This is a genomic window from Mycobacterium gastri (genome assembly GCF_002102175.1).
GTDB classification, from domain to species: domain Bacteria; phylum Actinomycetota; class Actinomycetes; order Mycobacteriales; family Mycobacteriaceae; genus Mycobacterium; species Mycobacterium gastri.
In genome coordinates this window covers 1-56,808 of record NZ_LQOX01000106.1, presented here as the reverse complement: position 1 = coordinate 56,808, position 56,808 = coordinate 1, and the positions used below count along the sequence as shown (strand labels likewise).

Genomic DNA, 56,808 nt, shown 5'->3' with positions numbered 1-56,808 from the left:
TCTGCGGGTACCCGCCGGCGCCGGACGGCACCTTCCCTCCGATTCCGGGACGTCAGGCCTCCAGGTAGGCGTCGGCCTCAATCTCCACCAACAGGCCGGGCGCGATCAGCGCCGAAACCCCGACCATGGTGGCAACCGGGCGAATGTCGCCGAAAATCTCAGCGTGTAGCTCGCCGATCTCGCGCCAGCGTGAAATATCGGTCACGTATATGCGGGTACGGACCACGTCGGCGAGCCTCGCGCCAGCCTGTCCGAGTGCGGCCTCGATGCGGCGCAGGGCGTCTCTGGTCTGCGCGGCGACATCGTTGCCGCTGCCGTGGTTCCGGCCACTGCCACGGGCCGACCAACGCGCACCGCGCGCGAATAGCCGACGGCCGATTCGAAGTCGGATCCGGAGGAGATACACCTGCGGCTTGCTGACATGCCGTGACAGTATGACGGCGGCTGCCGACGCGCAGCCGTTAGGTGCGGGCACGTGGCGTCCCGGCCGTTGGGCATGCCGTGTTGAGGGATGTGTCTGGAAGGCGGCCCGGTTCCGTCGGATGGAATGTGGGAGATCCCTCGATCGACGGCTCTAGACGCCGGAGGATTTCTCATGGATCAGCACATGAACCCGCCGCCCAACCCCCACGACGCCGGGAAGGCGACCGACAAGCAACGTGACCTGCAGGAAAAGCTGCAGCACCAAGGCGATGACCCGGCCGCGCCCGTCTGCACCAGACTCGGGATCAACGTGCCGACGACACATAAGCGAAAACCGAAGTGTCCCGCTGCGCCGGCGGGCTCGCTCAATCCAGGTAGTCGCGCAGGACTTGCGAGCGGCTGGGGTGGCGCAATTTCGACATGGTCTTGGACTCGATCTGCCGGATGCGCTCCCGGGTCACGCCGTATACCTGGCCGATCTCGTCGAGGGTGCGTGGCTGGCCGTCGGTGAGGCCGAAGCGCAGCCGTACCACGCCGGCCTCGCGCTCGGACAGCGTGTCCAGGACCGACTGCAGCTGGTCTTGCAGCAGCGTGAACGACACCGCGTCCACGGCCACCACCGCTTCGCTGTCTTCGATAAAGTCGCCCAGCTGGCTGTCGCCCTCATCGCCGATGGTCTGGTCCAGCGAGATCGGCTCCCGGGCGTATTGCTGGATCTCGAGCACCTTCTCCGGGGTGATGTCCATCTCTTTGGCAAGCTCCTCGGGAGTGGGCTCGCGGCCCAGATCCTGGAGGAGCTCACGCTGGATTCGGCCGAGCTTGTTGATCACCTCGACCATGTGCACCGGAATCCGGATGGTGCGGGCCTGGTCGGCCATGGCGCGGGTGATGGCTTGGCGGATCCACCAGGTCGCGTAGGTGGAGAACTTGTAACCCTTGGTGTAGTCGAATTTCTCGACCGCCCGGATCAGCCCCAGGTTGCCCTCCTGGATCAAGTCCAGGAACGCCATCCCGCGCCCGGTGTAGCGCTTGGCCAGTGAAACCACCAGCCGCAGGTTGGCCTCCAGCAGATGGTTCTTCGCGCGATCACCGTCGCGGCAAATCCACATCATGTCGCGACGTTGGGCAGCGGGCAGCTTCTCGCCGCGTTCTGCCATCTCCGCCATCAACTGCGTGGCGTAGAGGCCGGCCTCGATCCGCTTGGCCAGCTCGACTTCTTCCTCGGCGTTGAGCAGCGCCACCTTGCCGATTTGCTTGAGGTAGGCGCGAACCGAGTCAGCGGACGCGGTGAGTTCGGCGTCCTTGCGCGCCTGGCGCAACGCTTCCGACTCGTCCTCGTCCCATACGAAATCGCCTGAGGCCTTGTCCTTCTCAGTGGGTTCGGCGATCTCCTCTTCATCATCGATGGCGTTCCCGGGCGCTGCAACAGCCGGAGATTCACCCTCGTCAGTGTCCTCGACGTCGGTTGGATCGTGGTCGCCGCCGTCGTCGACGACGGCCGCGACCACGTCGTCTTCTACGTCGTCTTCGAGGTCCTCTAGGCCGAGACCGGCCTCGAGGTCGAGGTCCTCAACGGGTTCGACGTCAAGGTCTGGTTCATCGTCGAGGTCTTCGGTGGCATCGAGCGCAATCGCCGGGTCCGTAGCCGCGCCTTCGAGTGCCTCGCCGAACGTGTCGGCGTCACGGGCTGGCGCCTTTGCGGCTTTTGCCGCGGTACGGCTTTTCTTCGAAGCGGTGGTCTCGGCGTCGTTGGTGGCATCGGCGGCCTTTGTGGACCGGCCCGCCGCCTTGGTGGCCCGCTTCGCGGGGGTAGCGCCATTGGCTGTCTTTGCCGCCGGTCGCTTGGCGCCGGCTTTGGCCGGGGACTTGGTGGCGGTGCGCTTCACCGGCTCACCGGTCGCCTGGCTGGCCTTGGTCGCTGCCACATACACCCCTTCGGTGGTACTCGCTTCCGGTATGAGTCTGGGCGTGCTGAACCGAAAGTGTCTGCTATGTCGAATGTCGGCGTTGATATCGGCGTGAAAACTCGCGCTCTATCGGTCAGGCGGTCGCCGACGACCATTGTAACTTCACTACGCGCCTGTACTGCCGGAGCGGGAAAATTCAGTGGGTCACGTCCGTGGTGGACGCCATTGCTGCGCCGACTATCCCGGCGGCGTTCTGCAGGGTTGCCGGCACAACAGGGGTGCGATTTTCCAGCAGGTGCATCCACTTGTCGGATTTGCGGCTGATGCCGCCCCCGGCGATGAACAGGTCGGGCCACATCGCGTTTTCAATAGCGACCAGAACCCGCGTCACCTGCTTGGTCCACTTTGCGTAGCTCCAGCCTTTCCGTTCCTTGACGGACGACGCGGCCCGCTGCTCGGCCTCCTTACCCCCGACCTCGAGGTGCCCGAACTCGGTGTTGGGTATCAGCTTGCCGTTGTGGATGACCGCAGACCCGATGCCGGTTCCGAAGGTGAGCAGGATGACCAGCCCGGAGTTGTCCTGGCCGGCTCCGTAGCGTTCTTCGGCAAGTCCGGCCGCATCGGCGTCGTTGAGAACTGTCACCTCTTGACCGCCCAGCTCGGCGCCGATGATTTCGCTGGCGTTGGTCCCGATCCATGACTTGTCCACATTGGCCGCCGTCTGGGCGATGCCGTGCGTGACCACGCCGGGGTAGGTCACACCGAGTGGGCCGGTCCAGCCGAAGCCGTGGACCACCTCGGCGATGGTCTTGGCGACCGCTGACGGCGTGGCCGGTTGGGGAGTCAGCAGCTTGATCCGGTCTCCGATCAGCTGGCCGGTATCCAGGTCGACGATTCCGCCCTTGATGCCGCTGCCACCGACATCGATGCCGAACCCGCGACGTTGTTGTGTGGCAGCGGCGGTGTGGGACAGGGGGTCGGCGCTGGTCATCGGTTCTCCTCGGCGAGACATGGGTGTCCGAATACCTTAGCCCGGGTGCTTGTCAAGACCGGGCGTTCTGGCTCTCGTCCGGTCTCGATGCGCTGGTCCGGGCGATTGTGATGCGATAGAGCGGTGACACGATCCGACAACGAGCCCGCGCGGCTGCGTTCGGTGGCCGAGACTCTCGCCGCGGAGGCGGCCGAGTTCGTGCGTGGTCGGCGCGCCGAGATATTTGGTCTGCGTCCGGCCACTGACAGCGGCGCCGCGGTGCGGACCAAGACCACCCCGACCGACCCGGTGACCGTCGTCGACACCGATACCGAGCGGCTGCTGCGCGAACGGTTGGCTCAGCTTCGGCCCGGTGACCCGATTTTGGGGGAGGAGGGCGGGGGCCCAGCAGACTCGACGGCCGCGCCGGCCGACACCGTGACTTGGGTGCTTGACCCCATCGACGGCACCGTGAACTTCGTCTACAGCATTCCGGCCTACGCGGTGTCGGTCGGAGCCCAAGTCGGCGGCGTGTCGGTCGCCGGCGCGGTCGCTGATGTCGTCGGCGGCAGGGTGTATTCGGCTGCGGCCGGGCTAGGCGCGCATGTCGCCGATGAGCACGGGACTCGCCGATTGCGCTGCACCGATGTCGACAATTTGTCGATGGCCCTGTTGGGCACCGGCTTCGCGTACTCGACGCGGCGCCGCGCTACCCAGGCAGCGCTGCTGGCCCGGATGCTGCCGCTGGTCCGAGACGTGCGCCGGATCGGTTCTGCTGCATTGGATTTGTGCATGGTCGCCGCCGGCCAGCTGGATGCTTACTACGAGCACGGGCTGCAGGTGTGGGACCGCGCGGCGGGTGCCGTGATAGCAGCCGAGGCGGGGGCCCGGGTGCTATCACCCGCCGCGGATGCCCCGGAAGGGGGCTTGGTGCTGGCCGCCGCGCCCGGCATTGCCGACGAGCTATTGGCGGTACTGATGCGATTCGATGCTCTTGAGCCGATCCCGGACTGAGCTGCTCAGCAACTGCTCGCGTGGATCTTGGCCACGAGCGTGGGATCGGTCGGCTCGGTGGCACCGGGCCGCAGGCTCGCGAGTACGGCGTCGATGTCGTCGTTGTGGGCCAGCGTGGTGAAGTCTGTGCCGAGGACGAGGTCGACCGAGTCGTCGGCACGGCTGTCGTGGAACAGCTCGGTACACGGCGCCACCAGCCATACCGCGGCGGCCGCGGCTTGACCCGCGGTGCCGAACCGGATCTGGCCCTGGCAGATGAGCCGGGCGCCCGCATAGACCGGGTCGTTGGCGGCCGTCGGCTGGGTGAAACCGAGATCGTGCATGGCCCCCGCGATGTCGCCGGCTTGACCGCCCCGTCCGCTGGCGTTGAGCACGCGCACTTTGGTCTCGCTGAGTTTGGCCGGGGCGACGTCGGTCATTTCGGTTCGCGACACTGGCTCGCCGAGCCTGGGCGGCGCCGTCGACCCGGCCGGCTGTGGCGGGGGGTTGCACGTCGCGGCCTCGCGGACATCCGTCGGGCGGGTCAGGGCCACCGTCCAGGCCACTGCCGTCGCGATCGCCAACAGGATCACGACGACGATTGCGGGGCGGGGATTGCGCCGCCGGAATGGCCGACCATGCTTGTCAAAGGCGGTGCCCTCGGTGATTTGTGCGACCACACGTGCACTGTAGTCCGCGCCTGGATTGCCGCGTTGAGGGCCGATCACGAGGCCGCCGAGAGTGGTGTGACGTAAATCACAGTTGATTGGGCCGGGTTCTGGGCACGAATCGTTTGGTGGATGCGTTCGACGCTGGTACAAAGCGATGCTTGAACTTATGAGAGGGCATGCGAGGGGACGGAATAATGCCTACCGACTATGACGCTCCACGGCGCACCGAGGCCGACGATGTGTCGGAGGATTCGCTGGAAGAGCTGAAAGCTCGACGGAACGAGGCGGCGTCGGCCGTGGTCGACGTGGATGAGTCCGAGTCCGCCGAGTCATTCGAGCTGCCTGGCGCCGACTTGTCCGGTGAAGAGCTGTCGGTGCGTGTCATCCCGAAGCAGGCGGACGAGTTCACCTGCTCGAGCTGCTTCCTGGTGCAACACCGCAGTCGACTGGCCAGCGAGAAGAACGGCGTGATGATCTGTACCGACTGCGCGGCGTGATCGGTCAGCTGCGTAATGCCGACAGCACCCGCTCGGGGTGACGGCAGCTCACCAGCCAGTACGGGGTGGGGTCCTCGGGGTCGTCGAGTACCAGCAGAACCATCGGGCCGACCCAGGCGCGATGCAGGACAAATGCTGCCGGGTCGAGTTGTCGGCCCAGTGCCGCTGACTTGGCGGTGCGCGCCACTTCGGCCGATCGGGAGACCACGGTGACCGGCAGATGCGCTGCACCGGCCCACAGCTCGACGCCGGTCTGGTCGGCTGTGACTCGGATCTCCACCCGGCCCAGCCATAGCAGCGTGCCGGCCGCGACGGCGAACAACGTCGCGAACGGCAGCCAGTGGGGCAGGGCGGCGATACCCATGTTGACTTCGAAAGCGATGAGCGCCGCCGCCGCAAACCCCAGCGGCCACCACCACCACGGCACCCATAGTCGTTCGCGGTATCGCACACTGTGCGGCGCGACGCGCGTACCCGACATTCGGTCAAGAGTAGTCTGTGGCCCCGTGTCGACCAGTCTGGCCGTTGTCCGCCTCGACCTCGGGCTGCCGCTGCCCAGCCGCGCTCATCACGGCGACGCTGGGGTCGATCTCTACAGTGCGCAAGACGTGGAGCTGGCCCCCGGGCAGCGTGCCCTGGTGCCGACGGGCGTTGCGGTCGCCATCCCGTTTGGGATGGTGGGTCTCGTCCATCCGCGCTCGGGCTTGGCCTCCCGGGTGGGGCTTTCGATCGTCAACAGTCCCGGCACCATCGATGCGGGCTACCGTGGCGAGATCAAGGTCGCGCTGATCAACCTCGACCCCGCCACGCCGATCGTGGTGCATCGAGGTGACCGTATTGCCCAGCTGCTGGTGCAGCGGGTCGAGTTGGTCGAGCTGGTTGAGGTCGCGTCATTCGACGAGGCCGGGCTGGCCGAGACATCCCGTGGCGATGGTGGCCACGGCTCCTCCGGCGGACATGCGAGTTTGTGATGGCATTCGGTAGACGCACACGCAACAGGGACAGCGGATCGACTTCGGCCGAGCCGGAAGCACCGGTCGCCGCTGCGCCGAAGGCATCAGAACTGGCCGACGAAGACGGCGACGAGTTGGTGGGCCCCTTCGACATCGAAGACTTCGACGACCCATCGGTCGCGGAGTTGGCCAGGCTCGACCTCGGTTCGGTGTTGATCCCCATGCCGACGGCAGGCCAGGTGCAGGTCGAACTGACCGAGAACGGCGTCCCCAGCGCGGTGTGGATCGTCACGCCCAACGGCCGCTTCACCATCGCGGCCTACGCGGCGCCGAAGTCCGCCGGCCTGTGGCGTGAGGTGGCCGCCGAGCTCGCCGACTCGCTGCGCAAGGACTCTGCTCAGGTTTCCATCAAAGACGGCCCGTGGGGTCGGGAAGTGATCGGTACGGCATCCGGCGTGGTGCGTTTCATCGGTGTCGACGGCTACCGCTGGATGATCCGGTGTGTTGTCAACGGCCCCCACGAGACGATCGATGCGTTGACCGATGAGGCTCGCGAGGCGTTGGCGGACACCGTTGTGCGCCGCGGAGACACCCCCCTGCCGGTGCGTACCCCGTTGCCGGTGCAGTTGCCCGAGCCGATGGTCGAGCAGCTACGCGAGGCCGCAGCCGCACAGGCACAGGCGCAGGAGCAGGAGCAGCAGTCTAATCCGGCGGCGCGACGCGGTGCCGGCGGGTCGGCGATGCAGCAGTTGCGCACCAGCACCAGCGGCTAGGGCTGGGCGAGCGTTCTAGGAGGCGTCTCGGACCTCGGCCAGAGCTGCCAGGCAGGCGGCTCCCAGTGCGGCGGGATCCGCGCCGATCTCATCCAGCGTCACCGTCCGTAGTGCTGCATGCGGCGCCGCGGTCACCCAGTCAACACCCACCTGCAGCGGGTGAATCGGATCATCGACGGCGGCAGCGACCCCCAACGGCGCAGCCAGCCGCTCCAGGTCGCTGCGGCCAGGCGCGATATAGGCTGCGGCTTCCTCCATGGCGTCAGGCAGTTGCGGCCATTGAACCCGCCAGGACCGGGCCAGCTCGTCGGCCAACCAGGCGGGGCTGGATGCCCGCATCTGCGTCGTCGTCGTCGCCAGACCGTCACGGCGCAGCTGTGAGGCCGTGTATCGCGCCGCGTGGGCGGCCGGGGCTGATCCGGGTGGGCCCGTCCACGCAGGTAACGCGGCCAGGACGGCCACGGTCCGGTCGGGATGGGCCAGCGCCCACGCGACGGCAACGGCGGCTCCGATCGAGATGCCGCCGACCACGACCGGACCTGTCCGCGCGGCCTCGTCCAGTGCCGCCAGGTACCCGGCGATCAAGTGCTCTGGTTGTGGCGCAATTCTTAGCAGCGCCGCGCCGACCCCGTGCAGGGGACCGGAAAACGCCCGGTGGACGTAGTCGTCGTCGGAACCGGTTCCGGGCAACACCACGGCCGTGACTCCGCGAAAAGCGACTGGCATTCCTTGATAGTGCCTTGATAGTGCTCCGCCATTGCGGGTACTCCGACCCCGGTGCATCGATACGTGTGGCGGACGGGAACCAACAGGTCTACGGTGACCGTTGGCATAGATGGAATGCTGATCGCAAGAAGAGCTTCCGTTACGACGTTGGAGTGTCAGGAGAGGCCATGGGCGCCCAAGGTTATCTGCGCCGGCTGACCCGTCGGTTGACGGAAGATCCGGAGCAGCGCGACGTCGAAGAATTGTCGGACGAAGTCCTCACTACCGGCGCGCAGCGCGTCATTGACTGCCAGCGTGGTCAGGAGGTCACGATGGTGGGCACGCTGCGCAGTGTGGAAACCAACGGCAAGGGTTGCGCCGGTGGTGTTCGCGCCGAGTTGTTCGACGGTAGCGACACTGTGACGTTGGTGTGGTTGGGCCAGCGCCGGATCCCCGGCATCGACTCCGGCCGCACGCTGCGGGTACGCGGCCGGCTGGGCAAGCTCGAAAACGGGAGCAAGGCCATCTACAACCCGCACTACGAAATTCAGCGGTGACCATTTCCGTTATCCGGGTTTGTCTGGGGTACACAGTCTCGAGCCGTCTAGCGGCAGCGCCCCCGGCATGAGTACTCGCCGCATCAGCGCAGAACGCCTGCTGGCACAGGCCGGTGGCGTCAGTGGTCTGGTCTATTCGTCGCTGCCGGTGGTCGTCTTTGTCGCGGCGTCCAGTGTGGCCGGGCTGTTGCCCGCAATCGGGTCTGCGGTGGGCGTGGCCGCACTGGTGTTGCTATTGCGGCTGATTCGCCGGGAATCCGCCCAGCCCGCCGTTTCCGGGTTCTTCGGGGTCGCCGTGTGCGCACTGATCGCCTACCTGGTGGGTCAGTCCAAGGGCTATTTCTTGCTGGGTATTTGGATGTCGTTGCTGTGGGCGGTGATTTTCGCCCTGTCGGTGGTGATTCGCCGGCCCGTCGTCGGTGTCCTGTGGAGCTGGGCCGCCGGGCGGGACCGCGGCTGGCGCGACGTACCCCGCGCCCGCTACGCGTTTGACATCGCCACGCTGGGTTGGACGCTGGTGTTCGGCGCCCGGTTCATCGTCCAGCGGCTTCTCTACGATGCCGACAAGACCGGCTGGCTGGGCGTCGCGCGCATTGGGATGGGCTGGCCGCTCACCGCCATGGCGGCGCTGGCGACGTACGCCGCGATAAAGGCCGCTCAGCGGGCTATGCCGGTCCTCGAAGGCCCTGCGATAGCCGGGGTGCCAGAAGTCGATACCGACGCTGGTCGCGAGCTCTAGCTCTCGCGACTTGCGGGTGTACGTCCGGGGGCGTTGACCGTATGGTGACGGCTCTGGGCGGGCGGGATCGCTACCGACTGGGCCGGCCACGCTCGCATCGGGAAAGCGGTCGGCTCATGCTCAAGGACCGGGCTCGCCCGCCGGTGAGGTTGGCGGCAGCAGCAGCCGGCTCAGCTCCTCCTCTGCCTCGGTGACCGCGACGAACAGCAATTCGTCGCCCCCTTCCAGCGGCTCATCGGCTTGCGGCACGATGACTCGCGGTCCGCGCAGGATCGTGACCAGCACCGCATCCCGTGGCAATTGCAGCTTGCGCACCGGCTTACCGCCCCAGGGGGTGTCGTCGGGCAGCGTGATCTCCACCAGGTTCGCCTGGCCCTTGCGGAATTCCATCAGCCGTACCAGGTCGCCGACGGCGACGGCCTCCTCGATCAGCGAGGCCAGCATTCGCGGGGTGGACACCGCCACGTCAACGCCCCAGGCGTCGGTGAACAGCCACTCGTTGCGGGGATCGTTGACTCGGGCCACCACCCGCGGCACCGCGAATTCGGTCTTGGCCAGCAGGCTGAGTACCACGTTGACCTTGTCGTCGCCGGTCGCGGCGACCACGACATCGAAATCCTCGAGGTGCACCGACTCCAGCAGGCTCAGCTCGCAGGCATCGCCCAATTGCCAATGCGCGGTCGGGATGGCGTCGGGGTCGAGGTGGTCGCGGTTGCGCTCGATCAGGGTCACGTCGTGCCCATTGCCGATGAGCTCACGGGTGACTGAGCGGCCGACGGCGCCGGCCCCGGCGACGACTACCTTCATTTGCGCCACTCTCCCCCGCAAGCGGGTGGTACCCCCATAACCCCGGCTCGAAGCCCGGCCGAGCCGGCGTCTTCGTCGTCGGCGCGCTTCATTTGCGCGGCCCTGACTCGAAGTCCTCACTGGGCGGTAGGGCCGCAATGGCCACCGCCTCGGCCGCCCGGCCGGAGATGGCGGCGACGTAGACCTGGTCGCCGGCCTGCAGGATCGTCTTCGGCTCGGGCAGCACCCCGGTTCCGAATCGGATCAGGAACGCCGCCCGGGCGCCGGTGGCCTGCTCCAGGTCGGTGACCCGGTGCCCGATCCAGTCCTCGTGCAAGATGACTTCTGCGACCGCGACGGTACCGGTGGGATCGCGCCACTTGGCGGTCTCAGTTTCGCGCAGCAGCGCGTTGAGCAGCCGGTCGGTGGTCCAGGGCACCGTGGCGATCGTGGGGATACCCAGGCGTTCGTAGACCTCGGCGCGCTTGGCGTCATAGATGCGGGCGACCACTCGCGGCACACCGAAAGTTTCCCGGGCCAACCGTGCCGAGATGATGTTGGAGTTGTCTCCGGAGGACACCGCAGCGAATGCGTCGGCACCTTCGATGCCGGCCCGCAGCAGCACATCTCGGTCGAATCCCTGGCCGAGCACCCGCTCGCCGGCAAACTCGGGGCTGAGCCGGTTGAAAGCGGTGCTGTCGCGGTCGATGACCGCGACGTCGTGGCCTATGCGGGACAGCGCGTCAGCCACCGACGAGCCGACCCGGCCGCACCCCATCACTACCACTCGCACGTGACGTCCTCTCGGCTGTAGCTGATTCCGGTGCGCAAAATTCTCGCCCAGGGAACGCTACCGTCAAAGCCGTCGGGGCTTACCCTTGGCTCTCGTGTCCAAACTTTCCACCGCCGCGCGCCGGCTGCTGATCGGCAGGCCGTTTCGCAGCGACCGGCTGAGCCACACGCTACTGCCGAAGCGGATCGCGTTGCCGGTATTCGCCTCGGATGCCATGTCGTCGGTCGCCTACGCCCCCGAAGAGATCTTCCTGATGCTGTCGGTGGCCGGTCTGGCCGCCTACTCCATGGCGCCGTGGATCGCACTGGCGGTGGCTGCGGTGTTACTCGTGGTGGTATCGAGCTACCGGCAGAACGTGCACGCCTACCCGTCCGGGGGCGGCGACTACGAAGTCGTCAGCACCAACCTGGGCCCCACCGCGGGTCTCGTGGTCGCTAGCGCCCTGATGGTCGATTATGTTCTCACGGTTGCGGTTTCGATCGCGTCGGCGATGTCGAACATCGGTTCGGCGATCCCCTTCGTGTATGAGCACAAGGTGTTCTTCGCGGTGAGCGCCATCGTGCTGGTGACGGCGATGAACCTGCGGGGGGTCCGCGAATCAGGGCTGGCATTCGCCTTTCCGACCTATGCGTTCATCATCGGAGTCGGCGCGATGCTGGGTTGGGGGCTATTCCGGATCTACGTGCTGGGCAACCCGCTGCGCGCCGAGTCCGCCGGATTCGTGATGCACGCCGAACACGGCAAGGTCGTCGGTGCCGCACTGGCATTCCTGGTGGCCCGCTCGTTCTCCTCGGGCTGCGCGGCGCTGACGGGTGTGGAGGCGATCAGCAACGGGGTGCCGGCCTTTCAGAAGCCCAAGTCCCGCAACGCCGCCACGACCCTGCTCATGCTGGGCGCCATCGCGGTGACCTTGCTGATGGCCATGGTCCTGCTCGCCGTCGAAACCAGGGTCCAGGTCGTCGACGATCCGGAGACGCAGCTGACCGGGGCCCCGCCGGGCTATCAACAAAAAACGTTGGTCGCTCAATTGGCGCAGACCGTGTTCGGCGGCTTCCACGTCGGGTTCTTGTTGATCGCCGCGGTCACCGCGCTGATCTTGGTGCTGGCGGCCAACACCGCGTTCAACGGCTTCCCGGTCCTCGGCTCGGTGCTGGCGCAGCACAGCTACCTGCCACGCCAGCTGCACACCCGCGGTGACCGGCTGGCGTTCTCCAACGGGATCTTGTTCCTGGCGGCGGCTGCCATCGCGGCGGTGATGGCCTTCCGCGCCGAACTCACCGCGCTGATCCAGCTCTACATCGTCGGTGTGTTCATTTCGTTCACACTGAGCCAGATCGGGATGGTGCGGCATTGGACTCGGTTACTTCGCACCGAGACCGATCTCGCGGGCCGGCGCAAGATGATCCGCTCGCGGGTGGTCAACTCGGTCGGATTGGTGTCTACCGGCACCGTCCTGCTGATCGTCCTGGTCACGAAATTCCTTGTGGGCGCCTGGATTGCGATTGTCGCCATGGGCGCCCTGTTCATGCTCATGAAGCTGATCCGCCGCCACTATGACGCGGTCAACCGGGAACTGGCGGAACAGGCCGCAGCGCAGGACAACGAAATCGTCTTGCCCAGCCGCAATCACGCCGTGGTATTGGTGTCGAAGTTGCATCTGCCGACACTGCGTGCGCTGGCCTACGCGCGGGCGACCCGTCCCGACGTGCTCGAGGCCATCACGGTCAGCGTCGACGATGCCGAGACCCGTGACCTGGTGCACAAGTGGGAGGAAAGCGATATCAGCGTGCCGCTGAAGGTCATCGCTTCGCCCTACCGTGAGGTGACCCGTCCGGTTCTGGATTACGTCAAACGGGTCAGCAAGGAATCCCAGCGGACCGTGGTGACGGTGTTCATCCCGGAGTACGTGGTGGGCCGGTGGTGGGAGCAGCTGTTGCACAACCAGAGCGCGCTGCGGCTCAAGGGCAGGTTGCTGTTCATGCCGGGGGTGATGGTGACATCGGTTCCCTGGCAACTGACTTCGTCGGAGCGGGTGAAGACGCTACAGCCTCATGTGGCTCCCGGCGATGCGCGGCGAGGCATCTTCGATTGACCCTGGCACCCGAACTGACGTTGGTCACCGGTGCGCCCGCAAACGGCGGTAGCTGTGTGGCGCGCCACGAAGGCCGGGTGGTCTTCGTCCGCTATGCCTTACCCGGGGAGCGGGTGCGGGTGCGGGTCACCTCCGAGCGTCAATCCTATTGGCACGCAGAGGTTATCGAGGTGCTCGATCCGTCTCCGGACCGGATCGAGTCGTTGTGCCCGATTGCCGGGGTGAATGGCGCCGGTTGTTGCGATCTGGCTTTTGCCGCCCCGGAAGCGGCGCGGGCGCTCAAGGCGCACGTGGTGGCCGATCAACTGAAACGGCTCGGCGGATACAACTGGTTCGGCGCGGTCGAACCGCTTTCGGATGCCGGTCCCACCGGATGGCGCACCCGGGTGCGACTCGAGGTGGGACCCTACTGTCGGGTCGGCTTTCACCGCTACCACAGCAGCGCGTTGGTGACCGATCTGCATTGCGGGCAGGTGCCCGCCGGGATGCTGGACGGCCTGAATTCCGGTCGCGCCTGGCCGCCGGGCGGGCAGGTAAACGTTGTCCTCGACGACGACGGCCAGCGTCACGTGATGCTCACCGTACGCCACGGCCGGCGAATCGCCACCAAGGCGGTCGAGGGTGACTACCACGCGGTGCAGCGGGTCGGCGGGCGTATCTGGCGGGTGCCGGTGACGGCCTTTTGGCAGGCGCATCGCGATGCGGCGGCGATGTACAGCAGCCTGGTCGCGGACTGGGCGCAGGCCGCTCCCGGCATGACGGCGTGGGATCTCTACGGCGGTGCCGGTGTTTTCGCCGCGGTGCTGGGTGAAGCGGTGGGAGAGTCGGGGCGGGTATGGACGGTCGACAGCGCGCGTGCGGCGTCGAGGACCGCCCATGCCGCGCTGGCCGATCTGCCGCAGGTAGCCGTCGTCAACGATTCCGTGCGGCGGGCGCTGGAGGGGCAACCGGCCGGTGCTGACGTCGCGGTGCTGGATCCGCCGCGTACCGGGGCCGGCCGCGAGGTGATCAACCTACTGGCCGCCGCGCGGGTGCCGCGTGTGGTGCATATCGGTTGCGAGGCAGCATCTTTCGCACGCGACATCGGCCTTTACCGCAGTCATGACTACGTGGTCGAGAAGATCAAGGTGTTCGACGCGTTCCCGCTGACCCATCACGTGGAATGCGTTGCGCTGTTGACCTGCTAGGCCGCGGCTGCCACGTCGAGACTGCGGTGAGCGCGCGTGCCGGGCTCTCGGCACGCTGTGGGCGCAGTCTCGACGCCACCAGTACAGTCTCAGCTGGCGCTCACTGGCCCGCGGCTATCCCAGCAGGAAATAGCGCAGCCACAAGTAGATCGCCGATAACGCGATCGAAACCGCAGTGACCACAATGCCTTTGCGGGTGAACTCCCAGAACGAGATGGGAGTGCCTGCGCGCCGGGCGATTCCGAGCATGACGACGTTGGCGCTGGCTCCGACCGCGGTCAGGTTGCCGCCGAGGTCGGCGCCCAGAGCCAGCGCCCACCACAGCGTGTTGGGGTGGACGTGACCCGGCATGGCTGCGACCAACTCGGTGACGATCGGTGTCATCGTGGCCACATACGGAATGTTGTCGATGATGCCCGACACCGGCGCCGAGGCGCCCAGGATCAAAAACACCGTGAGTGTTTCGTTGCCGCTGGTCAATTCGGTCGCGGCCCGCGCCATTTTATCGACGACGCCCGTCTTCACCAGAGCCCCGACCATGACGAACAACCCCGCGAAGAACAGCAGGGTGTCCCACTCGACGCTGGACAGGTAATCCGAGCGTCCCAGTCCCGAAATCACCACCAGGACGCCGGCCCCCAGCAACGCCACCACCGACGGCTGGATGTGCAGCACCGGATGGGCGACGAACGCCGCGAACACCAGCAGCAGCACCGCGCCGCACTTGACCAGCAGCCTGGTATCGCGGATGGCTTCCCGTTCGTCCAGCGACATGACGTCGGCGACGCGGTCGGCCTCGACCGCGATGGAGCCGAACAGCACCGGCAGCAGGGCGACGAACACGACGAGCACGATCAGCACGATCGGCGCCATGTGGATCAGGAAGTCGTTGAACGTCAATCCCGCTCGGCTGGCGATGATGATGTTGGGCGGATCGCCGACCAATGTCGCCGCGCCGCCGATGTTGGCCGCGAAGACCTCGGCCATCAGAAACGGCGACGCGTTGATCGCCAGCCGGTCACACACCAGCAGCGTGACCGGCGCGATCAACAACACCGTGGTGACGTTGTCCAACATGGCCGACCCGAACGCCATGACCAGCACCAGCAGGATCATGATCCGGCGCGGGGAACCCTTCGCGCGTTTGACCGCCCAGATAGCCACGTATTCGAAGACACCGGTCTGGCGCAGCACGCCGACGATGATCATCATTCCCAGCAGCAGAAAGATGACGTCCCAATCGATCCCGGTCTCGGACGAATAGAACGCGTCGTGGGAGCCGACGACCCGAACCGCGAGCATGACCCCCGCTCCCGCCAGCGCCACCAGGGTCTTGCTGACGCGGTCGCTGGCGATCAGCGCGTAGGCGACCACGAATACCGTGATGGCGATGACGCTCATCGGCTGTCCTCCATCGTTCCCGCTACGATTCGGTCATCCCAACACGAAGTAGCGCACCCAGAGGTATAGCGCTGCCAGCGCCAGCGACATGGTCGTCACCACAATGCCTTTGCGGGTGAACTCCCAAAACGAGATGGAATTGTCGGCCCTGTTGGCGATGCCCAGGATGACGACGTTGGCGCTGGCGCCGATGGCGGTGAGGTTGCCGCCGAAGTCGGTGCCGAGGGCCAGGGCCCACCACAGCACGTCCGGGTTTCCCCGGTCGACGAGCGCCGGTGTCAGCTCGGCGACGATCGGTGTCATGGTCGCGGCATAGGGAACGTTGTTGACGACCCCGCTGATCACCAACGATGCGGCCAGGATCACCATCGTGGCCGACAAGGTGCTGCCGCCGGTCGCGGTGACCGCCAACTCCGCCAGCTGCTTGACGACACCCGTCTTCACCAGGGCGCCGACCATGATGAACAGGCCGGCGAAGAACAACAGCGTGTCCCATTCGACGCTGGACAGATAATCGGACTGCTGCAACCGGGAGACGACGACCAGGATCCCGGCGCCGACCAGCGCCACCATGGACGGCCTCATATGCAGTGGCTCGTTGGCGATGAACGCCGCGAACACCGCGGCCAGGACCACACCACACTTGATCAGTAGCCCGTGATCGCGGATGGCCTCCTTTTCCTCCAGCGACATGACATCGGCAACCCGGTCCGGGTCGGCGGCGAAGGCACCGGGAAACAGCCGCGGCAGCATCAGGGTGAAGACCGCGACCACGATCACGACGATCGGGGCCAAATGGATCAGAAAGTCGTTGAAGCTCAGGCCTCCCCGGCTGGCGATCACGATGTTGGGTGGATCGCCGACCAAGGTCGCCGTGCCGCCGAGGTTGGACGCGAGCGCTTCGGCGATCAGATACGGGGCGGCGTTGATCGCCAGCCGGTCGCACACCAGCAGCGTCACGGGGGCGATCAGCAACACCGTGGTGACGTTGTCCAGCAAGGCCGAAGCGATCGCGGTGACCAATACCAGCAGGATCATGATCCGCAGTGGCGACCCGCGGGCCCGCTTGGCCGCCCAGATCGACACGTACTCGAACACCCCGGTCTGGCGCAGCACCCCGACGATGATCATCATGCCCAACAGCAAAAAGATGACGTCCCAATCGATTCCGGTCTCGTGGGAATAGAAGACGTCCTGGGAGTTGATTATCGGCAGCGCGACCACGAGTGCTGCGCCCGTCAGCGCCACCAGCGTCTTGTTGACGCGTTCGCTGGCGATCAGTGCGTAGGCAACCACAAAGACCGCGAGCGCGAACACGCTCATCGGATAGATGCCTGTGCCGTCGCCGAATCGGGTGCGATCAACGCTGCAGCGCCGCTGCTAGGAGGCGCGATGCGGTGATCACCCCGTGCAACTTGCCGTCTTTGACCACCGCGAGCAACGGGCTGCGTAGCCGGGCCATGATCGCGGCCACCTCGATGATGGTGTCGTCGGCATTGACCGGCGGAACTTCGGCCAGGTGGTCGGGCAACACATCGCGAACGGTCTTGCCGCTCAACTTTTCGGCGCAGCGGTCGGCCGTTGATTCGTTGAGCACGCCGGCCAGCGAAGGATCGTCTTGGACATAGCGGGGTACCAGGAATCGCACCACTTGGGAGGCCGGCAAGACCGCGTAGGGCGTGCCCGACGGCTTGGTGACCAGCAGCCCGGGCAGGCCGTGCTCGGCCAGCAGGCGAGCCGCGTCTAGCGCGTTGGAATTGATGTCGATAACCGGAAAATCTTCGGCGATGTCCTCGGCCCGCATAGGGCGACGATACGTCGCTTTCGTGGTCGCGGTCAGCTCTGCTGTGGCCATGGTGTTCTTTCGCGTCGTCGGACATTGCTGGTACCACTCGACACCGACCAGGCTTCCCGGCTCACCGGTCACTGACGTTATCAAGGGCGCTCACGAGGGCTAAATGGGCCCTTGCTGCGTACACTGGCGAGATGCTGCAACAGATCCGTGGGCCCGCCGATCTGCAGCACCTTTCCCAGGCCCAGCTACGGGAGCTGGCCCAGGAAATCCGCGAGTTTCTGATCCACAAGGTTGCCGCGACCGGGGGACACCTCGGGCCGAACCTGGGGGTCGTGGAACTGACGCTGGCGCTGCATCGGGTGTTCGATTCGCCACACGACCCGATCATTTTCGACACGGGTCACCAGGCCTACGTCCACAAGATGCTGACCGGACGCGCCCAGGATTTCGAAAGCCTGCGCAAGAAGGGCGGGCTGTCGGGGTATCCGTGCCGCGCCGAAAGCGAACACGACTGGGTGGAGTCCAGCCATGCCAGCGCGGCGTTGTCGTATGCCGACGGCCTGGCCAAGGCGTTCGAGTTGACCGGGCACCGCAATCGGCACGTGGTCGCCGTGGTGGGCGACGGCGCGCTTACGGGCGGTATGTGCTGGGAGGCGCTGAACAATATCGCCGGGTCGCACCGGCCGGTGATCATCGTGGTCAACGACAACGGCCGCAGCTACGCCCCGACCATCGGCGGCGTCGCCGATCATCTCGCCACGCTGCGCCTACAGCCGGCCTATGAGCAGATGCTGGAGAAGGGCCGCGACGTGGTGCGGGCGGTGCCGCTGGTCGGTGAGGTCTGCTACCACTTCCTGCACAGCGTCAAAGCCGGCATCAAAGACTCCCTGTCACCGCAGCTGATGTTCACCGACCTCGGGCTGAAGTACGTGGGCCCGGTCGACGGGCACGACGAACGGGCGGTGGAGGTCGCGTTGCGCAAGGCCCGCGGATTCGGCCGCCCGGTGATCGTGCATGTCGTCACCCGCAAGGGCATGGGCTATGCCCCCGCCGAAGCCGACGAGGCCGAGCAGATGCACTCCACGGTCCCGATCAACCCGGTCACCGGACAGGCCACCAAGACGGCCGGCCCGGGCTGGACGGCGACCTTTTCCGACGCGCTGATCAGCTACGGCCGGCAACGCCGCGACATCGTTGCCATTACCGCGGCAATGCCCGGTCCGACCGGGCTGACGGCATTCGGGCAACGCTTTCCGGACCGGTTGTTCGACGTCGGCATCGCCGAGCAGCACGCGATCACGTCGGCCGCCGGGCTGGCGATGGGCGGGATGCACCCCGTGGTCGCGATCTATTCGACGTTCCTGAACCGCGCTTTCGACCAGATCATGATGGACGTGGCGCTGCACAAGCTGCCGGTCACCATGGTGCTGGACCGTGCCGGCGTCACCGGTTCGGACGGCCCCAGCCACAACGGGATGTGGGACTTGTCGATGCTGAACATCGTGCCCGGCATCCGGGTGGCCGCACCCCGCGACGCCACCCGGCTGCGCGAGGAACTCGGTGAGGCGCTCGACATCAGTGATGGGCCGACGGCCTTGCGGTTCCCGAAAGGCGATGTGGGCGAAGACATTCCGACTCTCGAGCGGCGGGCGGGTGTCGACGTGCTCGCGGTACCGGCCGACGGCCTGAACCACGATGTGCTGCTGGTGGCGGTAGGCCCGCTGGCCTCGATGGCATTGGCGGTGGCCAAGCGGCTACATACTCAGGGCATCGGGGTGACGGTGATCGACCCGCGTTGGGTGCTGCCGGTATCCGACGGTGTTCGCGAGCTGGCCGGGCAGCACAAGCTGCTGGTCACGCTGGAGGACAACGGGGTCAACGGCGGCATCGGCTCGGCGGTGTCGGCCGCGTTGCGGCGCACGGAGGTCGACGTGCCGTGCCGTGACGTCGGGCTGCCGCAGGAGTTCTTCGATCACGCCTCACGGGGTGAGGTGCTGTCCGCTCTGGGGCTGACCGACCAGGACGTGGCCCGCCGCATCACCGGTTGGGTCGCCGCGCTGGGTACATCCGACGCGGGCGACGAATCGGGCCGGTTTGGCCCGACCGGTTCCGGGACCCTCGGGCCGGCGTCCGAGATCAGCGAGCATCTCGACTAGCTGCCGTTGCTCGAGGGTTCGGCATTGGCTCGGGCCACCGCCGCGGCCAGCACCGGCACCACCAGCCGGCGCTGCCACGCCCGCGCGTGGCCGGCCCGGAGGAACTCGTCGATCGTGTCCGCGGCGCCCTCCCGGGGACCGGCCCATTCCCAGCACAGCCGTCGCACCAACTCGGGTGAGACCAGGTTTTCCGTCGGTACCCGCACCCGCTGCGACAGTTCTGCCAGCGCCGCCCGCACCGCCTCCAACCGGGCGGCCGCATCGGGTTTCCGCCTGCTCCACCGCGCCGGCAGTGGCGGCCCATTGGACGACTCGGTCACCTCCGGCGGATGCTGGTTTTCCCGTGCCTCGTGCAGCGCCGCCAGCCACATCGCGGCATTGCGACGCTGGTTGCGGCCGCCGAACACCGGCAAAGCAACCAGGTCCTCGACCGATCTCGGGTCGGCGAGGGCCGCGTCGATGATGGCCGAGTCCGGCAGGATCCGGCGCGGCGCGATGTCACGCAGCTGGGCAATCCGGTCGCGGGCCAGCCACAGCTCGCGAACCGCGGCCAACTCCCGACGGTCGCGCACCTTGTGGATGCCGGAGGTGCGGCGCCAGCGGTCTGGCCGCGCCGACGTCGGGGCCGACCGCGACTCGTATGTCCGCAGATGCTCGAATTCCTCAGCGGCCCAACCGGTTTTGCCTTGTTCGGTCAGCACCTGCGCGATCGCCGCGCGCAGTTCGATGAGCAGCTCGACGTCCAGGGCGGCGTAGTTCAGCCAGGCCGGCGGCAGCGGACGCTTGGACCAGTCGGCCGCACCGTGGCCCTTGGCCAGCCCCATCCCCAGCAGCCGCTCGACCATGGTCGCCAGGTTCACCCGATCGAACCCGGCCAGGCGTCCGGCCAGTTCGGTGTCATAGAGCGCCACGGGCCGCATGCCGACCTCGGCCAGACACGGCAGGTCCTGATCGGCGGAGTGCAGAATCCACTCGTCTTCCCTGAGCACCTCGGCGACCGGCGCCAGCACGGTCGGCGGGTCGCCGCCGTGGCTGACCGGGTCGATCAGCACGGTGCCGGCGCCGGCCCGCCGGATCTGGATCAGATAGGCCCGGTTGGAGTAGCGAAAGCCCGACGCCCGCTCGGCGTCCACCGCAAAGGGCCCGTGGCCGCGGTCCAAGACTTCCGCCGCCGCCTCGATCTGGCCGACGGTCACGGACAGATCCGGTACACCGTGCGCCGGGCGCAGTAGCGGTGTCGGGCGGGGTGCCGTGCTGCCCGACGGTTCGGTCTCCGCGGGAGACGGGTCGGGGCACATGTCAGGCGCGTGACCGGGAGCTCAGGTCGATGACCCCGGTTGGGGGTAGGCCCGCGGCATGCTCGAGAACATCGCAGAACGCCTCGACGTGGCTGCCCACCTCGGGCGTGGTCGCCGTCCAGGATGCCCGCAGCTCGAGCTGATGGGCGCGCGGCGGTCCGGAGATATCGCCGTATCGCACCGATGTGGTGGCGGTGACGGTGCCGCCGAGGGCGGTCATGTGCTCGGTGCGCGACTCCAGCGCCTCCACCAGCCAACTCCACGCCACCTCGGGTAGCAACGGATCGATGGCTTCCTGTGAGTCCAGGTCGGCCTGGATGTAGGCGACCAGGCGAATGGTGCCGTCCCAGGCGTCGGAGCCCTCCGGGTCGTAGAGCAGGATGAGCCGGCCGAACGCGTCACCTTCGGACCGCTCGGGGACGATGTCGAGCTCTGGGTGTTTGACCTCGGCGCCCAGCGCGTAGCTGTAGGGCGCCAGCCGCTGCGGCGGACGGATGGGACCGAGCTCGATCTCCGGGCGCACGGTGACAGCATTCATGGCCGCCACCGCCTCGCGGAAGGGGGCCGGTTCGGCTGCGGTCACGAGCGTCGCTCCTGCTCGTCGCGTCGCTGCGCTTCGCATCGTCGTCGGCGCGGGGTCACAAAATCCGACGGTAGACCTAACGTCCGACACGCGCAGACAGGCGCGCCGAATCACGCTCAGCCGCCGGATCCGGCGCCAAATCGGGCCGGGCGTTTCTCGCGATGCGCGGCCAATCCTTCGCCCACGTCGGGGCCGCTGAACCCGAGGAATTCCAGGCCGAGCGACGTTTCGAAGGTTGGCCCGAACATGCGGTACCAGTGATTGAGGCTGTGTTTGGTCCAGCGGATCGCGTGTTGAGCGCCCTGCGCCAGATTCCCGGCAAGGCGTGTCGCGGTGGCAAGCACGTCGTCGTCGTCGACGCACGTCGAGACCAGCCCGATGCGCTCGGCTTCCTCGCCGGACAGCGGCTCACAGGTGAGCAGGTAGTACTTGGCCTTGGCCATGCCGACCAGTAGTGGCCAGCAGATCGCGGCGTGGTCGCCGGCGGCCACGCCGAGCTTGGTGTGGCCGTCGATGATCTTGGCGGTCCGGCCCGCGACCGAGATGTCGGCCAGCAGGGCCACCACCAGACCCGCGCCGACGGCCGGGCCGCGGATCGCCGAAACCACCGGCTTATCGAGGTTGACCAGGTTGAACACCAGGTCGCGGGCCTCGCGCATGATGCGGACCCGGTCTTCGAAGTCGCCCATGGTCTGGTCGATCAGGTCGAAACTGCCGCCGGAGGAAAACGCTCTGCCTTCACCGCGCACCAGCACCACCCGCACGGCCGGATCGCGGTCGATCACCGGCCAGATGTCGGCCAGGTCGCGGTGCATTTGCGGCCCAACCGAATTCAGGCCGGGGGAGTCCAGAACCAGGTTCAGCACGCCGTTATCGGTGTGTTCTATTCGCAGACTTGGGAACTCGTCGTAGTCGACTGGCGGGTGGCGCACTGGCATACCAGGATGTTACGCACGGGCTGATCGGCTGCCGACCAGGGCGTCTGCCCGCACGTCACCGCGCACGATCCGCTCGGCCAGCCGCGATGCGAGCGCCATGATGGTCAGCGCCGGGTTGGCGCTGCCCTGCGTCGGGCACACCGAGCCGTCGGCGATGAACAGGTTGGGCACCGCCCAGGTTCGCTGGTCGGAGTTGACGACGCTGGTCTGCGGGTCGCTGCCCATCCGGGCACCGCCGATGAGGTGGGCGAAGCGCTGGATGGTCAGCACGTCCTGCGCACCGGCGGCGTGCCGGATGTTGGTGATCACCTGGGTGGAGTACTTCAGTGGAACCCCGGTGACCACCACCGGCGGGGTGACGACGATCGGGCTCCACATCCATTTGTTGCCGAAGCTCGCGCGATAGTGCTCGAAGTAGACCTCCGCGGTGGTCACCAGCGCCGCAAACGCCGTCAAATCCGATAGGGACCGCTCGAACCGGCCGTGGGCGACGTTGCGCAACACCCGATCGACGAAATACTCCGCCTCCTCGACCAAATGCCCGCCACGTGCCGAACCGCGAGTCAGCAACATGAACCCGTATTGGGCAGTACCCGCCCAACCCTGAGGGCACACCTGCCATACGGGCCCGTCATGGCAGCATTGAGCCCAGTGAATACTCCTGTGCGTACCCGCCGCGAGCTCCCGCACTCGCCCTATTTGGCCGCGGTGGCCGGTCGCAAACCCAGCCGAGTGCCGGTGTGGTTCATGCGCCAGGCCGGCCGTTCGCTGCCCGAGTACCGGGCCCTGCGCGAACGGCACAGCATGCTGGACGCCTGCCTGGAGCCGGAAGTGGCCTGCGAGATCACCCTGCAGCCGGTACGGCGCTACGGTGTGGACGCGGCGATCCTGTTCTCCGACATTGTGGTGCCGCTGCGGGCGGCCGGCGTGGAACTGGATATCGTCGCCGACGTCGGACCGGTGATCACTCACCCGGTGCGCACCGCCGCCGATATCGACCGCATCAAACCCCTTGACCCACAAGCGATTCAGCCGGTGCTCCAGACGGTTAAGCTGTTGGTCGCGGCGCTGGGCGACGTCGCGCTGATCGGTTTCGCCGGTGCGCCGTTCACGCTGGCTTCCTACCTGATCGAGGGCGGACCCAGCCGCCATTACGTCCGCACCAAGGCGATGATGCTGGCCGAGCCGGCGAGCTGGCATGCGCTGATGAGCAAGCTGACCGACCTCACCATCGCGTTCCTGCGCGGACAGATCGACTCCGGCGTGGACGCCATTCAGGTGTTCGACTCCTGGGCGGGAATGCTGTCGCTGGCCGACTACCGCCAATACGTGCTGCCACACAGCGCGCGGGTGTTCGGCACGCTGGCCGAATACGGTGTGCCGATGACGCATTTCGGGGTCGGCACCGCCGAGCTGCTGGGTGCCATGTCGGAGGCCCTCAAACCGGGATCGGCGAGCGTCGTCGGCGTCGACTGGCGGACCGCGCTGGCCGATGCGGCCGCCAGGGTGCAGCCGGGCACGGCGCTGCAGGGCAATCTCGATCCGGTGGTGCTGCTGGCGGGCTGGCCGGTGGTGGAACGCGCCGCCCGCGCCGTCGTCGACGACGGACGCCGGGCCGTCGACGCGGGAGCGGCCGGACATGTCTTCAACCTCGGCCACGGCGTCCTGCCGCAGACCGATCCGGGGGTACTGACCGAACTGGTCTCGCTGGTCCATTCGCTATGAGTCAGCGCTCGTATTGTGTTGTGGGCGGTGGTATTTCAGGTTTGACAGCGGCCTATCGGTTGCGGGTTGCCGGCGGTGACGACGCGACTATCACGCTGTTCGATCCCGGTGACCGGCTGGGCGGGATATTGCGCACCGAGCGAGTCGGCGGACAACCCATGGATGTGGGTGCCGAGGCGTTCGTGCTGCGCCGGCCCGAGATGCCGGCGCTGCTGGCCGAGCTCGGCCTGGCCGGCCGGCAACGGGCCACCACCGGTGCCCGGCCGCTGATCTACAGCCAACAGGAGTTGCACGCCCTGCCGTCGGCCACGGTGGCGGGAATCCCGTCGTCGGCGTCGTCGCTGGCCGGCCTCGTCGACGACGCCACGATGGCGCGCATCGAGGATGAGCCCGGTCGACGGTTCAGCTGGCGTCCGGGTCGCGATCCCGCGGTGGCCGAGTTGGTGGCCGACCGGTTCGGCGAGCAGACGGTGGCCCGGTCGGTGGACCCATTGCTGTGCGGGGTGTATGCGGGCTCGGCGGCGACGATCGGGTTGCGCGCCGCGGTCCCCGGCGTGGCGGCGGCGCTCGATCGCGGCGCCGCCAGCTTGACCGACGCGGTTCGGCAGGCGTTGCCGCCTGCCGGCGATGGACCGGTATTCGGTGCGCTCGACGGTGGCTACCGGGTGCTGGTCGACGAGCTGGTCGCCCGTAGCCGACCGAACTGGGTGCGCGCCGGCGTGGTTGACATCGGCCGAAGTGGTCATGGCTGGGAGTTGCACGACGACACCGGAGATCGTTGGCATGCCGATGCGGTGATCCTGGCCATCCCGGCCCCGCGCCTGGTGCTATTGGTCGACGAAATTGCGCCGCGTAGCGCCGCGGCCGCCCGCCGGATCACAAGTGCCTCGTCGGCGGTGGTGGCGCTCGCGGTGCCGCTCGACACCCCGTTTCCACAGTGTTCCGGTGTGCTGGTAGCCAGCGGTGAGCGGTTGCGGGCCAAGGCGATCACGCTGTCGTCACGCAAGTGGGGCTCGCACGGGGACACGCAGCTGCTACGGCTGTCGTTCGGCCGCTTCGGCGACGACCTGGCCGAGCGCGCGTCCGACGAGGAGCTATTGGCCTGGGCGCTCGACGACCTGGCCACGGTGTTCGGCGTGACCGTGCATCCGATCGAATATCGCGTGCAGCGCTGGATCGAGGCGATGCCGCAGTACGGGCCGGGTCACGCGGATCTGGTGGCCGAGGTGCGTGCCGGCCTGCCGTCGGGGTTGGCCGTCGCGGGCAGCTATCTCGACGGGATCGGGGTGCCGGCCTGTGTGGCCGCCGCGGGCCGGGCGGTCACCGGCATCGTCGAGGCCTTGTGAGACCCCGAGCAGGCCCGGCCGCGTAAGTGGCACGATAGGTGCCATGGCACGCCTCGACGCGAAACTGGACTATGCAGCCTTGAACGCGACCATCCGCTACCTGATGTTTTCGGTATTCGCGGTGCGGCCCGGCGAGCTCGGCGAGCAGCGCGACGCCGTGGCGGATGACGCTGCAATGTTCTTCAAGCAGCAGGAGGAACGCGGCGTCGTGGTGCGCGGCCTCTACGACGTGGCGGGCCTGCGGGCCGACGCCGATTTCATGATCTGGACCCACGCCGAGCGGGTGGAAGCGCTGCAGGCCACCTATGCCGACTTCCGGCGCACCACCGTTCTGGGGCGGGCCTGTTCGCCGGTGTGGAGCAGCGTGGGCCTGCACCGGCCGGCGGAGTTCAACAAGAGTCACATTCCGGCGTTTCTGGCCGGTGAGGAGCCGGGCGCCTACATCTGCGTGTATCCGTTCGTGCGGTCCTACGAGTGGTATCTGCTGCCCGACGAGGAGCGTCGCCGCATGCTCGCCGAGCACGGGATGGCCGCCCGCGGATACAAGGACGTGCGGGCCAACACCGTGCCGGCGTTCGCGCTGGGCGACTACGAATGGATCCTGGCGTTCGAGGCCCCGGAGTTGGACCGCATCGTCGACCTGATGCGCGACCTGCGGGCCACCGACGCCCGGCGGCACACCCGCGCCGAGACACCGTTTTTCAGCGGGCCGCGGGTGCCGTTGGAGCAGCTGGTGGGATCACTGCCATGACGGAACCTGACCCGAGCCGGCGACGATGCAAAGCGAAGCGATGAGGTGGGGGTACCGCCCGCTTGCGGGGGGAGAGCGGCGCTCATGACTGAGCCGGACCCTGCTGACCCCACCCGCTTCGAGGAGATGTATCGCGACGACCGCGTCGCGCACGGCCTTCCGGCGGCCACCCCGTGGGACATCGGCGGCCCGCAGCCGGTGGTCCAGCAGCTCGTCGCCCTGGGCGCGATCAAGGGGGAGGTGCTCGACCCGGGTACCGGGCCGGGCCACCATGCGATCTACTACGCCGCCAAGGGTCTCTCGGCGACCGGGATCGACGGGTCGGTGGCCGCCATCGAGCGTGCCCGGGATAACGCGCGCAAGGCCGGCGTGTCGGTGGATTTCCGGGTGGCCGACGCCACCACGTTGGAAGGGCTGGACGGCCGGTTCGACACCGTCGTCGACTGCGCGTTCTATCACACCTTTAGCACCGCCCCGGAGCTACGGCAGTCCTACGTGCAGGCGCTGCACCGGGCGACCAAACCGGGTGCGCGGCTGTACATGTTCGAGTTCGGTGAGCATGACGTCAACGGCTTCAGCATGCCGCGGTCGTTGTCGGAGAACGACTTTCGTGACGTGCTACCGGTCGGCGGCTGGGAGATCACCTACCTGGGGCCGACGACCTATCAGATCAATCTGAGCGTCGAATCGATCGAAATGATGGCCGCGCGAAATCCCGACATGGTCGATGAGGTGCGGCCCATGCTGGAACGGTTCCGGGCGATGGAACCATGGCTCGTTGGCGGCCGGGTACACGCTCCGTTCTGGGAAGTGCACGCCACTCGGGTGGACTAGGGCATGCCGCTGACGGCAGATCCGCCGAAACTGAAATTCTGCAGCGAAAGTGCGAGTAAGGGCCTGCAAAATTACCGGCTCGGCGAAAGCTAGTCCGTCGGGACCAGGCGCAGCGAGATCGAGTTGATGCAGTAACGCTGATCCGTGGGCGTCGGATAACCCTCACCGGCGAACACATGGCCCAGGTGGCTGTGGCAGTTCGCGCAGAGCACCTCGGTGCGCGTCATCCCCAGCGAGTGGTCGGGACGCAGGATGACCGCTTCGGAGCTCGCCGGGTCGAAGAACGACGGCCAGCCGCAATGCGACTCGAATTTCTCTGTGCTGCGGAACAATTCGGCACCGCAGGCCCGGCACTGGTAGATGCCCTCGGTTTTGGTGTCGGTGTACTCGCCGGTGAAGGGTCGCTCGGTGCCGGCCCGGCGCAGGACGTCGAATTCCTGCTGGGTCAGCCTCTGGCGCCACTGGTCGTCGGTCAGTTCCAACTTGGGACGCGTCATGCCTTCACGCTAGCCCCAATGGCGGCGACCGCCAGCGCCCGGCTCCGCCGCGCTTGCGATCACCGCACGCGCTCCCGCTCGGCCGTTAGCCATGCCGGATCGATACCACCGTCCAGCCGGTTTTCGGCCTTGGCGTCGGAGTAGCGGAAGTAGAGCACGGTGAACGTCACGATCAACAGCAGCGACCAGCCGTAGGTGATCTTCAGGTATTCGAGGGCGCGGCCCCAGCGCATCCAGTTGAACAGCAGCCAGCGGTCCAGCGTCATGAACCCGTAGATGCCCAGCCACGCCGGCCAGTTGCGGATCACCGAATTGGGCAGCACCACCGTCATCAAGAACGGGAACAGCATCATCGAGTAGTAGCCCTGGGCCAGCGACATCACCAGCCACGACCACAGCAGCAGCACGCCCGATGACGTGGTGAACCAGAACAGCGGATCGCGGGTGCGGTAGTAGCGGTACAGCAGCCACAGCGCACCGACCGCGAGTGCGGTGAACAGCAGCCGCAGGAACACGATCAACCACGTCGGCAGGCCGAAGTACACGCCGTTGCCCTGGATCGAGCTGTTGAAGTAGTCGCGGGTGCCCAGGATGTAGGGCAGTGTGCGGGTGAAGAAGTCCATCGGGTGGCTGACCAGCGGCAGCGCGGCCAGGTTGGCGACGACGGGAACCACGATGGCGGCCACCACCGCCCGCCACTGGCGGTTCAGCAGCGGCAGCAACAGCAACGGACCCAGCAGCGGTTTGAGGACCAGCGTCAGCCCGATGGCCACCCCGGCCCACCACTGACGGCTGACTCTGCCGTCGAGCAGCCACCGCAGAAATAGCACTTCCAGCAGCAGGATGCAGCCGTTGATGTTGGTGAACACCAGGGTGTTGGTCACCGTCTCGGTGGCGAACATGGCCAACAACAGGGCGGGCGCGGCCACCGAGGACAGCGTGAAGTTGAACATCCGCAGCAACAGGTACGCCGCGGCCAGGATGGCCACCGTATTGATGGAGATGAACAGGTAGCGCGACGGCGCGAACGGCAGATACCCGAACGGCGCCATCAGCAGCGTGCCGCCCGGCGGGTAGAGGTAATGCGGGTCGACGTAGTCGAAGTGCTCGTTGTAGATGTCCCAGCCATGCCGGAAGTTCAGCACCGCGCGGTAGACGGGCTTGAAGTCGTCGGTGATATTGCCGTTGGTGGTCAACACGATGCTGCGGTGCAGCACCGACAGAATGGCTGCCGGCCAGAGCGCCGCCCGCACGATCGACGCCGTACTCGGGGCGCCGGTGCGGGGGCGGAATGCGGCCAGCATCGATTCGCGGAGGCGGGTTCGAGTGGAGTCAGCTGCCGTCACCAGCGCACCGTACACCGGGGGCACCCAGTCGGCAGGTGTCAGGCGGGACAGTAGGTGTCGGTGCCGGGCAGCTTGCCGTCGTTGAGATAACCGACCAGCGGCGGCACCGCGCAGGAGGAATAGATGCTGGCACCGTGGCCGATGCCTTGCCACATCACCCGCTTGCTCGCGGCGTTGGCGTTGATGACGGTGGCCGCCGTCTGCGCAACCCCGTCGATGCCGACGATCGGGTCGTCCTGCACCCCCATCAGCAAGACGTCGACCTTGAGCTCCTTCGGCATTTGCGGCGTCGAACCAGTGGGCCAGTGCACGCATTTGACCAGATTGAGCGCGGCGACCGTGCCGAACTGGGGATAGAGCTTGGCCCAGGCAACCACCAGTTCGCGTACCCGGTCCGGGGTCGGGCGGTTGACCGCGTCGCTGCACGAATTGACGAATTGGCCGTCGGTGTCCTGAAGGCCATCGGCGCGATTGATCAGGTTGGACAGCTGATTCATGTCACCGGCGCGGGCGGCCGCCAATGCGTTGGCCAGCGTGGTGGTGGTGCTGATGCGGTCGCCGGTCGGAAAGCCCAGCGTGGTGGTGATCGCGTTGACGATCGATGCGACCGAGGCCCCGGGCCCCTTGAGGGAGCGAGCCGTGTTCAGCAGCGCGGTGACGGCGCCTTTTGGATCCGGGCCCAGCGCGCAGTTGATCGCGACGCACTGCGCCGCGAACGCGTCCAACGCCGCCTGCTGGCCTTTGACCTGTTGCTCGGCCTTGGCCTCGGCGCTGACACCCAAAGCGACCGGGGAGTCGAGGATCAGCCTGGCCACTTTGTCCGGGCGCGAGCCGGCATAGGTGAGAGCCACCTGGGCGCCGTTGCCGATGCCGACCAGCGCCAGTGCGGGCACATCCCACAGATTGCGCAGTCGCTCGAGGTCGGAGGCGGCGTGTCCGTTGTCGTAGGCGGAATCGGCGGGTGCGATGACGTCGGTGCAGCTGGTGGTGGCCTCGTTCGAGATTGCCGAGAGGTTGGCCACCGGGTCGTCGCCGGTCTGGAACTGCGATTGATCGCGCATCTCGTCGCGTTGGAAGTGGTCTCGGCAATCAATCGGACTCGACATGCCCATGCCACGGCGGTCGACGGCGACGATCGGGTGACTGCGCAGGATGTCGGCGCCCGCATGCGACAACCAGACCGGCAACTGCGTCGACGACGGCAGATCCGAACCGGTGGTGAAAACCAGCGGTCCCGCGTCACGCGGGGTTTGGCCCGAGCGGGCGCGGACCACGCCGATGCTGACCGACCCGGACCCGCCGTTGACCGGGTCGAGGTCCGAGTCGAAGGTGGCGCACTCCAGCTTGATGCCCGGCGCGGCGGGGATGGCCGCGTTCCCGTAGACCTGAGACGTGCAGTCGCGCCAGGACAGATCGTTCTTGGGAGCGGCGATCGGTGGCGGGCCGCTAGGGGGTGGTGTGGTGGTGGCGACGCCCTGCGGTTTGGCACCGCTATAGGTGGCAAAGCGCGGGTTGGCGCCGAGGACTGGGACGCAGCCGGTCAGCACCGTCGTCACCGAGCAGGCCATCGAGACCAGGACTGTTGCGGAGGTGATGCGCCGACTCATGCCGACCACAGTAACGTCAGGCTTTGACGTAGCGGGTGTACAGATAACCGGCGTCGTCGGTGAGCACGTGTGCGCAGCGCATTCGGGTCTGCAGCTGCCCCGGTCCGGTGGCAATGCGCCGGGCCAGACCGCCGACCACGAACGGTGCGATCGTCAGGCACAGTTCGTCGAGCAAGCCGCGCTCGATGAACGATCCGAGCAGTATCGGCCCGCCCTCGGTGAGGATGCGGCGCAGACCGCGCTCGGCAAGCCGGTCCAGCAGCACTGCTTCGTCGACCTTGGCGGGATCGGTATCAGAGCAGTCGACCACCTCGGCGAGGCCGGTCAGGCGCCGTCGCGTCTCGTCGGCCACCGCCGTGGCGGTGAGGACCAGGGGTGGCACCTCGGTGCGGGTGAACACGCCCAGATCGCGGGCGAGGTGACCGGACTTGGTGACGATCGCCAGTCGCGGGACCTCGCTTTGGCCGCGCTGCTGTCGCTGGCGGCGTGCTGCGACACCGAGCTGAGCGCCGGAGTAGCCCTCCACGCGCACCGTGCCCGCGCCCACCACGATGACGTCCGCCAGTTCACGCAGCAGCAGGAACACCGCCCGGTCGCCCGGCCCGGCGAGCCCGCCGCTGGTGCCGGCGATGGTGGCGCCGCCGTCGACGCTGCTGATGAAATTGGCCCGCACCCAGATGCGGTTCGCGTCGGCCGGGTAGCCGTAGAGCTCGGGTAGGTCGGCTTCGTCGAGTGTGCGGTCGGATCCGAGCAGCGTCAGGCGGATGCCGGTGGATCGGCCGGCGGCCGGGCCGGCCGCGAAGTCGGGCATGAATGTGATTGCAGCACGCCGCTACAGTGCCAGCATGTACGGGTCCACACCTGTGGGAGCCGGCGCCCGGGTGGGCCGCCTGGTGGATCGGCATCCCTCGGTGTCTCCGGAACGGCTGATCGCCCAGCTGCGGCCGCCGCCCACCTTCGCCGAGGTGAGCTTTGCGACGTATCGGCCCGATCCCGCCGAGCCGACTCAGGCTGCCGCCGTGACGGCCTGTCAGGACTTCTGCCGCCACGCCGTCGAGCGGCGGGCCGGGCGCAAGAAGCTGTTCGGCAAGCCAGCGGTGCTGCCCGGGGTCGGGCTATACCTGGACGGCGGGTTCGGGGTGGGCAAGACCCATCTGCTGGCGTCGTCGTACTACCAACTGCCGGGGGAGCGCCCCAAGGCGTTCGCGACTTTCGGGGAGTTGACCCAGCTGGCCGGCGTGTTCGGTTTCGCCGAATGCATCGACCTGCTGGCGCACTACACCGCGGTGTGCATCGACGAGTTCGAGCTGGACGACCCGGGTAACACCACGCTGATCTCGCGGATGCTCTCCGCGCTGGTCGAACGCGGTGTGTCGGTGGCCGCCACGTCCAACACGCTGCCCGAGCAACTGGGCGAGGGCCGCTTTGCCGCCCAGGACTTCCTACGCGAGATTCACACGCTGGCAAGCATTTTCACCACGGTACGGATCGAGGGTCCGGACTACCGTCATAGGGATCTGCCGCCGGCGCCGCCGCCGTTATCGGATGCGGACGTCGCCGCGCGGGCCGACGCTGTCCGGGGAGCGACCCTTGACGACTTCGACGCCCTTTGTGCGCACCTGGCCACTATGCATCCGTCGCGCTATCTGACGTTGATCGAGGGGGTGACGGCGGTGTTCTTGACCGGCGTGCACGGCATCGACGACCAAAATGTCGCCCTGCGGCTGGTTGCGCTCACCGATCGCCTCTATGACGCCGGCATCCCGGTGGTGGGCTCCGGGGCGAAGCTGGACACCATCTTCAGCGAGGAGATGCTGGCTGGTGGCTACCGAAAGAAGTATCTGCGGGCCACGTCACGCCTGTTGGCGCTGACTGCCCGGTGACGGGCCGGGTCATGACGTAGTCGTGCTCCTGGTGATTGCCCAGCTGAAACATCCTGGCGCCGCTGACCATAAAGCCATTCTTGAGGTAAAAGCGTTGGGCGCGAACATTTTTCCGGTTCACGCCCAGCCACACCCGGTGAACGCCCCACGCGGCGGCCGTCGACAGCGCGGCATTCATCAACGACGAGGACACGCCCTTGCCGTGAAAGTCGGCTATTACGTAGAGCTTTGACAACTCGGCGCAGTCATCACTGTCGATACCGCGAACGAGCATGGCGTAACCGACAATTCGGCATCGGTCGCGGGCGGCCAGAATGGCACGTCCCGGATCGGTCAGATACTCGGCGAACCGGGTCGCCGACAGGTTTGCGTCGATGAAGGACGCGATGTGCTCCGGGGCCACCGACGGCGGACAGGCCAGCGGAAAGGTCTGTGCGGCAACGGCGGCCAACTCGGCCGCGTCAGCGGAATCCGTCGTGGTGATGTGAACGCTCAGGTCACAGGTTCCACTGGGCGAGGTGCTGGCCGGTTTTTCTGTCCAGCAGGACGACAACGGAGACCGGGTCACGGTAGGCATCCCAATAGACTCCGCCGCGGACGATCGCACCCTGCGGGGCGTTGCCCAGCGCGGCGTCCAGCCAATCGGGCGCGTCGCAGGGCCGCGGCTTGTACGCGTCGGCGAACGGCGTGACGCCGTCGAAGCTGAAGTTGGTGGCCATGATGTAGGAATTGGGCACCCGGACCGCGCGGACCGTCACGTCGGCTCGGTTGACCGAGCTGCCGGGGAAGCTCTTCACCGGGACGCCGCTGCGCGTGTAGCCGAAGCCGGGCGGTGGGTCGACGGGTTCCACGCTGCTGACGGTCACGTCGGCGACATAGGTGCCGGTGTCCACCCGCAGCGTGTCACCGATGTGGCCGATGGGTGCGTCGCCGGCCCACGCGCGGGGAGCGGCCGGCGCCAGAACACCCGCTGCGGCGATGAGGAAGGTGGAAAGGATGACCAGCCAGCGCTGCATCGGTGCCTCCTCGGCTCCCTGTTCGGGGACCTTCGCATGATCGCACATGCCGTAACGGGTAGGGGAGGGGTCGCCCGTCGCTGGCCTTGCCGGGCCTGCTGGCACCGGCCAGCGGGATGCGACACGAGGTCTGGGCCCGCGAAATCATGCAAAGTTCACCTGCCGTTCGCCGCGCGACGTGCATGCTCTCGGTGGCTTTGGGACAATCCGGAGGTCATGAGACTCCTACTGGTGCTGGCCGGCGTTGCCGCCGTCATCGGCTTGGCAGCACCTGCGCGCGCCGATGACAAACAAGATCAAGCATTCCTGGTCGCACTGGGAGCTGCTGACATCACCTATCAGAACGCCGGCGCCACGATCGCCACCGGCAAGAAGGTGTGCGATATGGCTAAGGAGGGTAAGTCGGCGATCGAGGTCGTCACATACCTTCAAGACCTCAGCCCGAAGCTGACGCGGCCCAACGCTGCCAGATTCACCGCGATCGCGGCGGGAGTCTACTGTCCCGACCAACTGCCCGGTGGCAGCAAACCCGACAGCGGCGGCTGAACGTCTGCGACTGTCGCTTGCCAGGGTGATGGAACCCTTTCCGGCGCTGCGGGACTACCGAGTGTGCATCTGACGCCGCGACACGCCGCTGCGTCGTCGCCAGATACACGTTCGACGAAAGCTGCTTCGGCCTTGGGGGCGCGCTAGGGTGCGGGAATGACTGCCGAGTATTTCGACCTCGGCTCCTATCACCGGCCAATCGAGACCAGTTGCGCGGAAGCACAGCTCTGGTTCGACCGTGGGTTGGTGTGGGCGTATGCGTTCAACCACGAAGAGGCTGTGCGCTGCTTCGAGCGAGCCCTGGAACTCGACCCGGAGCTGGCCATCGCGCGGTGGGGAATCGCTTATGCCGTCGGACCCAACTACAACAAGGTGTGGGAGGCGTTCGACCCGGTCGACCTGAGCGGGTCGCTAGCCCGCGCGCGTGCGGAGCTTCAGCTGGCCAAGCGCGGCCGGGCCAGTCCGGTGGAGCAAGGCTTGATCGCCGCGCTGCGTACCCGGTTTCCCACCGGCGACCTGGATGCGGGCGTCATCGCCTATGCCGACGCGATGACTTCGCTGGCCGCCGCTTACCCCGACGACGTCGACGTGCAAGCGCTGGCCGCCGACGCGCTGGTCAACGTCACTGCGTGGGCCCTGTGGGACACCGCGACCGGCGAGCCTGCGGCAGGTTCACGGGTGCTGGAGGCCAAGCTGATCCTCGAGGCGGCGCTGGCCACCCCGGCCGGTCGCGAACACCCGGGGATCCTGCATCTGTACCTGCACACCATGGAGATGTCGGCGACTCCGGAGGACGCCCTACCGGCGGCGGATTTGTTGCGCGGCCTGGTGCCTGACGCCGGGCATCTGCAGCACATGCCCAGCCACATCGACGTGCTGTGCGGTGACTATCGCAGCTCGGTGACGGCCAATCTTGCTGCGGTACAAGCAGACCGGCGTTTTGTGAGCCGCGAGGGCCCGCTGAACTTCTACTCGCTGTACCGTGCGCACGATCTGCACTTCATCGTCTATTCGGCGATGTTGGAAGGGCGGCTGCAGATGGCGTTGCAGGCCGCCGACGAGCTCGCCGGTCAGCTGACGGCCGAGCTGCTGTCGATCGAATCCCCGCCGATGGCCGACTGGCTCGAAGCGTTCGTGGCGCTGCGGACACACGTGTTGGTGCGGTTCGGCAGATGGGACGAGTTGATCGCGCAGCCGCTGCCGGAGGACCAGGACCTGTACTGCACCACGACGGCGACGATTCACTACGGACGCGGAGTCGCGCTGGCAGCCACCGGTCAACTGGTGCAAGCAGATGCCGAGCGCAGCGCGTTCATCAAGGCCTACGACCGGATAGCGGGCTCGCGCTACCTGTTCAACAACACCAGTCGCGACATCCTGGCCGTGGCCGCGGCCATGCTCGACGGTGAAATCGCCTACCGCGAAGAGCGCTTCGATGAGGCGTTCGGTCATCTGAGACGCGCCGTCGAGTTGGACGACACGCTGCCCTACGACGAGCCGTGGGGCTGGATGCAGCCCACTCGCCATGCGTATGGCGCGCTGCTGCTCGAACAAGGACACGTCGAAGAAGCGGCGGCCGTCTATGCCGCCGACCTCGGTCTGGACCCCTCGTTGGCCAGGCCCTGCCAGCATCCCGGAAACGTCTGGAGCCTGCACGGGTACCACGAATGCCTGCGGCGGCTCGGCCGTACCGCCGAAGCCGCACTCATCAGCCAGCAGCTTCGGCTGGCTGTTGCGCGTGCCGACGTGCCGATTCGTGCGTCATGTGCGTGCCGGCTCGACGTGTCGGGCTCATAAACGCCCCTTGACCTGCATAAACGCTGGTGCGCGATACTGGGATTGAACCAGTGACCTCTTCCGTGTCAGGGAAGCGCTCTCCCGCTGAGCTAATCGCGCTGGGGATTGCAGTCTGGAGGTGGAGACGGGAATCGAACCCGTGTGCACGGCTTTGCAGGCCGTTGCCTCACCACTCGGCCACTCCACCGCGGGGGATTGATGCCACTTGCACCTTCGAGCGGATGACGGGATTCGAACCCGCGACCCTCACCTTGGCAAGGTGATGCGCTACCAACTGCGCTACATCCGCGCGCAACGGACGAGATCGTCGCCCGGTGCGAAGCACGACGATAGTCCACGTGACCCGGCGCACACAAATCTCCAGGTTCTTTGGGGCACTTTGGCTATCACCGGCCGAGGTAGCACGTTCGGTGCGGGCACCGATCGTGCTAGTCTTCGACGTCGTTCGCCTCTCGGCGCCGGTCCCGTGGCTCAGTGGGAGAGCGTCCGCTTCACACGCGGAAGGTCGCTGGTTCGATCCCAGCCGGGACCACCAGGATTCGCGCAGTTCAGCGACTATTTGGTGGGGGCTGGCCATCGCTGGCGATTGCATTAATCCGCCAAAATCCGCCGCAGCTCGATCTTCCGCTCGGCTGGCGGAAGGTCCTTCGGAGGAACCGCATCGCACGCGACGTGCGGCACAGCCGCGTGGGGACCAGAAACGTTGAGTCAGGTCTGGGCGTTCATCGTGTTCTTCGTACTGATCCGCGAAGTGGTCGCCGCCCTTGCCCTGATTTCTGTGCGCCGCGCACGGGCGACGCGGCGCCAGAAGAAAACGAGTGCGTTCCTCCCGTTTCAGTCGCTGCGCTCGCTCAGATCGCCGCACCCAAATGCGAGATAGGCCGGCCGCAGTAGCTCAACCAGCGGCCGATCGCGCACCGCGATAGAGACATCGGGAAGCTGATCGAGCAGGGTCGTGGACGAGGTCACCGGCGGGCTCGGCGTGCTCGTGTCGGCCTGTCTGACGAAGTAGGAGTCGAGGCACTCGGCGAGCGGTCGGCCCGGCAGCTCGGCCCCGTCGGCGGCTGGGGCGCCCGATCGGGCCGCCTGCAGGTTGTCCAGCAGGTCCACGCGCTCGCGCCCGCGCCAGGCAAGGATGGCGAACGGGTCCTCGTCGAAGGACTCGGCGAGCAGATAGAACGTGGCGGCCAGGTGCTTGCACGGCACTGCATGGTCCGGGCAGGAGCAATCGAGTGACAGTTCCCGCGCGGTCGTCGGGAACAGCGAAAGCCCAAGCGTGCCAAAGACATCCTCGATGTCCTCGGGCATTTCACCGGCGAGCAACGTTGCCGTGTACCAGGCGTTAGTGGCCAGGGCGCGTTCGGCCTGTGCCCACTCCGTCTTGTCGAACGCGGCGATCCCGATCCGAACCCGGTATGGGCGCGTCCTGCTGCCCTGTACCTGCGCGGTGACTGAGCCCGGGCCCACGTCCAGCGAGATCACTTGTCCCTTTCGGGCGTAGCTTCGGCCGCGTTGCAGTCGGCTGCCGATCCCGATGTCTTCCAGCACCTCGACGAACCGCTCGGACCACCACGTCTGGGCGATCGCGCCGCGCGTGCTCCTTGCCTTCAGTCCGCCCTCGACGGGGCGTGGGCGCGATGGCGGCGGGAACCAGTTACTCACCGACGGCTCCCTCGGACAGCGCGAACACCTTGCGCAGATCGCCGGTGGACAGTTCGGTCAGCCATCCCTCGCCGTCGCTGACCACAAGATCGGCCAGCGCCTTCTTCTCTTCGATCATGTCGTCGATCTTCTCCTCGAGGGTGCCCGTACAGATGAACTTGCGCACTTGCACGGTGCGCCGCTGCCCGATCCGAAAGGCGCGGTCGGTCGCCTGGTTCTCTACCGCGGGATTCCACCACCGGTCCAGGTGCACAACATGATTGGCCGCGGTGAGGTTCAGCCCGGTGCCGCCGGCCTTCAACGACAGCAAGAAGATTGATGGACCGTCACCGGACTGGAAGCGCGTCACGATCTCGTCGCGGCGTTTCTTCGGCGTGCCGCCGTGCAGATACAGCACGTCCTGACCGAAGCGCGTGGCCAGGTGCGGCACCAGCATTTCCGCGAATTCGGTGAACTGAGTGAAGCACAACACCCGATCCCCCTCGGCGAGAATCTCCTCCACGATCTCCTCGAGCCTTATGACCTTCCCGGACCGCGCGCCGACCGCCGATCGATCGTGCAGCAGTTGCGCTGGATGGTTGCAAACCTGCTTGAGCTTCGCCATCGCCGCGAGCACGTTGCCGCGCCGCTCGATTCCCTTGGTGTTCTCGATCTTTTCCAGCATGTCGTCCACGATCGACTGATACAGCGAGGCCTGTTCGGTGGTGAGCCGGCAATATTGCTTGATCTCGATCTTCTCGGGCAGGTCATCGATGATGGTGGGATCGGTCTTGAGTCGGCGAAGGATGTAGGGGCGGGTGATCGCACGCAGCCGCTCTGCCGGCTCGGTCTGGCCGTGCCGTTCGACCGGGATCGCATACCGCGTCCGGAACAGCTCGGACGAGCCGAGCAATCCGGGGTTGAGAAAGTCCATGATGGACCACAGCTCGGCGAGCCGGTTCTCCACCGGGGTGCCCGTTAGTGCCACCCGGTGCCCCGCCTCCAGCCGCCGCACCGCCTTAGCCCCTTGGGACAAGCTGTTTTTCACCGCCTGCGCCTCGTCTAGCACCACCCGGTTCCACTCGTGTCCGGAGAGTTCGTCGATGTCGCGGTTGGCTGTGGCATAGGTGGTAACCATCAGGTCGGTGTCCGCGAGGTGCTCGCGTAGCGCGTCGCCGCGCAGCCGGGCGCCGCCGTGGTGTGCGTAGACCCGCAGGTCGGGGGCGAACCTGGCCGCCTCCCGCTGCCAGTTGCCGACCAGCGACATCGGGCAGAGCAGCAGGGTGGGTCCGATGTTCGGATCCTGGTGGCGCTGAAGCGATTCCATGGCCAGCAACTGCACGGTCTTGCCCAGTCCCATGTCGTCGGCCAGGCAGCTGCCCAGCCCGAGCGAGGACAGGAACGCCAGCCAGGACAGCCCACGCTGCTGGTACGGGCGTAGTTTCGCGGTGAACCCGGGCGGGGGCTCGACTGGTTTTAGGGATTCGGCCGCGGCGCCGCTGAGTAGGTCGCCAAGCCACCCGTCGGCCCGCACCGTGGTGAGTTCCAACGGAGTGGCGGCGTCGTCGGGGTGGCGGGCTGCCAGCGCGAGAATGTCGGCCGCGGTCGCCTGCCCCGTGGCTTCGCGCGCCAGGAACTCCAGCCCCCGCCGAAGTTGCTCGGGATCCACCACCACCCACTGACCACGCAGCCGGATCAGCGGGGCTTTGGTCTCGGCGAGTGCGGCGATCTCGTCCTCGGTGAGGGCGTCGTCACCGACCGCGAGCTCCCAGCGGAACTCGACCAGCTGATCCCTACCGAACCTGCTCTTCTTGCTGACCACACCCTCGACCGGGGTGTACGCCGACAGGGCGAGCCCAAGCTTGCGGCGGCGGTCCCACCAGGACGGCAACAGAACACCGAACCCCGCCTCGTCGAGCAGCGGAGCCGCATTGGACAGGAAGTGGTGGGCGCCTTCGGTGTCCAAGCACAGCTTCGACGGGCAAGCCGTACGCAGCGCAGTGGCAAGCTCAGGGTAGATCCGGGCGGCGCGACCGAGCTCGGCCAGCAGCAGTTCCTGCGGCCGGTCCAGCCACCGGCGCAGGCTGCCGTCGTCGCGCCAGGCCTGCTCGGCGGGAACGAGCAGGCTGGGGTCCGCCATGGATTGCAGCAGGAACTCCAACTGCCAGCCCGGTGCCTCCTCAGCTTCGGGATCCGTCTCGTTCTCCGTGAGCCGAAACGTCGCCCTGGCCAGGCCGGCCGTATCCATCCCGATCTCGTCCCACGGGGCCAGCGCCTCGACCAGCGAGTTGACCGCGCCGGGATCCGCCTCGAACCGGCCGTCCGGTGCGGTCAACGCCGTCAACCACGCCTCTGTGGCCGACATGCGTTTGGAGCCACGTCGCGGCGGCAGCAGATCGATGCCCGCCGGCAACGCCGCGCGCACCGCAGCGTTCACCAAGGCGTGCAACGCCGACGTGGCGAGCGCGTGCGCGTCGTGTGCGCCCGGCTGAGCCCGGCACACCGGCGGCGTCGCGGCGATCAGCGAATTCATCGCCACAATGTCTGGGCCCCGCAGCACGGGACGCCACAACGCAACGGGCCCATGCTCGTCGGACGCGCACGCGGGCAGGATTCGACCGCGCCCGACCAACTCCCGCGCGAACGCCGCGAGGTCGGCCAGGTAAGCCACGGACGCGCCGTACCGCACATAGGCGGCGGGCTCGTTGAGGGCGGTGATCGCCGACGCGGCATCGATGCACACCACCGGAACTGTCCACGGCAGCAGAACCGGTTCCGTTCGTGGCGTCGGCCGAGGCGTCAGCCGAAACAGCTCCGGCGAGTCCAGCGGCGCCATCCGCAGCGACGGCAGCAACAGAACTGCGGTACCCGGCTTGCCGGCATGAATGCCCGCGATCACGTCGGCGGGCGCGGCGAACGGATGTGGACGGGCGGAGCGTAACGCCTGGCTCGGGCTCTTCACCGTGAGATCGGAATCCTCCGCCCACAAACACAGACCGTTCGAGGTGGACCAGAACCCGTGCAGGACCAGCATTGAAGTTCCTCTTTCGTGGTACGCGGAGCCAGGCTATCGGGCGAGGCACGACGGACTACGCAGCCACGCCGGGCGCCTATGGGAAGTCGGTGAATTCCTCTTCGTAGCAGCCGAACGGAGCACCACCGGGCGTGCAGCCGACGACAAACATCCGACGGTCACCCACCCAGACCCAGTCAGGGTCAGCGTCGTCGAACTCATCAGCGCACCGCCGACGTTTGCGCGGCACAGGGGGCGGTCGCTGCGCCCATTTCTCCGCGCTGGCCGGCAGTGGAAACCCGATTGCGGTGAGTTCGTCGTGCGCGGTGTAGTGGTCGACGCCATACCGCTTGGCATACGCCCGCACGGTGACCCGGGCTCCAGAGCGAACCCACTGCCGCGCGGAGTCCAAGCGGGCCGGCTTGCGCATTCGATGACGGCGCGGCTGCATGTTCACGATCCCGGGATTGTGGTGGCTGCCAAGCGGCGGCGACGACGACGCGGTGAAGTGGCTACGACGTTACTCGAACCTCGACAAGGGGGAACCGATCATGTCCGCGAGTGGCTGCCCGACTCCGGTCCGCGGACACTTGCCCCCGACAATTGGTGGAGGACGTTTCAACCTGCCCTTGCCGTAAGGCAATTGGGTATGCGACTACAGGCCGGAGACGCGTTGTCCGTTCCAGAGGAGGTTGATGGGTAGCGCCATTAACCGGTCGCCGAACGGCAGTGCGCGTGTACCGGTGTAGAAGACAACGCCGGTGATGAACTGGTCGCCGAGTCGGTCGCGCGCGAATGACAGGTGTCGGAAGTCGTGGATGTTCACTGTTGCCGAGGCTTTGACCTCGACACCGACGACGCGACCGTCTGGTGTCTGGAGGATGCAGTCGATCTCCCGTCCGTCTCGGTCGCGAAAGTGGTACAGGTCAACCTCGATATCGGCGGCCGCACGTAGCTTCATCAACTCGTTGATCACGAACGTTTCCATGATCGGGCCCGCGCCCTCCGCGGTTGGCCTGGCCAGGGAGTCGGCGCTTTGCCCGCGTAACCAGGCCGCGAAACCACTGTCAACGACGTGGATCTTGGACCGCTTCTTGATCTTCGCGGTCAGATTCTGCGACCAGGCCGGTAGGCGATGCACCAAATAGACCGTCTCGAACAACGCGAGATCCGAGCGGATCGTCCCCGCGTCGACCCCGATGACCCGCGCCGCTTCGGCCACGTTCAGCTCCTGTGCGGTGATAGCGGCCAGGTAGCGCATGAACCGAGGCAGGCGCTCCATATGCTCGATTTGCTTCAGCTCGCGCACGTCGCGCTGCGTCACCGTGCGCAGGTAGTCCGAGAACCACCGGCTGCGAGCGCGACCCGCGGGCCGCTGTACAACTTCCGGAAAGCCACCGGTGCAGGCCAGCTGCAGATACTCATGGCGCGTGACGGGCGCGGCCTCGATGCCCAGGACCGCGTGGGGTTCGGTGAGCAGTTGCGCAATGATCTTCGGCCGGACACCTGCTCGCTCGGCGACGGACAGCGGCCACAGGTCAAGGATCGCGACCCGCCCGGCGAGTGACTCCGACAGCGTCGGCACCGTCAGGAATCGGGTCGACCCCGACAGAAAGAACTGTCCGGGCCGGCGGTCACTGTCGGTCGCCGTCTTGATCGCCAGGATCAACGGATCCCCGGCGCGCTGGACCTCGTCCAGGAACGTCGGGCGCGGCGCGGACATGACATACCCCTCGGGATCGGCTCGCGCGGACGCGCGTTCGACGCCAACATCCAACGAACGCAGCCATCCACCTAGCTCGGCGTGTACCTGTTCGAGCAGTGTGGTCTTACCAGCCTGGCGTGGACCATTGATGAGTACGACACGGGTGTACTCTGCAACCTCCCGCAGCTGTTCTAACATGTGCCGCTCAATCAGCTCGTGACCAGCACCATCTAACACCACAGTCGAGATGGTACTCCTGTTTTGTCGACGCCATAATCCTGATTTGGCGACATATGTATCCTGTTTTGTCGAACCAATGGATCTTGTTTTGTCGCTACCGCGATCCTCAGTTGCCGACCATTATGCGGCTTGTAGCCGCCCGGCCAGGCGACCATCGCCGCTTGGGGCTGGCCGTCGTGTGGCGGACGCGGCAAACCGGCGGTCGGGCGAGCCGTGGGCGTGGCGCCCCGTCGGGTCATCGCTATACGTGACAGCGCGATGGTGCACCGTGTCGAGCCCGCGGTTCGCGTCGAATCGGTCCGCCGGTTATCCGCCGTCAGTCTCAGAACCGGCGGCTCAACGACCGCTTGCCGGTCCAGCTGGTCCTGCCTGGCCAGCGCGAACGGGTTTGTCCCGCAATCTTTTCCATTTCACACGCGGAAGGTCGCTGGTTCGATCCCAGCCGGGACCACCACAATTTGCCCGGCTCACCCGCCTTTATCGTGGCTGCGATCTTTCCCCTGGATCGGCTCGGTGGCCATGACGCATTCCGGCTGTCGCGTCAAAGGGTGCCTAGCCAACCGCCGTATGCTACCCACCGAACGGATGCGACGTTCGCCGCGATTCTGCAGGTAGGGTTTGCTGGATGACGGTCGAGTTCACGTTGCTCGGCGACGTCGAAGCCCGAGTTGACGGGCGACGGCTAGAAATCGGTCATGCCCGTCAACGCTGTGTACTGGTCGCGTTCTTGATCGACGTGAATCGGCCCATCCCGGTCGGTCAACTGGTCGATCGGGTGTGGTCGGACCGCCCACCGTATCGTGCCCGGAATTCGCTGGCCGGCTATGTGTCGCGGCTGCGGAATCTGCTCGCGGCCGAAGACGCTTCCATTTCGCGCGAGCCGGGCGGATATGTCCTTACCGCCGATCCGCTGTCGGTGGACCTGCACCGCTTCCGCCACGTGGCCGCACAGGCCCGAGCGACCGATGACCCCGTTCAGGCCGCGCTCCTGTTCGATAAGGCGCTGGCGATCTGGTCCGGTGAGCCGTTCACGACCCTGGACACGCCGTGGGTGAACGACGTCCGCAGTGCCTTGACGGCCGAAAAGCTTTCAGTGGAGCTGGACCGCAACGACGTGGCCCTGCGAATCGGTAGACACACAGATCTGCTGGTTGAGATTTCGGCTGCCCAGGCTGCGCATCCGTTGGACGAGCGGTTGGCCGGCCAGTTGATGCTGGCCCAGTACCGTTGCGGGCGCCAGGCCGACGCGCTGGAAACCTATCGTCGGGTTCGCGAGCAACTCGTCGACGAACTCGGAATCGATCCGGGCCCCGCCCTACGCGAGGTGCATCAGCAGATACTCACCGGCGAGGCCGACATCCCGGTGCCACAGCCGGTTTCCCGCGAGGTAGGCGCGCCGGCGCACCCGCTGGGCATGCACCGGCTGCGGTCGGGGCTGCTGCGCCGGGTGACGAGTTTCGTTGGTCGGCAGCGCGAATTGGCGCAAACGATTGACGCCCTGAGCGACGGCCCGCTGGTCACCTTGATCGGAGTCGGTGGTGTCGGCAAGACCCGGCTGGGACTCGAGGCCGCACGACGTGTGCAAGAGCGTTTCGGCGACGGCATATGGATCTGCGAACTGGGACCGTTGGAGCACGGTGACGCCGTCGGGCACGCCGTGGCGGCCAGTGTCTGGTTGCGGCAGCAGCAAGGCATGGACATCGAGGAATCGGTGATCGAGTACCTCAGGTCGCGTGAAGTCTTACTGGTATTCGACAACTGCGAGCACGTGCTGGAAGCCGCCGCGAAATTCATCGATCAGATCCTGCAGCATTGCCCGCGAGTATCGGTGCTGGCCACCAGCAGGCAACCACTCGGTCTGCAAGGCGAGCGAATTATCGGCGTGCCGCCGTTGGAGGTAGCGGACGCGACCGAGTTGTTCGTCGACCGAGCCCTGGCAAGCCGTTCAGACTTCACGCTCGAAGACCAGCCGATGGGCGCCGTCGTCGAAATCTGTCGACGGGTCGATTGCCTGCCGCTGGGAGTGGAGCTGGCAGCGGCGCGGATGCGGGTGATGAGCAGTGTGGACGTGGCCCGGCGCCCGGATTTCCTGCGCCTGCTGCGCGGCGGGATCCGGGGTGCGCTGCCCCGGCAGCAGAGTCTGTCCGAGACGATCGCGTGGTCGTATCGGCTACTCACCGAATCCGAGCAGTCGTTGTTTGCCAGTCTTTCGGTGTTCGCCGGCAGTTTCGACTTGGACGCCGCCCACGGAATCTGCGGGCTCGACGGTGCCGGTGAGGCCGACACGCTGGAGTTGCTCACGGGTTTGGTGGACAAGTCCATGGTGGTGGTGCGCAGCGTCGAGGAACGAGCCCGCTACGCCGTCCTGGAAACGATGCGGGTATATGGGCGAGATCGGTTGCGGGAAAACGGCATTGACCGCCAGTGCTCGATGCGGCATGCGAGCTACTACACCAGGCTGGCCGAGCGCGCCGGAGCCGGCGTGCTCACCGCCGAGGAGCGGGACTGGGTGGAGCGGGTGCTGCCCGACTACGACAACCTGCGCGCAGCGTTCGGGCACGCGATGGACGAGCAGGATATCGGCCTTGCAATGCGGATCGTCGCTGCGGTACCGGAGTTGATGGGTTGGCGGGTGGGCTACGAGGTGGCCGAGTGGGCCGAGCGCGTCATCGCCGTTGCCGATCCCGACCACCCGTTGTTCCCGGCGCTCGTCGGGACGGCGGCTCGCGTTGCGTGGGCCCGGGCCGATTTCCCGGGGGCCAAGTCATTGGCATCCTTGGCGCACGGACGGACTCCGGCAAGGGGCAGCGCGCGCGTCATCAACCCGGTCGATGTGCTTACCGATGTCGCCCTTTTCGAAGGGCATCCAGAGGCGGCGCTCGCCTACTGGACCGCAGAGGCGGAGCGTGCCCGCCGCGACGCGGATCCGATCCGCCTGGGGTGGACGCTGTTCACCGTAACGATTTGCCAGGGCGTACTGGGCAATGACGAGGCTGCGATACCGGCGGCGCAGGAGGCTGTCGGGGTGGCCGACGACACCGGCAACCCGACTGCACAGTCGATGGCCTACTTCGCGCTCGGCTACCTGCTGAGAAGGTCCGAACCGGAGCGTGCCTTGGCTCTGTTCGACGACGCAGCGCGGCTGGCCGCCGACGTTCAGAATTTCTGGGTATACGGCAGCGCCTTGATGGAGGCCGCCGCCATCCGGGCCGTTTACGGCGATCCACGAGTGGCTGCCCAGATGTTCATCGGCGTGCTCGAGCACTGGGAACGCTTCGCCGACCTGACCCAGCAGTGGCTTACGCTGCGCTACATCACGCGGTTGTTGCTCCGGCTCGGCTGCCACGAGGACGCCGCCGTCCTGTATTGGGCCTTCGTCAATGCCGGCAAGCCCATGCCGCTGGCCGCGGCCCAGATGACGGTGCTCGTCGATTCATTGGGCACTGCTCGCCTTGACGCGCTCAACGCACCTACCGGCATTGCCGATGCGGTGACGCGGGCCCGTTCGAGCCTGCAGCGTTGTTGCGGACCCGCGGCAGTGCCCGCCCCCTGAACCCGTCGGGCGCCGGAAAAAGGCCGCTTTACCTGCGCATTTCATAGTTTACAAATGGTTTCCGAACGCCTGACCCGCATTGTGGGCAGCGGGCAAGGAATTCGTCTCGGCGGCCGTCAGCCGCTCAGCGAAGACCGGGCCCACGCGGAGCAACGTACGCGATGTATGTGCTTGCTTGGATGCACATCACGTTGGAGGTGATGCGGCTGTGTCCAGTCCACGGTTGTACCTCGACATGGTCAGTGGTGTGGCTGAGGCGATCATTCCGGTGTCCCAAGCACCGCCTTGGGAGGTGATCGTGTTGGGGACGGGGACGGGCGCGGTGTGGATGCTGGTGCTGCTGGCCCGGTTCGTCGTGGTGCAGACCGGCCCGGCGGTCTGGCTGGAGCAATTTTCCGCGGCGAGTGTCCAGCTGTTGAGGATCTGGCTGTCCGGGTCGTCCGACCGCTTGTTGGGCGCCGTGTCCGGAAGATCTCGCCGATGAAGACTCGTCGCGTCGAAGCGTTCCGCAAATCGCCGATCGTTGCCTCGGCGCGGGATAGCCGCACGCAGTTTCGGTTCCCCATGGTCGCAGTACTCGGTTATGGGGGCGGCGGTGATCGGGTGACGCGGCGCGCCGTCGCTGGTTTGCCGGTGCAGCGGGCGTCGGCATTGGCAACCGTGTACGCATCCAGCACGCGGGGCACGACATGCGGAAGCGGAGACCCGGCACGGCGGGTGGGCACGATGGTCGCGAACTATCGGGTTGAAGCCGTGGTCTCGTCGGGAGGCATGGGCACGGTGTATCTGGCCCGTCATCCTAGCTTGCCCCGACGCGACGCGCTGAAAATTCTCGACGGTCCCCTCGCGCGGGATCCGCGGTTCCGTGTTCGGTTCATGCGGGAGGCCGACCTGGCGGCCGGGTTGCATCACCCCAATATCGTCGCGGTTTACGACCGCGGGGACACGCCGGACGGCGCGTTGTGGATCGCGATGGAGTATGTGCGCGGCACGGACGCCGATGTCGAAACCGCTGCCGGGCGGATGCCGCCGGCGCGGGCCGAGTACATCGTCGGCGAGGTGGCCATGGCCCTCGATCACCTGCATCGCAGATACCTGCTTCATCGCGATGTCAAGCCGGCGAACATCCTGCTGTCTCCTGGCCTGCCCGGGGAGCCCGAGCGGGTGGTGCTGGCCGACTTCGGCATCGCCCGCAGCTGCGATGACCACTATGGGCTGACCCGCACCGGCGACGTGATCACGACGGTGGCTTATGCTTCCCCGGAACTCCTGCAGGGCTGGCCTCTTGACGCGCGCACCGACATCTACTCCCTGGGGTGCACGCTGTTCCACCTGCTCACCGGTCATGCCCCATTCAGCGACCGACCCGGATTGGCTGCGGTGATGATGGCTCACATCCAGCACCCCGCGCCCCGGCTCAGCGACTACGTGGCCGGGCTGCCGGCCGCACTCGACGGCGTCGTCGCCACCGCGATGGCCAAAGACCCCGGTGACCGCTATCAGACTGCGGGCGAATTCGCCCGCGCGGTACGCGCTGCTCTGGCGGTCGGCTGCGCCCCGCGTCTGCGGTTTGCGAATCCCCCTGCCGCCCATGTCGATTCAGCCGCACCGCGCCAATCCGAGGCGACGCAGGCCGCCGGGCCGGGCTCGCTCGCGCGTGTCCAATGGGCTAGCCGTCCCGGCAGATTCGCCACCAGGGCACGGGCCGGCAAGACGGCGGTGCTGATAGCGGTGATCGCGGTGTTGCTGTGTTCCCTCGGATTCGTGATGGCTAATCGTCATCACGAATCCGCTCAGCGCACGTCTCACCCCGCACAGGCGCCGGCCGCGATGCTCGATGCCCGGGGCGATAACGCACACGCTGGTGCTGCCGATCCCGCGCACCCACGCTGGACTTGTCAGGTGAGTGAAGAATGCGTCATAGGTTTTGCTGTAGTCGCCAAACAGCCAGTAGGGGGCGTAGGTCGGGCCGCCGGGCAGGGCCTTGGCCCCTTAGTTGTCCCCTTAGTTCACGTCCGCTAGCGCGCCCTTTGTATCCGCCGGTTTGCTCGAGTCGCGGCCGTACCCCGCGGGCAGCATGCCCGTCAGCTCGGCGCAGTGATCCGCGCCGACCGGAGGAGCCGCGTAGACGGCGGCTACGAAGGTGGCTGCAACGGCGCATCATGCGGGACGCATGGAACTCATGTTCAATCCGTAAATGGTTCTCGCCCTAGGGATTTCTTGCCCCGCCGGACGGCCTTGGAGCCCTAACACAACGCGACGCGAGCGTGCGCGAGACGAACGCCCGCACACCATGGGTGCTCCTCAGACAACGGCCGGTTTGGCGGGGCCGGAGTAGACCTCGAAGAACCGGGCTGTCATCTCGGCCGGGATGGCCAGGTTGGCGGCGTGGTCGGTCCGCACACACACCAGACTCGGACCGCCGTGCTCGCGACAACGCCGCAGGGCACCGTCGAGGTCCTCGATCCGCTCCACGTACTCGCCGTGGCAGCCGAGTCCCTGCGCGACGATGTCCCACCGGACCTCGCCCTGCGCGGTGCCGAATGTCGTTCCGTACAACTGAAGTTCGTTCAGCTCCTCCATCGTCCATGAGCCCTCGGCGAACACCACCACGGTGACGTCGATGCCCTCCCGGGCAGCCGTCTGCAACTCCATGACGTTGAATCCCGCGGCCCCGTCGCCGGTGACGCATACGACCTCGCGTTCGGGCGCGCCCAGTTTGGCGCCGATCGCCGACGGGATTCCGGTGCCGAGCATCCCGAGTTCGAGGATCGAGTGGTAGGACCGCGGGCGCGTCGGGGGCAGCACGTTGTAGGCCCACAGCGACGTGTTGCCACCGTCGACGGTGTACACCGCATCCGGACCGAACGCGGCGCCGATCACACCGACCGCGTGCGCGGGGTGGATGCCCGGGCCCTGCCATTCGAGTATCGGGGTGGCCAGTTGCATCCGCACCTGCTCGTCGAGGCGGCGGTAGCGGGCCAGGTCGGCGCCGTCGCGGGGGCCGAGATCCGTCGCACGCAGGCGCGCGGCAATGCCGTCGAGCGCGACTCGCGCGTCGGCCAGGATGCCCAGGTGCAGCGGCCGGGTGACGCCGAAATGCCTTGGGTCGATGTCGATCTGGATCAGCCGCTTGCCCGCCGGGTCGCCCCAGTAGCTGTCATAGGGTACGTCGAGGTTTCCCATCCGGGAGCCGGCCACCAGCAACACGTCGGCCTCGCTGCGCGCGAGGTCGCCAGCCGGGCCGAACCCGAACACATAGTTGGGATGATCGGCGGGGACGCACGCGCGTCCGGCCATCGAGCCGATGGCGGGGCAACCGAGCAGCTCGGCGATCTCCAGCAGACCCCCGCGTGCATCGGCACGGTCGACGCCTTGGCCCGCGATCACCACCGGGCGCTGGGCCGCCGCCAGCAGTGCCGCGGCTTCGTCGAGTTGGCGGTCCGACGGCTGCGGAGGCCCGACGCGGTAGGTGGCGGGCGGCCACACCCGGGCGGTCCGCGGATCGCCCGTCTCATACAGAATCGGTGCCGGCAACTCGACGTGGACGGGACCCGACCGTCCGTTGTGCATCTCGCGGAACGCCAGCCGCAGCACCTCGGGGATGCGTGCCCATTCGAAGATCGGACCGCCCCATTTGACTGCGGGCCGGAAAAGGTCGAGTTGGTCTTGGCCCTGGAAGGTCGACGGCGGTGAGGGATAGACGATCCCGAGCCGGTGCTGGGAGGTAATGGCCAGCACCGGAACACCTTCGTGCAGTGCGGTGACCACCCCCGGCAGCAGGTTCGCCGAGCCGGGGCCGGGATTGCCCAGCACAGCCGCAACCTTGCCCGTCGTCTTGTACAGGCCCTCGGCCATGTGCACCCCGGCCGCTTCGTGGCGCACCGGCACCAGCCGGATACCGTGCGCGCTCAATTGTGCGAAAAGCGGATCTATCTCCGGGGATGGCAGCCCGAAGAGGAACTCGATCCCCTCGGTCTGAAGTGATCGGGCGAAGAGCTCGCCGCCGGTCATCTCGGTCATCTCAACCTCCCAAGCGTGAGTCGCTCACGGATGGAATCGCACCACCGAAGCACCCGTGAGAAGAAGAGGCTGAAGTCACCTACTTCGAGTTCTCCCGAGTCCACGGTCGCCAGGTGGCGCCCGAGCGCCGACACGGTGACGTTGGTCCCTATAGGTCGGTCGACTGGTCAGCGGAATAGGACTTCCATGAGCGACGATCATGCGCTGGTGCTGGTGGCCGGCGAGGCAGGGCGCAGCGGGCTAAACGCGGGGAGCGCCACTCACGCAGGTCCCGGCACGACGCTCGCGACGTCCGGCGCTGCTTGGGCTACCAGCTCGGCCGCAGGGCAGCGTCCACGGTCGGGTAGACGGGCAACAGGTCGGTGAACCCGCAGGCCGCCACGACTCGGGTGACGGTCGATTGCGGGGTCACCAGGCGTAGCTCGGCGCCGCGGCGACGACACCGATCCGCCTCGTCGGCCAACACGGCGTAAGCGCAACAGCCCATGAAATCCAGGTCGGTGACGTCGACGACGAACAATCCCGACCGGGGGACGCTGGTGGCCGTCTCGGTGATCAGCTGGCGCCAGGTGTGCTCGTTGCAGGCGTCGACCTCGCCGCCCGCGTGTATCAACACCGCCGCTCCGTTGCGGTCGGTGGTCGCCCGCAAGGTGCTCCGCGGGTCGCCCAACTCGCTGACAAGCCGCGTGCTGAGCATCAGCTGAGGGGTGATCGGTTCTGCGGTAACCACGCTCATGGCGCACTCCTAATCGACGGGCGCCGCAGCGCCGCGATGGATGCCCGTCCTGCGCGTCTGAAGACAGACTTCGTCGTTAGGTCTCATTTCTATAACGAGACACGACGGTCTGTCTACAACTGGGGCCTGAGAGTATGGTTAGCGTTCGCCATGGCCATACCGGAGTTCGCCACGCCGGCTGCACCGGCTCGTGAGCGCATCCTGGGGGCCGCCTACGAACTGTTCAGCCGGCGAGGTATCCGAGCGGTAGGCACCGACGAGGTGATCGAGCGGGCGGGTGTGGCCAGGGCCACGCTGTACCGAGCATTTCGCGACCAAGTAACCCGTTAGCGTTCGGCAGCAGCTGTCGGCCTGCAGACCCCCGCACGGGCGGCCGTGAGGCGCCGGGCACCGGCTGGCCCGCCCAGCGCCGGCCCCGGGCCTGCTGAGCAGATTCTGATCAGGCCGCCGTGTCCGCCTTGCGATAGTGCTCCTGCTCGAGTTCGGCGATCGCCCGCGACGTGCGCTCGCGCAGCAGGATTGCCGCGATGATCCCGACCACGACGGCGACGACCAGCGCGATCCAGGAGAAGCGCTGCATCCAGCGTTCCGCCGCCATCCCGGCGTAGTAGATCAGCGCGGTGGTGCCACCCGCCCAACAGATTGCACCCGACACATTGGCGGCCAGGAATCGCGGGTAGTGCATTTTCAACGCGCCGGCGAGCGGCCCGGCCAAGATTCGCAGCAGCGCGATAAAACGACCGAAGAACACCGCGCGAACTCCCCAGCGGTTGAACAGCCGCTCGGCGAGCGCGACGTGTCCGGGGCCGAAGTGCCTGGGAAATCTCCGGCCAAGCCGGTCGAACAGCGGCATGCCAAATCGGCGGCCGATCGAGTAACCGATCGAATCACCGACTGCCGCGCCGATTACGGCGGCAACGCCAACACCGACGGGGTTGACGGCCAGATCGTGATGCGACGACATCAGCGCCGCGCTGACCAACACGATCTCCCCGGGAAGGGGAATGCCCAGACTCTCGACTCCGACCACGCCGCCCACCACCAGGTAGACGGCAAGCGGCGGGATCGAGTGCAGCAGGGCTTCCACATCCATTGCTCAAGGATGCCTGACGCATGCTCACCGCGCCGGGTAACGAGGCTCGTGACCGGGCGGCGCCGCATCTGTCGTCACATCTGCCCCAGGAGCGCGCAACCCGGGCACCGTCGACGCCCTCCCGTCGGGGACGCCATCGGTTAGCTCGCGGGCTGCGATCCTCGACTGAAGGTTGAGCGGAATTTCTGCAGCGACCCGCGACCAGGTTGGAAATCCCGTGGCGGCAGCCGTGGGGAGGACGTCGGACTTGTCACCCTCGGATGGCGTATATTCGGCCGTCACATCGCCAGGAGGCCGTTAGTGGAATTCAACATCGCTCAGGTGTTCTCGGCGGTGGCGGCGGCCAATCCGGATCGCGACTGCATCGTGTTCGGGGACCGGCGATTCACCTACGCGCAGACCGACGAACGCGCCCGCCGATTCGCCCGCGCCCTGCACCGGTGGGGGCTCGGCGTTCGTCGGGAACGCTTCGAGTTGGCGCCCTACGAATCGGGACAAAGCCACCTCGGTTTGTACATGGCGAACTGCAACGAGTTCCTCGAGGCGATGATCGGGGCCTACCAAGCCCGGGTCGCCCCGTTCAACGTCAACTACCGCTACGTTGCCGACGAACTGGTGTATCTGCTCGGCAATGCCGCGGCCGACGCCGTCATGTACCACGCACGGTTCGGTCCCACGTTGGCTGAGGCCTTGGAGAGATACGACCGCCGCCCGCGTCTGATCCATGTCGACGACGATTCGGGAAACGATCCGTTGCCGGGAGCGGTGCGCTACGAGGAACTGCTGGCGTCGATGTCTGGGATGTTTGACGAGCCGCTCAACGTGAACCCGTCACCCGACGACCTTTATGTGCTCTACACCGGTGGCACCACCGGAATGCCCAAGGCGGTGCTATGGCGTCAGCACGACATCTACATGAACGCCATGGGCGGACGGGCCTTCGGCACCGGCGAGATGGCCACCAGCCTGGACGAGATCGTCGAGCGGTCACGGCCGGACGGACCGGGTTCGATGACGGCGGCCCCGCTCATGCACGGCGCGGCGCAGTGGGCGGCATTCATCAACCTGTGCGGCGGACGGACGTTTGTCATGGCGCCTACGACTACCCACTTCGATCCTGCCGAAGTGTGGGCGCTGGCCAGCCGGGAACAGGTGGTGTCGCTGTCAATTGTCGGCGACGCCTTCGGCCGGCCGCTGATCGACGAACTCGAGTCCGGCGATTATGACCTGTCCGGGCTATTTGTTCTGGTCACTGGCGGTGCGGCGCTCAGCGCTCCGATCAAGCAGCGCTTCGTGGATTTGTTGCCGCAACTGGCGATCCTGGACGCAGGCGGGTCCTCGGAGTCGGGGTCACAGATGGGCCAGGTGTCCACTCGCCTGCAGGGTGCTTCCGGCCGGTTTGCTCCGAACCCGGGCGCGGTGGTGGTCAGCGAAGACATGACCCGGATCCTGTCGCCCGGGGACGACGAAATCGGCTGGTTGGCTCAGCAGGGTCTGATTCCGCTCGGATACCTCGGCGACCCGGAGAAGACCGCGCGGACGTTTCCCGTCATCGACGGGATTCGCCATTCGGTTCCCGGTGACCGCGCCCGCTGGGCCGCCGATGGCGGAATCGAGCTGCTCGGCCGTGATTCGGTCACTATCAACTCCGGCGGGGAGAAAATCTTTGCCGAGGAGGTCGAGGCCGCGATTGCCGAGCACCCCGCTGTGTACGACGTCGTGGTGACGGGCCGTCCCAGTATCCGGTGGGGAAGCGAAGTCGTCGCGATCGTCCAGTTGGCGCCGGGCCGGCATGCCGACCCGGACAGCATCGTCGCCGAGGCCGCGCGCCACATCGCGCGCTACAAGCTTCCGAAAGAAATCGTCTTCTGCAGCCGGGTGCAACGTTCGCCGTCGGGCAAAGCCGATTATCGCTGGGCGAAAGGTCAAGTGACACAAACACTTTGACTCGGCAGGCTCAGGAGAGGAACCTCTTGCGCAACCGGTCGAAAGCGGTGGGCTCGCCGCAGGCCTGATAGCGCTCGTATAGTTCTCGGGCCAGTACGGGTACTGGGGTAGCCGTGGTGTCCAGTTCGAAGTCGTACTCGGCGTCGGCATGTGCGGCGCGGGCGCTGCCCCGGTTCCACCCGGGGTAGCGGTTGCCGCGTTCTCGTTCCCGGCGAGCACCCTCCTGGTCGGAGACATGGACTCCCACCATCCAGACTCTGCAGTCCTCGAAAATCCGCAGGGCGTCCACCAGCCACTCCCGCTTCCAGATCACCTCGTCGGCGATCACGTTCATGCCGTTGTCCAGGTAGGCCCGGATGGCGTGGTGGCGGGCATGCATGGCCTGATCCAAGAGCGGACCAGGACGCACGGTGAACCAGTCGAGGCCGTCGTCTTCGACCACGCTGTCCCACGTGTAGTACTCGGGCCGCACTCGATCGAGGTCCAGTTGCGCGGGGGGCAGCGCAAACCAGAACAGGTCTATCCCCAAGTGCATCCAGCATTCGGCGGCCAAGTCTTGGAACGCCAAAGCGAGTGACGTCTTTCCCGCGCTGGATCCGCCGTTGAGAATGATGAGCTTGCCTTGCGCCGTCTCAGTCATAGCTGCCATAGCCGAATGAGGGTACCGCCAGGTTCAGGTTGTTGCTCGTCAAAATGGTGGATCGTCGGGCAATGGGGGCACCGGCGGTGGTCGCCAGTCCGGTGGGAGTTTTTCGGATTCGCGGGGAGCATTCACCCAGTTGCAAAACGGGCTGGTGCTCGGTTCACCTTTGAAGAGAAACAGCATGTCGCGCATGTGGTTTCGAAACTTGCGTGCTTCGATCTCTGCTTCGCGTGCCTGCCGCAACTCTTGTTCGGCCGTGTTGGCGCGGCGTTGAACGTGATTGCGGTTGCGTGCTCGCGCGATCCGCGCGGCGCGTTCGTCGGCCCGGGTCCGAGATCGGCGCGGTGCCGGATTCGAGAACAACTCGGCACCGGCGGGTACCGTTCGATATGTCTTGCCGGTCGGCGATGTCCAGATCACGATGCCGTCGGGCAGTTGCTTGTCCCGCCATCCGGTGATACCGCCGTGAAATGTCTTCAGCCGGTGGCGTTTTCGGCAGAGACACTTGAGATTGGCGAGCACCGTCAGGCCACCGGCGCCCGGGTCGGCGTGGTTGAAGGGGATGGTGTGATCGATATCGCAGACCCGCGCCGGTCGGCTGCATCCGGGAAATCGGCACGTCAGATCCCGGCAGCGGACCGCGCGGTCAAGTGCCGTGGATGGGTGATACGTCAGAGCGTCGGCGTCGGTGGGTAGGTCCACGACGAGGCGACGGGTTGCCGAGTCGGCGAGTTCGCGGACCAGGTCGGCGTCGATGACGCCGTAGCCCTCGACATATCCGGGTTGTTGGCTCTTGCCCGAAAGTGTGTCGGCGGTGGCGACGACGTTGACGAGCACCTGCGCGCCGGTCGGGGCAGCCGCGCCGCCGGGCCGGGCCGGGCAGTCGCTCGATCCGCATCGACAGGTCAGGGGCCCACCGGCGGTCAGTGCTCCGAGCGCGTCGGCGCGACGCTGCGCCAGGGTACGTGGGTCGTTGCCGCACACGGTCTTTGCCAACTGCGACAGTTTGCGGTCGAAGGCGGTGGCGTCGGCGCCCGTCACGGTGCCCCACAGCTCGGCCATACCGTCGGGATGAGGTGTGATACCGATCTCGCGTTCGTCGTCGGCACGACGTCGGCGCTCCCGGGCGGCGTCGGGATCGATCGCCAGCACCTGCCGGTCGATGGCGTTGACCATGCGCTGGCGCGACCAGCCTTTCCACTTGCTGATACGTGCTGCAAGCAATTCGTCGAGCCTGGCGATCAGCTTGTCGTCGTTGACCAGGTCGGTGCGACTGATGATCAATTGAGCAGTGCGCCAATCGATTCGGCCTTCAGCCAGCAGCGCGCCGATGCAGCGCAAGCGGGTGTCGAGGGTCTCCGCGTAGTGCACCTGGTATGCGGCGGCCGTCGGAGAAATATTCAGTGCCGCCGCTACCTCGGCGCAGGTCTGCTCCGCCCCGTCGATGGTCGCGTAGGCCAAATCCGGGTCGCGGCGTTCGGCGGCGCTGCGGTGGCGCAGCAGCGCCGCTATCGCGGCGAGACGGCGCGCGGTCAGGGCCGACTCCTCCCGATAGGTGGACTCGATTGCCGTGACCAGTTGCTCCGGCGTGAGCTCGTCCAATTCTGCAGACGATGCGCCACGCGGCTCGAACATGCTTTCGATTATGCCGTCGGGGTGCGACGATTTCTCGGGTCCGCGGCCTCACTGTGGATGAACTTCCCACTGTGGATAAGTCCTACGCGCACCGAGCCGCCACGCGGCGAGAGGCGCGACCGTCCCCGACGGTGTGCGTTCCGCCCCGGTGACGTCCCAGCGGTAATCCCAGCGGTACGCCGGATATGTTTGCTGGTTGCGGCAATCCCGGCGCGCCGGCAGGTGGCCCTCGTGCTGGCCGCCGAGGGACGTTGACCACAGCATCTGTTGGTACTGCCAACGGCGACTCGCGTTACGTCAAATGCCCTCGAGGACTTCGCTGCGGGGATAGGATCTGTTGCTGCAGAGTGCTCAATGATCCGCGGCAGCAGTTGCGTTGTCTTGTCGGGAGGTTGCACATGTCGTTTGTTGTGGCAGTACCGGAATGGGTGGCGACGGCGGCGTCGGACGTGGCGGGGATCGGCTCAGCGCTCACAGCCGCCAATGCGGCTGCAGCGCTACCGACGACGGCGATAGTCGCGGCGGCAGAGGATGAGGTGTCGGCCGCGATAGCGGCCGTGTTCGGATCGCATGCGCAGGGCTATCAGGCCCTCAGTGCCCAGATGTCGGCGTTCCATGAGCAGTTCGTGGCGGCGTTGACGGCGGGTGCGAGCGCGTATGCGGCTACTGAGGCGGCCAGCACGTCACCCTTGGGACAGTTGCTGGGATTGATCAATGCGCCCACCCAGGCGCTGCTCGGGCGCCCACTGATTGGCAATGGCACCAACGGCGCCGACGGTACCGGGGCTCCTGGTGGGCCCGGCGGGCTCTTGCTCGGCAACGGAGGTAACGGCGGTTCCGGCGCGCCGGGTCAGATCGGTGGTGCAGGCGGGGATGCGGGGCTGTTCGGTAACGGCGGGATCGGCGGGGCAGGTGGGGTCGGGGTAGCCGGCTCGGGTGCAGCCGGTGGCCAAGGTGGTCGGGGCGGTTGGTTGTTGGGTAACGGCGGGACCGGTGGGGCCGGGGGCAACGGCG

At 66.8% G+C, this 56,808-nt stretch carries 49 protein-coding genes, 4 tRNA genes and 5 pseudogenes (1 of these 58 only partly in view); 24 read left to right on the top strand and 34 right to left on the bottom strand.

Annotated features, from left to right (window positions below):
- Window positions 1–68 carry the final stretch of a DUF952 domain-containing protein gene (locus AWC07_RS12445; RefSeq protein WP_036411139.1) on the top strand. 301 nt of this gene lie to the left of the window's left edge, so only the last 68 of its 369 coding nucleotides appear in the window; its start codon lies off the left edge, out of view; the stop codon is at window positions 66–68.
- On the opposite strand, the pseudogene AWC07_RS12440 reads toward AWC07_RS12445, so the two are convergent.
- The 3 genes and pseudogenes from AWC07_RS12440 to ppgK form a co-directional block, all read right to left on the bottom strand.
- Window positions 53–423, bottom strand: a pseudogene (locus AWC07_RS12440) (RidA family protein). The gene AWC07_RS12445 and the pseudogene AWC07_RS12440 overlap by 16 nt on opposite strands.
- 365 nt (window positions 424–788) lie before the next feature.
- A complete protein-coding gene (locus tag AWC07_RS12435) occupies window positions 789–2,348 on the bottom strand; it encodes an RNA polymerase sigma factor (protein WP_036411158.1) in 1,560 nt (519 codons plus the stop codon).
- 178 nt (window positions 2,349–2,526) lie between these two features.
- A complete protein-coding gene (ppgK, locus tag AWC07_RS12430) occupies window positions 2,527–3,321 on the bottom strand; it encodes a polyphosphate--glucose phosphotransferase (protein ID WP_036411141.1) in 795 nt (264 codons plus the stop codon).
- A 123-nt stretch (window positions 3,322–3,444) separates the two neighbouring features.
- On the opposite strand from ppgK, the gene AWC07_RS12425 reads away from it, so the two are divergent.
- Window positions 3,445–4,314, top strand: coding sequence for an inositol monophosphatase family protein (locus AWC07_RS12425; protein ID WP_036411143.1), 870 nt, complete (start codon window positions 3,445–3,447; stop codon window positions 4,312–4,314).
- A gap of 5 nt (window positions 4,315–4,319) precedes the next feature.
- Here AWC07_RS12425 and cei read toward each other — a convergent pair whose 3' ends face one another.
- Window positions 4,320–4,973, bottom strand: coding sequence for an envelope integrity protein Cei (gene cei, locus AWC07_RS12420; protein WP_036411160.1), 654 nt, complete (start codon window positions 4,971–4,973; stop codon window positions 4,320–4,322).
- Window positions 4,974–5,158: 185 nt separating this feature from the next.
- Here cei and AWC07_RS12415 point away from each other — a divergent pair, with 185 nt between their 5' ends.
- Window positions 5,159–5,461: a DUF4193 domain-containing protein gene (locus AWC07_RS12415; RefSeq protein WP_023372621.1), complete on the top strand. Its 303-nt coding sequence runs from the start codon at window positions 5,159–5,161 to the stop codon at window positions 5,459–5,461.
- A gap of 4 nt (window positions 5,462–5,465) precedes the next feature.
- Here AWC07_RS12415 and AWC07_RS12410 read toward each other — a convergent pair whose 3' ends face one another.
- The gene (locus AWC07_RS12410) at window positions 5,466–5,942 is read right to left on the bottom strand and encodes a DUF3093 domain-containing protein (protein ID WP_036411145.1); all 477 of its coding nucleotides are present in this window, start codon (window positions 5,940–5,942) and stop codon (window positions 5,466–5,468) included.
- Window positions 5,943–5,967: 25 nt separating this feature from the next.
- On the opposite strand from AWC07_RS12410, the gene dut reads away from it, so the two are divergent.
- Both dut and AWC07_RS12400 read left to right on the top strand, forming a co-directional pair.
- Window positions 5,968–6,432 carry a dUTP diphosphatase gene (dut, locus tag AWC07_RS12405; RefSeq protein WP_036411146.1) on the top strand — a complete coding sequence of 155 codons (465 nt, stop codon included), beginning with the start codon at window positions 5,968–5,970 and terminating at the stop codon, window positions 6,430–6,432.
- Window positions 6,432–7,187 (top strand): DUF3710 domain-containing protein, encoded by a 756-nt coding sequence (locus tag AWC07_RS12400; protein ID WP_139829670.1) that lies wholly within the window; start codon window positions 6,432–6,434, stop codon window positions 7,185–7,187. Before dut ends, AWC07_RS12400 begins: the two co-directional genes overlap by 1 nt.
- A gap of 15 nt (window positions 7,188–7,202) precedes the next feature.
- Here AWC07_RS12400 and AWC07_RS12395 read toward each other — a convergent pair whose 3' ends face one another.
- On the bottom strand, window positions 7,203–7,913 hold the full coding sequence (locus AWC07_RS12395) for an alpha/beta fold hydrolase (RefSeq protein WP_036411150.1): 711 nt from the start codon (window positions 7,911–7,913) through the stop codon (window positions 7,203–7,205).
- 167 nt (window positions 7,914–8,080) lie between these two features.
- Here AWC07_RS12395 and AWC07_RS12390 point away from each other — a divergent pair, with 167 nt between their 5' ends.
- Both AWC07_RS12390 and AWC07_RS12385 read left to right on the top strand, forming a co-directional pair.
- Window positions 8,081–8,449: an OB-fold nucleic acid binding domain-containing protein gene (locus AWC07_RS12390; protein ID WP_036411151.1), complete on the top strand. Its 369-nt coding sequence runs from the start codon at window positions 8,081–8,083 to the stop codon at window positions 8,447–8,449.
- A gap of 67 nt (window positions 8,450–8,516) precedes the next feature.
- Entirely contained in the window at window positions 8,517–9,188 is a 672-nt protein-coding gene (locus tag AWC07_RS12385; protein ID WP_036411153.1) for a DUF3159 domain-containing protein, read from the top strand.
- A 120-nt stretch (window positions 9,189–9,308) separates the two neighbouring features.
- On the opposite strand, the gene AWC07_RS12380 is transcribed toward AWC07_RS12385, so the two are convergent.
- Both AWC07_RS12380 and AWC07_RS12375 read right to left on the bottom strand, forming a co-directional pair.
- The gene (locus AWC07_RS12380) at window positions 9,309–9,995 is read right to left on the bottom strand and encodes a potassium channel family protein (RefSeq protein WP_036412194.1); all 687 of its coding nucleotides are present in this window, start codon (window positions 9,993–9,995) and stop codon (window positions 9,309–9,311) included.
- 88 nt (window positions 9,996–10,083) lie between these two features.
- Complete coding sequence (locus AWC07_RS12375; RefSeq protein WP_063468686.1) at window positions 10,084–10,767, bottom strand: potassium channel family protein; 684 nt, start codon at window positions 10,765–10,767, stop codon at window positions 10,084–10,086.
- 94 nt (window positions 10,768–10,861) lie between these two features.
- On the opposite strand from AWC07_RS12375, the gene AWC07_RS12370 reads away from it, so the two are divergent.
- Window positions 10,862–12,859, top strand: coding sequence for an APC family permease (locus AWC07_RS12370; RefSeq protein ID WP_036412196.1), 1,998 nt, complete (start codon window positions 10,862–10,864; stop codon window positions 12,857–12,859).
- The gene (locus tag AWC07_RS12365) at window positions 12,856–14,046 is read left to right on the top strand and encodes a class I SAM-dependent RNA methyltransferase (RefSeq protein ID WP_425271244.1); all 1,191 of its coding nucleotides are present in this window, start codon (window positions 12,856–12,858) and stop codon (window positions 14,044–14,046) included. The genes AWC07_RS12370 and AWC07_RS12365 overlap by 4 nt, the downstream gene beginning before the upstream one ends.
- 114 nt (window positions 14,047–14,160) lie before the next feature.
- Here AWC07_RS12365 and AWC07_RS12360 read toward each other — a convergent pair whose 3' ends face one another.
- Genes AWC07_RS12360 through AWC07_RS12350 form a run of 3 tightly spaced genes read right to left on the bottom strand, consistent with a single transcriptional unit; the run spans window position 14,161 to window position 17,251 of the window.
- Window positions 14,161–15,447 (bottom strand): ArsB/NhaD family transporter, encoded by a 1,287-nt coding sequence (locus AWC07_RS12360; RefSeq protein WP_036412198.1) that lies wholly within the window; start codon window positions 15,445–15,447, stop codon window positions 14,161–14,163.
- A gap of 33 nt (window positions 15,448–15,480) precedes the next feature.
- Window positions 15,481–16,770 carry an ArsB/NhaD family transporter gene (locus tag AWC07_RS12355; protein WP_036412200.1) on the bottom strand — a complete coding sequence of 430 codons (1,290 nt, stop codon included), beginning with the start codon at window positions 16,768–16,770 and terminating at the stop codon, window positions 15,481–15,483.
- Between the two features lie 37 nt (window positions 16,771–16,807).
- Window positions 16,808–17,251, bottom strand: coding sequence for a CBS domain-containing protein (locus AWC07_RS12350; protein ID WP_036412221.1), 444 nt, complete (start codon window positions 17,249–17,251; stop codon window positions 16,808–16,810).
- 182 nt (window positions 17,252–17,433) lie between these two features.
- On the opposite strand from AWC07_RS12350, the gene dxs reads away from it, so the two are divergent.
- Window positions 17,434–19,398, top strand: coding sequence for a 1-deoxy-D-xylulose-5-phosphate synthase (gene dxs, locus AWC07_RS12345; RefSeq protein WP_051507925.1), 1,965 nt, complete (start codon window positions 17,434–17,436; stop codon window positions 19,396–19,398).
- On the opposite strand, the gene AWC07_RS12340 is transcribed toward dxs, so the two are convergent.
- The 5 genes and pseudogenes from AWC07_RS12340 to AWC07_RS26850 all read right to left on the bottom strand — a co-directional run.
- Window positions 19,395–20,696 carry an HRDC domain-containing protein gene (locus tag AWC07_RS12340; RefSeq protein WP_036412202.1) on the bottom strand — a complete coding sequence of 434 codons (1,302 nt, stop codon included), beginning with the start codon at window positions 20,694–20,696 and terminating at the stop codon, window positions 19,395–19,397. The two genes, dxs and AWC07_RS12340, sit on opposite strands and share 4 nt — an antisense overlap.
- Window position 20,697: 1 nt before the next feature.
- Window positions 20,698–21,338: pseudogene (locus AWC07_RS12335) on the bottom strand (DUF3000 domain-containing protein).
- 57 nt (window positions 21,339–21,395) lie between these two features.
- Window positions 21,396–22,217 carry an enoyl-CoA hydratase/isomerase family protein gene (locus AWC07_RS12330; protein ID WP_036412205.1) on the bottom strand — a complete coding sequence of 274 codons (822 nt, stop codon included), beginning with the start codon at window positions 22,215–22,217 and terminating at the stop codon, window positions 21,396–21,398.
- 9 nt (window positions 22,218–22,226) lie between these two features.
- Window positions 22,227–22,544: pseudogene (locus tag AWC07_RS26855) on the bottom strand (GMC family oxidoreductase); the annotation flags it as partial.
- Window positions 22,545–22,547: 3 nt separating this feature from the next.
- Window positions 22,548–22,790: pseudogene (locus AWC07_RS26850) on the bottom strand (hypothetical protein); the annotation flags it as partial.
- Window positions 22,791–22,880: 90 nt separating this feature from the next.
- Between AWC07_RS26850 and hemE the strand changes: the two are divergent.
- The 4 genes from hemE (at window position 22,881) to AWC07_RS12305 (ending at window position 26,873) form a co-directional block, all read left to right on the top strand.
- Complete coding sequence (gene hemE, locus AWC07_RS12320) at window positions 22,881–23,942, top strand: uroporphyrinogen decarboxylase (RefSeq protein ID WP_036412207.1); 1,062 nt, start codon at window positions 22,881–22,883, stop codon at window positions 23,940–23,942.
- Entirely contained in the window at window positions 23,939–25,288 is a 1,350-nt protein-coding gene (locus AWC07_RS12315) for a protoporphyrinogen oxidase (RefSeq protein WP_036412208.1), read from the top strand. Before hemE ends, AWC07_RS12315 begins: the two co-directional genes overlap by 4 nt.
- A gap of 43 nt (window positions 25,289–25,331) precedes the next feature.
- Window positions 25,332–26,039, top strand: coding sequence for a hydrogen peroxide-dependent heme synthase (hemQ, locus tag AWC07_RS12310; protein ID WP_036412209.1), 708 nt, complete (start codon window positions 25,332–25,334; stop codon window positions 26,037–26,039).
- An 84-nt stretch (window positions 26,040–26,123) separates the two neighbouring features.
- Window positions 26,124–26,873, top strand: coding sequence for a class I SAM-dependent methyltransferase (locus tag AWC07_RS12305; protein WP_036412210.1), 750 nt, complete (start codon window positions 26,124–26,126; stop codon window positions 26,871–26,873).
- Between the two features lie 89 nt (window positions 26,874–26,962).
- On the opposite strand, the gene msrB is transcribed toward AWC07_RS12305, so the two are convergent.
- The 4 genes from msrB to AWC07_RS12285 are packed head-to-tail and all read right to left on the bottom strand — an operon-like array spanning window position 26,963 to window position 31,134.
- Window positions 26,963–27,370, bottom strand: a complete 408-nt coding sequence (msrB, locus tag AWC07_RS12300) for a peptide-methionine (R)-S-oxide reductase MsrB (RefSeq protein WP_036412213.1) — start codon at window positions 27,368–27,370, stop codon at window positions 26,963–26,965.
- Window positions 27,371–27,429: 59 nt separating this feature from the next.
- Window positions 27,430–28,731, bottom strand: coding sequence for an arabinofuranan 3-O-arabinosyltransferase (gene aftC, locus AWC07_RS12295; protein WP_036412225.1), 1,302 nt, complete (start codon window positions 28,729–28,731; stop codon window positions 27,430–27,432).
- Window positions 28,732–28,754: 23 nt separating this feature from the next.
- A complete protein-coding gene (locus AWC07_RS12290; RefSeq protein WP_036412214.1) occupies window positions 28,755–30,323 on the bottom strand; it encodes an alpha/beta hydrolase in 1,569 nt (522 codons plus the stop codon).
- A 16-nt stretch (window positions 30,324–30,339) separates the two neighbouring features.
- Window positions 30,340–31,134: a pyrimidine reductase family protein gene (locus AWC07_RS12285; RefSeq protein ID WP_085105089.1), complete on the bottom strand. Its 795-nt coding sequence runs from the start codon at window positions 31,132–31,134 to the stop codon at window positions 30,340–30,342.
- Here AWC07_RS12285 and zapE point away from each other — a divergent pair.
- Window positions 31,133–32,206: a cell division protein ZapE gene (zapE, locus tag AWC07_RS12280; protein WP_036413909.1), complete on the top strand. Its 1,074-nt coding sequence runs from the start codon at window positions 31,133–31,135 to the stop codon at window positions 32,204–32,206. The genes AWC07_RS12285 and zapE overlap by 2 nt on opposite strands.
- Here the strand turns inward: zapE and AWC07_RS12275 are convergent.
- Both AWC07_RS12275 and AWC07_RS12270 read right to left on the bottom strand, forming a co-directional pair.
- The gene (locus tag AWC07_RS12275) at window positions 32,124–32,783 is read right to left on the bottom strand and encodes a GNAT family N-acetyltransferase (RefSeq protein ID WP_084293542.1); all 660 of its coding nucleotides are present in this window, start codon (window positions 32,781–32,783) and stop codon (window positions 32,124–32,126) included. The genes zapE and AWC07_RS12275 overlap by 83 nt on opposite strands.
- Window positions 32,704–33,222 (bottom strand): hypothetical protein, encoded by a 519-nt coding sequence (locus AWC07_RS12270; protein WP_036413918.1) that lies wholly within the window; start codon window positions 33,220–33,222, stop codon window positions 32,704–32,706. Before AWC07_RS12270 ends, AWC07_RS12275 begins: the two co-directional genes overlap by 80 nt.
- 216 nt (window positions 33,223–33,438) lie before the next feature.
- On the opposite strand from AWC07_RS12270, the gene AWC07_RS26845 reads away from it, so the two are divergent.
- Together AWC07_RS26845 and AWC07_RS12260 are read left to right on the top strand one after the other, a co-directional pair.
- Window positions 33,439–33,768, top strand: coding sequence for a DUF732 domain-containing protein (locus AWC07_RS26845; protein ID WP_036413912.1), 330 nt, complete (start codon window positions 33,439–33,441; stop codon window positions 33,766–33,768).
- Between the two features lie 156 nt (window positions 33,769–33,924).
- The gene (locus tag AWC07_RS12260; protein ID WP_085105088.1) at window positions 33,925–35,565 is read left to right on the top strand and encodes a tetratricopeptide repeat protein; all 1,641 of its coding nucleotides are present in this window, start codon (window positions 33,925–33,927) and stop codon (window positions 35,563–35,565) included.
- Between the two features lie 24 nt (window positions 35,566–35,589).
- Here AWC07_RS12260 and AWC07_RS12255 read toward each other — a convergent pair.
- The 3 genes from AWC07_RS12255 to AWC07_RS12245 all read right to left on the bottom strand — a co-directional run bounded on the left by AWC07_RS12255 (window position 35,590) and on the right by AWC07_RS12245 (window position 35,854).
- Window positions 35,590–35,664 (bottom strand) — tRNA-Val (locus AWC07_RS12255).
- A 14-nt stretch (window positions 35,665–35,678) separates the two neighbouring features.
- Window positions 35,679–35,752 (bottom strand) — tRNA-Cys (locus AWC07_RS12250).
- A gap of 29 nt (window positions 35,753–35,781) precedes the next feature.
- Window positions 35,782–35,854: transfer RNA gene (locus AWC07_RS12245), tRNA-Gly, on the bottom strand.
- Between the two features lie 171 nt (window positions 35,855–36,025).
- Here AWC07_RS12245 and AWC07_RS12240 point away from each other — a divergent pair.
- Window positions 36,026–36,100: transfer RNA gene (locus AWC07_RS12240), tRNA-Val, on the top strand.
- Window positions 36,101–36,399: 299 nt separating this feature from the next.
- Here AWC07_RS12240 and AWC07_RS12235 read toward each other — a convergent pair.
- From AWC07_RS12235 to AWC07_RS12215, 4 genes are all read right to left on the bottom strand, one after another.
- The gene (locus AWC07_RS12235) at window positions 36,400–37,227 is read right to left on the bottom strand and encodes an SWIM zinc finger family protein (RefSeq protein WP_036416933.1); all 828 of its coding nucleotides are present in this window, start codon (window positions 37,225–37,227) and stop codon (window positions 36,400–36,402) included.
- On the bottom strand, window positions 37,220–40,240 hold the full coding sequence (locus AWC07_RS12230; protein WP_085105087.1) for a DEAD/DEAH box helicase: 3,021 nt from the start codon (window positions 40,238–40,240) through the stop codon (window positions 37,220–37,222). Before AWC07_RS12230 ends, AWC07_RS12235 begins: the two co-directional genes overlap by 8 nt.
- A 76-nt stretch (window positions 40,241–40,316) precedes the next feature.
- Window positions 40,317–40,676 (bottom strand): hypothetical protein, encoded by a 360-nt coding sequence (locus tag AWC07_RS12225; protein WP_139829669.1) that lies wholly within the window; start codon window positions 40,674–40,676, stop codon window positions 40,317–40,319.
- A 198-nt stretch (window positions 40,677–40,874) separates the two neighbouring features.
- Window positions 40,875–42,164 carry an ATP-binding protein gene (locus AWC07_RS12215; protein WP_036417039.1) on the bottom strand — a complete coding sequence of 430 codons (1,290 nt, stop codon included), beginning with the start codon at window positions 42,162–42,164 and terminating at the stop codon, window positions 40,875–40,877.
- Between the two features lie 625 nt (window positions 42,165–42,789).
- Between AWC07_RS12215 and AWC07_RS12210 the strand changes: the two genes are divergently transcribed.
- The 3 genes from AWC07_RS12210 to AWC07_RS12200 all read left to right on the top strand — a co-directional run bounded on the left by AWC07_RS12210 (window position 42,790) and on the right by AWC07_RS12200 (window position 47,739).
- Window positions 42,790–45,717, top strand: coding sequence for an AfsR/SARP family transcriptional regulator (locus AWC07_RS12210; protein WP_036417042.1), 2,928 nt, complete (start codon window positions 42,790–42,792; stop codon window positions 45,715–45,717).
- A gap of 208 nt (window positions 45,718–45,925) precedes the next feature.
- Complete coding sequence (locus AWC07_RS12205) at window positions 45,926–46,201, top strand: hypothetical protein (RefSeq protein ID WP_139829668.1); 276 nt, start codon at window positions 45,926–45,928, stop codon at window positions 46,199–46,201.
- Window positions 46,198–47,739 (top strand): serine/threonine-protein kinase, encoded by a 1,542-nt coding sequence (locus tag AWC07_RS12200; protein WP_051508152.1) that lies wholly within the window; start codon window positions 46,198–46,200, stop codon window positions 47,737–47,739. Before AWC07_RS12205 ends, AWC07_RS12200 begins: the two co-directional genes overlap by 4 nt.
- Window positions 47,740–48,021: 282 nt before the next feature.
- Here AWC07_RS12200 and AWC07_RS12195 read toward each other — a convergent pair whose 3' ends face one another.
- Window positions 48,022–49,740: a thiamine pyrophosphate-binding protein gene (locus tag AWC07_RS12195; protein ID WP_036417046.1), complete on the bottom strand. Its 1,719-nt coding sequence runs from the start codon at window positions 49,738–49,740 to the stop codon at window positions 48,022–48,024.
- Between the two features lie 307 nt (window positions 49,741–50,047).
- Window positions 50,048–50,476: an anti-sigma factor antagonist gene (locus AWC07_RS12190; protein WP_036417048.1), complete on the bottom strand. Its 429-nt coding sequence runs from the start codon at window positions 50,474–50,476 to the stop codon at window positions 50,048–50,050.
- A gap of 150 nt (window positions 50,477–50,626) precedes the next feature.
- Between AWC07_RS12190 and AWC07_RS12185 the strand changes: the two are divergent.
- A pseudogene (locus AWC07_RS12185) lies at window positions 50,627–50,795 on the top strand (helix-turn-helix domain-containing protein); the annotation flags it as partial.
- A gap of 120 nt (window positions 50,796–50,915) precedes the next feature.
- On the opposite strand, the gene AWC07_RS12180 reads toward AWC07_RS12185, so the two are convergent.
- Complete coding sequence (locus tag AWC07_RS12180; RefSeq protein WP_036417053.1) at window positions 50,916–51,569, bottom strand: DedA family protein; 654 nt, start codon at window positions 51,567–51,569, stop codon at window positions 50,916–50,918.
- A gap of 300 nt (window positions 51,570–51,869) precedes the next feature.
- On the opposite strand from AWC07_RS12180, the gene AWC07_RS12175 reads away from it, so the two are divergent.
- Window positions 51,870–53,516: an acyl-CoA synthetase gene (locus AWC07_RS12175; RefSeq protein ID WP_036417055.1), complete on the top strand. Its 1,647-nt coding sequence runs from the start codon at window positions 51,870–51,872 to the stop codon at window positions 53,514–53,516.
- A gap of 10 nt (window positions 53,517–53,526) precedes the next feature.
- On the opposite strand, the gene AWC07_RS12170 is transcribed toward AWC07_RS12175, so the two are convergent.
- The gene (locus AWC07_RS12170; RefSeq protein ID WP_208622408.1) at window positions 53,527–54,165 is read right to left on the bottom strand and encodes a phosphotransferase-like protein; all 639 of its coding nucleotides are present in this window, start codon (window positions 54,163–54,165) and stop codon (window positions 53,527–53,529) included.
- A 39-nt stretch (window positions 54,166–54,204) separates the two neighbouring features.
- Window positions 54,205–55,794 (bottom strand): HNH endonuclease signature motif containing protein, encoded by a 1,590-nt coding sequence (locus AWC07_RS12165; protein ID WP_036417060.1) that lies wholly within the window; start codon window positions 55,792–55,794, stop codon window positions 54,205–54,207.
- A 398-nt stretch (window positions 55,795–56,192) separates the two neighbouring features.
- On the opposite strand from AWC07_RS12165, the gene AWC07_RS12160 reads away from it, so the two are divergent.
- The coding region (locus tag AWC07_RS12160; RefSeq protein ID WP_139829667.1) for a PE family protein at window positions 56,193–56,808 on the top strand (616 nt) is incomplete at its 3' end.

Coding starts and splice junctions, on each gene's coding strand:
- AWC07_RS12260 (WP_085105088.1), top strand. CDS start 33,925: ATGACTGCCGAGTATTTCGACCTCGGCTCCTATCACCGGCCAATCGAG.
- AWC07_RS26845 (WP_036413912.1), top strand. CDS start 33,439: ATGAGACTCCTACTGGTGCTGGCCGGCGTTGCCGCCGTCATCGGCTTG.
- AWC07_RS12385 (WP_036411153.1), top strand. CDS start 8,517: ATGAGTACTCGCCGCATCAGCGCAGAACGCCTGCTGGCACAGGCCGGT.
- AWC07_RS12305 (WP_036412210.1), top strand. CDS start 26,124: ATGACTGAGCCGGACCCTGCTGACCCCACCCGCTTCGAGGAGATGTAT.
- AWC07_RS12195 (WP_036417046.1), bottom strand. CDS start 49,740: ATGACCGAGATGACCGGCGGCGAGCTCTTCGCCCGATCACTTCAGACC.
- ppgK (WP_036411141.1), bottom strand. CDS start 3,321: ATGACCAGCGCCGACCCCCTGTCCCACACCGCCGCTGCCACACAACAA.
- AWC07_RS12415 (WP_023372621.1), top strand. CDS start 5,159: ATGCCTACCGACTATGACGCTCCACGGCGCACCGAGGCCGACGATGTG.
- AWC07_RS12200 (WP_051508152.1), top strand. CDS start 46,198: ATGAAGACTCGTCGCGTCGAAGCGTTCCGCAAATCGCCGATCGTTGCC.
- hemQ (WP_036412209.1), top strand. CDS start 25,332: ATGGCACGCCTCGACGCGAAACTGGACTATGCAGCCTTGAACGCGACC.
- AWC07_RS12285 (WP_085105089.1), bottom strand. CDS start 31,134: ATGCCCGACTTCGCGGCCGGCCCGGCCGCCGGCCGATCCACCGGCATC.
- AWC07_RS12380 (WP_036412194.1), bottom strand. CDS start 9,995: ATGAAGGTAGTCGTCGCCGGGGCCGGCGCCGTCGGCCGCTCAGTCACC.
- AWC07_RS12290 (WP_036412214.1), bottom strand. CDS start 30,323: ATGAGTCGGCGCATCACCTCCGCAACAGTCCTGGTCTCGATGGCCTGC.
- AWC07_RS12390 (WP_036411151.1), top strand. CDS start 8,081: ATGGGCGCCCAAGGTTATCTGCGCCGGCTGACCCGTCGGTTGACGGAA.
- AWC07_RS12330 (WP_036412205.1), bottom strand. CDS start 22,217: ATGCCAGTGCGCCACCCGCCAGTCGACTACGACGAGTTCCCAAGTCTG.
- AWC07_RS12350 (WP_036412221.1), bottom strand. CDS start 17,251: ATGCGGGCCGAGGACATCGCCGAAGATTTTCCGGTTATCGACATCAAT.
- AWC07_RS12355 (WP_036412200.1), bottom strand. CDS start 16,770: ATGAGCGTGTTCGCGCTCGCGGTCTTTGTGGTTGCCTACGCACTGATC.
- AWC07_RS12315 (WP_036412208.1), top strand. CDS start 23,939: ATGAGTCAGCGCTCGTATTGTGTTGTGGGCGGTGGTATTTCAGGTTTG.
- AWC07_RS12165 (WP_036417060.1), bottom strand. CDS start 55,794: ATGTTCGAGCCGCGTGGCGCATCGTCTGCAGAATTGGACGAGCTCACG.
- zapE (WP_036413909.1), top strand. CDS start 31,133: ATGAATGTGATTGCAGCACGCCGCTACAGTGCCAGCATGTACGGGTCC.
- AWC07_RS12275 (WP_084293542.1), bottom strand. CDS start 32,783: ATGCCTACCGTGACCCGGTCTCCGTTGTCGTCCTGCTGGACAGAAAAA.
- AWC07_RS12400 (WP_139829670.1), top strand. CDS start 6,432: ATGGCATTCGGTAGACGCACACGCAACAGGGACAGCGGATCGACTTCG.
- dxs (WP_051507925.1), top strand. CDS start 17,434: ATGCTGCAACAGATCCGTGGGCCCGCCGATCTGCAGCACCTTTCCCAG.
- AWC07_RS12410 (WP_036411145.1), bottom strand. CDS start 5,942: ATGTCGGGTACGCGCGTCGCGCCGCACAGTGTGCGATACCGCGAACGA.
- AWC07_RS12190 (WP_036417048.1), bottom strand. CDS start 50,476: ATGAGCGTGGTTACCGCAGAACCGATCACCCCTCAGCTGATGCTCAGC.
- AWC07_RS12170 (WP_208622408.1), bottom strand. CDS start 54,165: ATGGCAGCTATGACTGAGACGGCGCAAGGCAAGCTCATCATTCTCAAC.
- AWC07_RS12180 (WP_036417053.1), bottom strand. CDS start 51,569: ATGGATGTGGAAGCCCTGCTGCACTCGATCCCGCCGCTTGCCGTCTAC.
- AWC07_RS12360 (WP_036412198.1), bottom strand. CDS start 15,447: ATGAGCGTCATCGCCATCACGGTATTCGTGGTCGCCTACGCGCTGATC.
- AWC07_RS12270 (WP_036413918.1), bottom strand. CDS start 33,222: ATGCAGCGCTGGCTGGTCATCCTTTCCACCTTCCTCATCGCCGCAGCG.
- AWC07_RS12210 (WP_036417042.1), top strand. CDS start 42,790: ATGACGGTCGAGTTCACGTTGCTCGGCGACGTCGAAGCCCGAGTTGAC.
- AWC07_RS12340 (WP_036412202.1), bottom strand. CDS start 20,696: ATGTGCCCCGACCCGTCTCCCGCGGAGACCGAACCGTCGGGCAGCACG.
- AWC07_RS12395 (WP_036411150.1), bottom strand. CDS start 7,913: ATGCCAGTCGCTTTTCGCGGAGTCACGGCCGTGGTGTTGCCCGGAACC.
- AWC07_RS12230 (WP_085105087.1), bottom strand. CDS start 40,240: ATGCTGGTCCTGCACGGGTTCTGGTCCACCTCGAACGGTCTGTGTTTG.
- msrB (WP_036412213.1), bottom strand. CDS start 27,370: ATGACGCGTCCCAAGTTGGAACTGACCGACGACCAGTGGCGCCAGAGG.